We start from the raw sequence: 53,605 nt of genomic DNA on the forward strand, positions 1-53,605 counted from the left end.
CTTAAGTCATGGCGAAACTGAGTTCCATCAACAAGAACGAGCGTCGCAAGAAGCTGGTGAAGAAATATGCCGGCCAATATGCGAAGCTGAAGGCGATCGCGGACGACGAGAGCCGCGATGAGACCGAGCGTCTGATCGCCCGGCTCAAGCTGGCCGAGATCCCGCGCAACGCGAACCCCACCCGGGTCCGCAACCGCTGCGAGGTCACCGGGCGCCCGCGCGCTTATTATCGCAAATTCCGACTGTCGCGCGTGATGCTGCGGGAACTGGGCAACAAGGGCCTGATCCCCGGTCTCACGAAGTCGAGCTGGTAAGGATATAGACCATGCCGATGACCGATCCTTTGGGTGATATGCTCACCCGCATCCGCAACGGCCAGCAGGCCCGCAAGGACAGCGTTGTGACGCCGGCCTCGAAGCTGCGCGTCCGCGTCCTCGATGTTCTGCAGCGCGAAGGCTATATTCGCGGCTACAGCGAGGAAGCGCTGGGCGCGCACCCGGGCCTGCGGATCGAGCTGAAATATTTCGAGGGCCAGCCCGCGATCCAGCATCTGTCCCGCGTGTCCAAGCCCGGCCGCCGGGTCTATTCAGGCGCGCAGGACCTGCCGCGGGTCCGCAACGGCCTTGGCATCACCATCGTCTCGACGCCGAAGGGCGTTCTGTCCGACGCGGAAGCGCGCGACCAGAATGTCGGCGGCGAGGTGCTGGCGGAGGTATTCTAATGTCACGCATCGGGAAAAGGCCGGTCGCGCTGCCGTCCGGCGTCACCGCGACCACTGAAGGCCAGACGCTGTCGGTGAAGGGGCCCAAGGGCACCCTCAGCCTCAACATGGTCGACGACATCAGCTACGAGATCGGCGACGGCGGCATTTCGGTGCAGCCGGCGAACGACACCAAGCGCGCCCGTTCCTTCTGGGGCATGCAGCGCACGCTGGTGCAGAATCTCGTGACCGGCGTCACCGAAGGCTTCACCAAGACGCTGGAGATCACCGGCGTCGGCTACCGCGCCGCGGTCCAGGGCAAGAACCTGCGCCTGCAGCTCGGCTTCAGCCACGACGTCAACATCGAGGTGCCGGAAGGCATCGAGATCAAGACGCCGGACCAGACCACGGTGGAGATTTCGGGCATCGACCGGCAGAAGGTCGGCCAGGTGGCCGCCGAGATTCGCCGGTGGCGCAAGCCGGAGCCCTATAAGGGCAAGGGCATCAAGTATCGCGGCGAGTATATCTTCCGCAAAGAAGGCAAGAAGAAGTAAGCCATGGCGAAACTCTCTCTCTTCGACCGGCGCCGCCAGCGCGTCCGGACCTCGCTCCGCAAGCGCGCGGGCGGTCGTCCGCGCCTGTCCGTGCACCGTTCCGGCCGGCACATCTACGCCCAGGTCATCGACGATGCCGAAGGCCGCACCGTGGCCTCCGCCTCGACGCTGGAGAAGGACGTGCGCGACCAGACCGGCGCGACCGTCGCCTCCGCGCAGGACGTGGGCCGGCGGATCGCCGAGCGCGCCAAGGCCGCGGGTGTCACCACCGTCGTGTTCGATCGCGGCGGCTTCCTGTTCCACGGCCGCGTGAAGGCCCTCGCCGATGCCGCCCGCGAGGGCGGACTGGAGTTCTAAGAATGGCTGACGAAAACAACCAGGGCGCCGCCGTCCAGGACGGTCCCGTCCAGGAGACGCAGGTCCAGGACGCCGCGCCGGAAGGCCGGCGCGAGCGCGGTCCCCGCGGCGGACGCGGCGGCGGGCGCGACGGCGGCCGCGGCCGTGACGGGCGCGGACGCCGCGACGATCGTCGCGGACGCGAGGAAGAGGGCGAGGAGCTGATCGAGAAGCTCGTCCACATCAACCGCGTCTCGAAGACGGTGAAGGGCGGCAAGCGCTTCGGCTTCGCGGCTCTGGTCGTGGTCGGCGACGGCAAGGGCCGCGTGGGCTTCGGCCACGGCAAGGCCCGCGAAGTGCCGGAGGCGATCTCCAAGGCGACCGCGGCGGCCAAGAAGGCGATGGTCCGCGTGCCGCTGCGCGAAGGCCGCACGCTGCACCATGACGGCATGGGCCATTTCGGCGCCGGCCGCGTCTATGTCCGCTCGGCCCCGCAGGGCACCGGCATCATCGCCGGCGGTCCGATGCGCGCGGTGTTCGAAAGCCTGGGTGTTGCCGACGTGGTGACCAAGTCGGTCGGCACGTCCAACCCCTACAACATGATCCGGGCGACCTTCGAGGCGCTCGGCGAACAGACCAGCCCCAAGTCGGTGGCGCAGCGCCGCGGCAGGAAGATTGCCGACCTGATGGCGCGTCGCGCCGGCCTGTCGGGCGCCGAAGCTTCGGCCGAGGCCGAGGCGGTGACGGAGTAAGCTTTGATGGCCAAGATCAGGATCACGCAGGTCGGCTCGCCGATCCGCCGCCAGCCCGACCAGCGCAAGACGCTGATCGGTCTCGGCCTCAACAAGATGCACAAGACGGTCGAGCTGGAGGACACCCCCGAGGTCCGCGGCATGATCCGCCGGGTGCAGCATATGGTGACGGTGGCCGAATAACGTCGTCCCGGCGAAGGTCGGGACCTCGCTGCCTTTCCGGGCAATGGGGTTTGGAAACGAGATCCCGGCCTTCGCCGGGATGACGCCGGGCTCTCCCGGCGCAGCGCGAACATAGCGAAAGCGAGTGCAAGACATGAAACTGAACGATCTCCGCGACAATCCCGGTGCCCGCAAGAGCCGCGTCCGCGTCGGCCGCGGCATCGGCTCCGGCGTCGGCAAGACCGCGGGCCGCGGCCAGAAGGGCCAGACCAGCCGCTCCGGCGTCTCGATCTACGGCTTCGAAGGCGGCCAGATGCCGCTCCACATGCGGCTGCCGAAGCGCGGCTTCAACAATCCGTTCGGCAAGGACTTCGCCGAGGTCAATCTGGGCGCCGTCCAGAAGGCGCTCGACGCCGGCAAGCTGTCGGCCGACGGCACGATCGATCATGACGCGCTGAAGGCCGCCGGCCTCGCCCGCGGCGGCAAGGACGGCGTGCGCCTGCTCGGCAAGGGCAGCCTCACCGCGAAGCTGGCGTTCCGCGTCGCCGGCGCGTCGGCGGGCGCCCGTCAGGCGGTGGAAGCCGCCGGCGGCTCGGTCGAGCTGATCGAGGTGGTTCCGGCCGCCGAAAAGGCCGCGGCCAAGAAGGGCAAGACCCGCCAGGCCCGCCTGGACAAGGCGAAAGCCTGATCCCGCTTTTTCGGACGGCAGGCTGACAAGCCTGCACCGATCATTATATGGGGCGGCGGGGGGCACTTTCTGTCCACCCGCCGCCTTCTCATTTCAGGGTCACCAACCACCATGGCATCCTCCGCCGAACAACTGGCCGCCAATCTGAGCCTGGCCAATTTCGCCAAGGCCACCGATCTCAAGAAGCGGCTGTGGTTCACGCTCGGTGCGCTGATCATCTTCCGGCTGCTGTCCTTCGTGCCGCTGCCCGGCATCGACCCGACCGCGCTCGCGAACCTGTTCCAGCAGACCCAGGGCGGCGTGCTCGATTTCTTCAACATGTTCTCGGGCGGCAGCCTGGAGCGGATGAGCCTCATCGCGCTCGGCGTCATGCCCTACATCACCGCGTCGATCGTGATGCAGCTCGCGACCTCGATGTCGCCGACGCTCGGCCAGCTCAAGAAAGAGGGCGAGAGCGGGCGCAAGAAGATCAACCAATATACCCGCTACGGCACGGTGTTCCTGTGCGCGATCCAGGGCTGGTTCATGGCGGTGGGCCTCGAAAGCTGGGGCGCGGGCCAGGGCCAGTCGGCGGTGATCGATCCGGGCTACATGTTCCGCATCACGGTGGTGATCAGCCTCGTCGGCGGCACCATGTTCCTGATGTGGCTGGGCGAACAGATCACCAGCCGCGGCATCGGCAACGGCATCTCGCTGATCATCATGGCCGGCATCGTCGCCCAGCTGCCCACCTCGCTGGCGCAGCTGTTCGAAGGCGGCCGCACCGGCACCATGTCCGGCTTCACCATCATGATGATCATCGTGCTGGTGGCCGCGCTCATCCTGTTCATCTGCTTCATGGAGCGGGCGCAGCGCCGGGTGCTGATCCAATATCCCAAGCGCCAGACGGCGCGTGGCCAGATGCAGCAGGAACGTTCCCACCTTCCGCTGAAGGTGAACACGGCCGGCGTGATCCCGCCGATCTTCGCCTCCTCGCTGCTGCTGATGCCGCTCACCATCGCCCAGTTCGCCGGGCAGCAGGAGACGGCCGACACCTTCTGGGGCGACGTCGTCATCCGGGTGACGCAGGCGCTGCAGCACGGCGCGCCGCTCTATATGCTGCTCTACGGCCTCGGCATCGCCTTCTTCTGCTTCTTCTACACCTCGGTCGTGTTCAATCCCGAGGAGACGGCGGAGAATCTGAAGAAATATGGCGGCTTCATCCCCGGCATCCGGCCCGGCAAGCGCACGGAGGAATATCTCGGTTACGTGCTGAACCGGATCACGGTGACGGGTGCCGCCTATCTGGTGCTGATCTGCCTCATCCCCGAATTCGTGGTCGCGCAGGCCGGCATCCCCTTCTATCTCGGCGGCACCTCGCTGCTCATCGTCGTCAACGTGACGATGGACACGGTGACGCAGATCCAGAGCCACCTCATCGCGCACCAATATGGCGACCTCATCAAGAAGGCGAAGCTGAAGGGAGGCCGCGGCCGGTGAACATCATCCTGCTGGGGCCCCCGGGGGCGGGCAAGGGAACCCAGGCCGCGCGCCTCGAGCAGGGGCGGGGGATGGTGCAGCTTTCGACCGGCGACATGCTGCGCGCCGCGGTCGCCGCCGGCACCGAGATCGGCCTCAAGGCCAAGGCGGTGATGGACGCGGGCGAGCTGGTGTCGGACGACATCGTCACCGGCATCCTGTCCCACCGGCTCGACCAGGACGATGTGGAGCGGGGCTTCATCCTCGACGGCTATCCGCGCACCGACGCGCAGGCGCGCTCGCTCGACCGGCTGCTCGGGCAGAAGGGGATGAAGCTCAACCATGTGATCGAGCTCCGGGTGGACGAGGACGCCTTGGTCGACCGCATCACCGGCCGCTTTTCCTGCGCCAAATGCGGCGAGGGCTATCACGAACGCTACAAGCAGCCGATGATACCGACGCTGTGCGACGTCTGCGGGTCCGAGCAGTTCCGGCGCCGGCCCGACGACAATGAGGAAACGGTGCGCAACCGCATGGCCGAATATCGCGCCAAGACGCAGCCCATCCTCCCTTATTACGAAAGCCGCGATCTCATCCGCCGCGTCGACGGCATGGCCCCGATCGACGACGTCACCCACCAGATCGCCGCCATCCTCGACGCCCGCTGAGGGGCGCGCGAACCGCCCACCCCTCGTCATCCCGACGAACCACCGTCATCCCGGCGAAAGCCGGGATCTCATTTCTTCCGCCCCGCCCCAGGAAGAGAGATCCCGGCTTTCGCCGGGATGACGGTTGCGATCGAGACGTGGCCCGCCATGTTCACCGCCGCCCGGATCGGCTACTCTCCTCCTGTTCCAGGAGGCGCCCATGAAGGTCTCGTTGTCGATCCTGTTCGCCGCGGCACTCGCCGCTCCCGCCGGCGCCGAAGTCGTCTCTGCCGGTCCGCCGGGCTTCGTGTCCGAAAACCGGGTCACCGTCGCAGCGGCGCCCGCCGCGGCTTATGCGGCGCTGACGCGGATCGGGAGCTGGTGGGACCCGGCGCACACTTATTCGGGAGATGCCGCCAATCTGAGCCTCGACGCGCGCGCCGGCGGCTGCTTCTGCGAGGCGACGCCCGCGGACGGCGGCGGCGTGGCGCATATGCGCGTGGTGCAGGCACGGCCCGGCGCCCTGCTCCGGATGGAAGGCGGGCTCGGGCCGCTGCAGGGCGAGGCGGTCTCCGGCATCCTCAGCTGGACCCTGCGCGCGGCCCCGGGCGGCGGCACCGAGATCGTCCAGACCTACAAGGTGAGCGGCGCCGAAAGCTGGGCGGCCCCGGTCGACGCCGTTCTCAACCAGCAACTTACCCGCCTGGCGGCGCTGCTGGCGCAGTGAGGCCCTCGTCATCCCGGCGAAGGCCGGGATCTCACTTTCTTGGTTAGGGCGGTGGAAACGAGATCCCGGCCTTCGCCGGAATGACGCCGCGTGGGGAGCCGCTTGACCCGTCTCCCCTCAGCACTCCCGCACTTCGCGATATTCGCCGTCGGCGCTCATCGTCTTGATGACGGTGCAGTCGCCCTGGCGGATTTCCTCGCGCCAGCTGCCGTCGGGATTGGTGACGCGATTGCCGCGCGGAACGCGGCGGCCGTCGCGCACCTCGTAGGACCAATTGTCCGGCGTCTTGGCTTTGCCGCCCTTCGACTGCGCCGATGCGGGCGCGAGGCCGCCGATCGCGAGCGCGACCGCGGCGACGGTAAGGCCGGCGGCAAGCGTCAGATAGATCGGTTTCATCGTCCACACTCCAGGATCGTCGTCTCCAATATAGCAAACGCGCGAGACGGCGATAAGTGCGGGACATTACGGAGAGCCGCTGCGACGGCGACCCTCACTCAACCCCCTCCCATGGGGAGAGGGCTTTCCACGCGTTCCGCCCTCGAGCCCCCTCTCCCCCGGGAGAGGGTTGGGGTGAGGGCGACACGGCCTATGAGAAGAGGCGCCGACCAAGTCGCCTGCGCAGGCCTCCTCATTCCGCCTTGGGCGGCGTCTCCTCTTCCGGCGCGGAAAGGACGGTGAGGGCCGGCTCCTCGGCCGGCTTCTGCGTCGCGCCGGCCACCAGATTCTCCAGCGTCGAGCCGTCGAAGCCCAGCTCCTTCATCAGTCCGTCGACGATCGGCGCCTGGGCGCGGTAGCGAAGCGCCGCGGCGACCGCGCTCGACGCCAGATTGCCGCCCGCCGCCGCCTCGCCATCGGCCGCGACCGCTCCCGCCGAGCCGGCGCCGGTCAGCCCGTCCACCTGGACGATCTTGATCGAGTCGATCGCCTCCATCGGCTTGGCCGCCTCGCGCACCACTTCCGGCAGCACCTTGAGGAGCGCGAGCTTGGTCTGGAGCGAGATCTGGTCGGAAGAGAGGATGTTGGCCGCCTCGTTGACGGCGCGCTGGCCCGCCGCCTCCACTTCGAAGCGGACGCGGGCGGCCTCGGCGCGGAGCTTCTCGGCCTCCGCCTCGCCCTGGGCGGCGAGCTTCACCGCCGAGGCGCGGTTCGCGGCCGCTTCCTTCTCGGCCTCCGCCGCGACCTTGATCGCGATCGCCTCGCGCTCGGCCCGCTGCGACGCCTCGATCAGCTCGATCCTTTTGTGGCGCTCGGCGACTTCGGTATCGCGGGCGGTGGCGACCCGTTCCTCGGCGGCGACCGCCTCGGCGCGCGCCTTGTCGGCGACCGCCTTGGCCTGGCTTTCCTCGCGGCTCTTGTTCTGGACGGCAATCTGCTGCTCCTGCCGCGCGATCTCGACCGCCTGGGCCTGGGCGATCTTCGCCTGCTCGACGACCCGGCTCGCCTCGATCTGGGCGCTGTCGACCTCGCGCTTCGCGGCGATGCGCGCCTGTTCGGCCTCACGCTGGCGGACCGCCTGCTCCTGCGCCACTTCGGCGACCTGCGCGGCGCGGCGCACCTCGACCTCGCGCTCCTGCTCCAGCCGCGCGAACTCGGTCTCGCGCGCGATCTCCAGGCTGCGGCGCTCGGCCTCCAGATTCTTCGCCTCGATTTGGACGCGGGTCTCCTGCTCGATGTCGTTGCGGGTCTTGCGGCGAAGCTCGATCTGCTCGGTGAGCTTGGTGAGGCCCTCGGCGTCGAAGGCGTTGTTGGCGTTGAAATGGTCGATCGAGGTCTGGTCGAGGCCGGTCAGCGACACGCTCTCCAGCTCCAGGCCGTTCATCGCCAGATCGGCGCTCGACACCTGCTGCACCTTCTGGACGAAGTCGGCGCGCTGTTCGTGCAGCTGGTTCATCGTCATGCCGGCCGCGACCGAGCGGAGCGCGTCGACGAACTTGCCTTCGATCAGCTCCTTCAGATGCTCCGGCTGCATGGTGCGCAGGCCCAGCGTCTGGGCGGCGGTGGCGATCGAATCGCGGTCGGGCCGCACGCGGACGTAGAATTCGGCCTTCACGTCGATGCGCATGCGGTCCGAGGTGATCAGCGCGTCGCTGTTCTTGCGCTCGACGGCGAGGCGGACGGTGTTGAGATTGACCGGCATCGTCTCGTGCAGCACCGGAAGCACCATCGCGCCGCCGTTGATCACCACCTTCTCGCCGCCGAAGCCGGTGCGGACGAAGCCGATCTCCTTCGTCGCGCGGCGGTAGAGCCGGGTGACGATGAAGCCGATGGTCAAGAGGGCCGCGAGGACGCTGCCCCCATAGATGGCCAGTTCGATCATGTCATTCTCCCTTGGGCTCAACCGGTGATCGCCGGGCGGTCGTCGAGGCGCGGGATCAGCGCGTCGCCTTCGGCCAGGCCGATGAAGATGCCGCCTTCGCGGCGGACGAGGAGGACGGTCTCGCCGGCCTGAACACGGCCGAGATCGTCATTTGGCTCCACCATCACATGATGGATTTGGCCGTGGCTGTCGCGGACGCTGGCGCGGGCCGGATGGCCGCGCGCGGCGGTGCCGATGGTGACGGTCGCGCGCTTGCCGACCAGGCTTTCCAGCCCGACGGCGGTGGTCTCGTCGCGCGGCAGGATCCGCTCCAGCCCGCGCGCGCACATGCCGAGCAGCGGCAGCGAGGCGAGGAAGGCGACGGGCGCCGCCAGCCAGGGGGAGAGCGGCGCGCCGAGCAGCGCCTCCGCCAGCTGCTGCAGGCCGAGGCCGAGCAGGCCGAACAGCGCCAGCAGGACGACGATCAGCATCAGCAGCGGCACCCGCCCGACACCCAGCCAGCCGAGCAGGTCCGGCATCTCGGCGTCGATGTCCGCCGCTCCGCCCGCGCCGAGGCCGACCGCCTCGACGAGGCCGATCAGCAGCATCAGCACGAGCGCCGCCGCGAACGGCAGGTTCTCAGGCGCCAGCAGAAAATCCAACATGCCCCCTCCCTCGAGTCGGAAGGCTAACCGCGCACCCCGACTTTATCCAGCGGAAACCGCAGGTTGCGCTCTGCTCCAGGCGCTTTTCCGAAGCCCTTGCCGGAGGCGTCCGCGCCCGCCATGCTGCGCCTGCCGAAGGAGATCGTCATGCGCCTCATCGTCCCGTTCGCCGCCCTCGCGCTTGCCGGCTGTGCCGCCGCCGCCGCCGATCCGCCCGCAAGTGCCGCCGCCGAACCGCGCGGCCAGGCGGCCTGGGGCACGTTCGGGGTCGATTTCGCCGGCATGGACCGCTCCGTCCATCCCGGCGACGATTTCTGGCAGTTCGTGAACGGCGGCTGGGAACGAAACATCGTCATCCCGCCCGACCGCGGCTCGGAAGGGCAGGTGACGCGGCTGAACGACCTCGCCGCCTCGCAGGTCCGCGTCATCCTCGACGAAATGGCCGGACGGCGCACGGCTCTGGCGGGGGACGAGGCGCGGGTCGCCGATTATTGGACCAGCCTGATGGACCAGGCGGCGATCGACGCGAAGGGCAACGCGCCGCTCCGCGCCGAACTCGCGCCTGTCCTCGCCGCCGCCGACCGCGCGGCGCTCGCCCGCGAGATGGGGCGGCTGACCCGCGCCTGGACCGGTACGCCGCCGGTCGGACGCATGCCGCGCTACTTCCCGTCGCCGGTGGCGCTCGGCGTCGCCCAGGACGCGCGCCAGCCCGACCGCTACATTCCGGTGCTGCGCCAGAGCGGCCTCGGCATGCCCAACCGCGATTATTATCTGAAGGACGACGCCGCCTCGACCCGCAACCGCGACGCCTATCGCGCCCATATCGCGACGATGCTGCGCCTGTCGGGCGTGCCGGAGGCCGAAGCGGGCGCGCGGGCCGAGGCGGTCTATCGCTTCGAACGCGGCATCGCCGAGGCGCATTGGCCGCTCGCCGACGCCCGCGACGCGGAGAAGACCTACAATCCGCGCAGCCTCGCCCAGCTTCAGGCCGAGGCGCCGGGGCTCGACTGGCGCGCGTTCCTGTACGGGGCGGGCCTCGCCGCCCGCCCGAGCCTGATCGTCGGCGAGACCGGCGCCATCGCCGGCATCGCCCGGCTGTGGGGCGAAACGCCGCTGCCGGTGCTCAAGGACTGGCTGACGCTGCGCCTCGCCAAGGACCGGGCGATGGTGCTGCCCCGCGCCTTCACGGAGGCGGAATTCGCCTTCTCGGGCGGGGTGCTCGGCGGCGCGAGCGAGGCGCCGGCGCGCTGGATGCAGGCGGTGGAGCTCACCGCCGTCGCGCTGACCGACGCCGTCTCCAAACCCTACATAGACCGCCACTTCCCGCCCGCCACCAAGGCGGCGATGGACGAGCTGGTCGCGAACGTGATCGCCGCGATGGACCGGCGGCTCGCCAATCTCGACTGGATGCAGCCCGAGACCCGGGCCAAGGCGCGCGCCAAGCTCGCCGCCTTCACCCCGATGATCGGCTATCCCGACACGTGGCGCAGCTATGACGGGCTCGATGTCCGCGCCGGCGACGCCTACGGCAATTTCCACCGCGCCTCCGAATGGGACTTCGCCCGCCGCCTGTCGCGCATCGATCAGCCGGTCGACCGCAGCGAATGGTGGATGATGCCGATCACCGCCAATGCCTATGCGAGCTTCGCCAACAACCAGATCGTCTTCCCGGCCGCCTATCTCCAGCCGCCGCACTTCGATCCCAACGCCGACCCGGCCGTCAATTACGGCGCGATCGGCTATGTGATCGGGCACGAGATCAGCCACCATTTCGACGATCAGGGCAGCCGCTTTGATCCCGAAGGCCGGCTCGTCCAATGGTGGACCGACGCCGATGTCGCCGCCTTCCGCGCCCGCACCCAGCGTCTGGTCGCGCAATATGACGGCTATGAGGCGCTGCCCGGCCTCAACATCCGCGGCGCGCAGACGCTGGGCGAGAATATCGCGGACAATGCCGGCCTCGCCGTCGCCTATGACGCCTACCGCCTGTCGCTCCGCGGCCGACCGGCGCCGGTGCTGGACGGCTTCACCGGGGACCAGCGCTTCTTCATGGGCCGCGCGCAGGTCAACCGCGTCGCCTTCCGCGAGGAGGAGCTGCGCCGGGCGGTGATCAGCGGCGTCCATTCGCCCAGCCGGTGGCGGACCTGGTCAGTGCGCAACCACGACGCCTGGTACGATGCCTTCGGCGTGCGGCCGGGACACCGTCTCTATCTGCCGCCGGAGGAGCGGATCCGGATCTGGTGAGGGTCCGCCGCCCGCCGTGCGGGCGGCGGCGCCTTACGCCTCGATCGGCGTGGACTGGAGCTGGATGTAGTTCTGAAGGCCCATGCGCTCGATCATCTCGAACTGCTGTTCGATCGTGTCGATATGGCCTTCCTCGCTCTCGAGGATCTCGACGAACAGCTCGCGGCTCACATAGTCGCGCACGGTCTCGCAATAAGCGATGGCTTCCTTCAGCTGCGCGACCGCCTCGCGCTCCAGCTCCAGGTCGGCGCGGAGGATTTCCTCCACCGTCTCGCCGATGCGCAGCCGGCCGAGCATCTGGAAATTGGGAAGGCCTTCGAGCAACAGGATCCGCTCCGACAATTTGTCGGCATGCTTCATCTCGTCGATCGATTCCTCGCGCTCATATTGGGCGAGCCGCTTCACGCCCCAATTGTCGAGCATGCGGTAGTGCAGCCAATATTGGTTGACCGCGGTGAGCTCGTTCTTGAGCGTGTCGTTAAGGTGGCGGATGACCTGTTCGTCGCCCTTCATATTGACCTCCATCTTCTGGCGGTCAGATAGCCGAAGGCGGCGGCGAAATACAGTCAGAAATGGCGGAAATCCGCCAAAAATTCGCTGCTCTTGCTAGGCAGTCGCACGTTCCTGGGCGATGATCTGACGTGCGAATGAGAAGCATTGCCCGCAACGCGGCTTCGTGCCGCAGGCGCGATAGGCGCTGGTGGGACACGCAGCCCCCCCGCGCGCGGCCGCCCGCACGTCGCTTTCCCTCAGGGCATTGCAGATACAAACGACCATTCCGAACTCCGTGATCGGCTGCTTCAATAACGCTAATGAGAAACGTTCGCAATAGCGATTGTGCTGATTCGGCAGCTCGGCTCGTCGCGCCGCGGGACCGGGCGAGCGGCCCGACCGATTCGCGGCCTCCCGGGCAGCGCGCGGCGATTGACTTGCGCCATGGGCTGCGTCATGGCCGAGGGGTCTTCAGGACGCGCGGGAGAGAGCGGGTCGGCGCGAGCCGGGCCGCCGCCGAAGGAGCAACCGCCCCGGAATCTCTCAGGCAGAAGGACCGCGCGGAACAGGACACTCTGGAAAGCGGACGGCGCGTGCCTCGGGCGCGTCTCGTCCCACCGAAGGGGTAATTCCGGCTGCGGCCGGAGGAAAGCTCTCAGGTCCCGTGACAGAGGGGGTGTGGATGCTGCCGCGGCAACGCGGGAGCGCGCCCCGGCGATGCGGAGTGACCCTGATGAGCGACCTGAGCCTCCCTCTCGATTCCTGGCACCGCCGGCGCGGCGCGCGCATGGTGCCGTTCGCCGGCTACCAGATGCCGATACAATATGAAGGCATCATCGCCGAGCATCGCTGGACGCGGGAAAGCGCCGGCCTGTTCGACGTGTCGCACATGGGCCAGCTGATCGTCGCCGGCGCGGGCGCCGAGGCGGCGCTCGAAAGCCTGCTCCCCGCCGACCTGTCGATCCTGAAGGAAGGGCGGCTGCGCTATTCGCTGCTGCTGACCGAGGAGGGCGGGATCATCGACGATCTGATGGTCACCCGCCGCGGCGACCATTTCTACCTGGTGGTGAACGGCGCCACCAAGCATGGCGACATCGCGCATATCGAAGCCAAATTGCCGGCCGGCGTGGTGCTCGACCATATGAAGGAGCAGGCGCTGCTCGCCCTGCAGGGGCCAAAGGCGGTGGACGCGCTGGCGCGGCTCGCGCCGGGAGTGGAGGCGCTGACCTTCATGACCGGCGGCAGCTTCGATCTCGGCGGTGCCACCTGCTGGATCAGCCGCTCGGGCTATACCGGCGAGGACGGCTTCGAAATCTCGCTCCCGGCCGCGCGGGCCGAGGAGATCGCCGAACTGATCGCCGGCCAGCCGGAAGTGAAGCCGATCGGCCTCGGCGCGCGCGATTCGCTGCGGCTCGAGGCAGGGCTTCCGCTCTACGGTCACGATCTCGACACCGACACGACTCCGGTCGAGGCCGATCTCGGCTTCGCCATCTCCAAGCGGCGGCGCGAGCAGGGCGGCTTTCCGGGCTGGCACCGCATCGCGAAGGAACTGGCCGACGGTCCGATCCGCAAGCGCGTCGGCCTCGCCGTCGAGGGCCGCCAGCCGGTGCGCGAGGGCGCGATGGTGGTGGACGGCGACGGCGACGAGGTCGACAAGGTGACGAGCGGCGGCTTCTCGCCCAGCCTGGAGACGCCGATCGCCATGGCCTATGTGCCCGCCGCCATGGCCGTGGAGGGCGGCGCCGTCCGCCTCGCGTCGCGCGGCAAGATTTTCGAGGCGCGGGTCGTTCCCACGCCTTTCGTCCCGCATCGCTATCACCGCAAGGGAGCCGGCAAATGACCGTCTATTACACCAAGGAGCATGAGTGGATCCGCGTCGAGGGCGACAGCGCCACCGTCGGCATCACCGATCATGCGCAGGGCCAGTTGGGCGACGTCGTGTTCGTCGAGGTGCCCGAGGCCGGCCGCCAGGTGAGCAAGGGCGGCGAGGCGGCGGTGGTCGAATCGGTCAAGGCCGCGTCCGATGTCTACGCGCCCGTCTCGGGCGAGGTGACCGAAGGCAACCAGGCGCTGGTCGACGATCCTTCGCTGGTCAATTCGGACGCGGAAGGGGAGGGGTGGTTCTTCAAGCTGCGCCTGTCCGACTCGTCCGAGCTCCAGGGCCTGATGGGCGCGGACGACTACAAGGCCTATCTCGACACGCTGTAACCGCTTCCCTCCCACGTTCGGGAGGGGGAAGTCAGGATTTGAATCGATGCGCTACCTACCCCTCTCCGCCCGCGATCGGGCGGACATGCTGCACACGATCGGCGCCGCCTCGATCGACGACCTGTTCGTCGACGTGCCCGAGGCGGCGCGGCTTGCCGGCAAGATCGAAGGCCTGCCCGACCATGCCTCGGAGCTGTCGGTCGAGCGCCAGCTGGGCGCGATGGCGCGGCAGAACGTCGTCGCCGGGGAAGTGCCTTTCTTCCTCGGCTGCGGCGCCTATCGCCATCACATCCCGGCGAGCGTCGACCATCTCATCCAGCGCGGCGAATTCCTGACCAGCTACACGCCCTACCAGCCGGAGATTGCGCAAGGTACGCTCCAGGCGCTGTTCGAATTCCAGACCCAGGTCGCCCGGCTCTACGGCTGCGACGTCGCCAACGCCTCCATGTATGACGGCTCGACCGCCTGCTGGGAGGCGATCGTGATGGCGCGGCGGATCACCCGGCGCGGCAAGGCGATCCTGTCGGCCGGGCTCCACCCGCATTACGTGTCGGTCGCCCGGACGATGGCGAAGTTCACCGGGGACGTGCTGGAGACGGCGCTCCCCGAGCTGTCGCCCGACACAGACGTCGAGCGGCTGATCGAGGCGATCGACGGCGATACGAGCTGCGTCGTCGTGCAATATCCCGACATTTTGGGCCGGATCGGCGACCTATCCGAGCTGGCTGAACGGGCACATGCCAAGGGCGCTTTGCTGGTCGCGGTGGTGACCGAGCCGGTGGCGCTCGGCCTCATCAAATCGCCCGGCGAAATGGGCGCCGACATCGTGGTCGGCGAGGGCCAGTCGATCGGCGTCGGCCTCAACTTCGGCGGGCCTTATGTGGGCCTGTTCGCGACCCGCGACAAATATGTGCGGCAGATGCCCGGCCGCCTCGCCGGCGAGACGGTGGACGCGGACGGCAAGCGCGGCTTCGTGCTGACCCTGTCGACCCGCGAGCAGCATATCCGCCGCGAGAAGGCGACGTCGAACATCTGCACCAACAGCGGCCTGTGCGCGCTCGCTTTCTCGATCCACATGACCCTGCTCGGCGAGACCGGCCTCAGGCAATTGGCCGAGCTCAACCACGCGAAGGCGGTCGCCGCGGCCGAGCGGCTGGGGCAGGTGCCGGGCGTGGAGCTGGTCAATGACGGCTTCTTCAACGAATTCACCCTGCGCCTGTCGAAGGAAGCGCGGCCGGTGGTGCGGGCGATGGCCGAGAAGTTCGTGCTCGGCGGCGTGTCGCTCGGCCGGCTCTATCCGGGCGCGGCGGCGCTCGCGAACGGGCTGGTGGTGGCGGTCACCGAAACTGTGACGGACGAGGATGTGGAGGCGCTCGCGGGCGCGCTCCGGGAGGAACTGGCGTGAGCATCAATCGCAGCGGATGGAAGCCCGAAATGGGGCCGGGCGGCGGCGCCGCCGGCGAAGCGGAGACCTTCACCGGCAACCGCGCGCTGATGCTCGAAGAGCCGCTCATCTTCGAGATGGGCGAGGAAGCGGGGACGGGCGTCGATTTCGACATCCCCTCGCCCCCTTCAGGGGGAGAGGGACAGCCGGCGCGAAGCGGCGGCAGGGAGAGGGGGGAGTCCGGTTCGGACTTGCCCGACTCCTCCCTCTCCCCGGGGCGCCTCGCAGGCCTCCTCCGCACCGCGCCGATCGGTCTTCCCGGCCTGTCGGAGCCGCAGGCGGTGCGGCATTATACCCGGCTTTCCCGCCAGAATTACGCGATCGACCTCGGCCTCTTCCCGCTCGGCTCGTGCACGATGAAGCACAATCCGCGCCTCAACGAGAAGATGGCGCGGCTTCCCGGCTTCGCCGACATCCACCCGCTGCAGCCGACCGACACGGTGCAGGGCGCGCTGAAGCTGATCAATGTGCTCGGCGAATGGCTGATCCGCCTCACCGGCATGCACAGCGTCGCGATGAGCCCCAAGGCCGGCGCGCATGGCGAATTGTGCGGCCTGCTCGCCATCCGCTCCGCGCTCGAAGCGCGGGGCGATGCGCGCGAGGTGATCCTCGTGCCCGAAAGCGCGCACGGCACCAACCCCGCCACCGCCGCCTTCGCCGGCTATCGCGTCGAGGACATTCCGGCGACGCCCGAAGGGCGGGTCCACCTCGCGGCGCTGACGGCGCGGCTCGGGCCCGACGTCGCCGGCGTGATGATCACCAATCCCAACACCTGCGGCCTGTTCGAGCCCGACATGAAGGCGATCTCCGACGCGGTGCACGAGGCGGGCGGGCTCGTTTATTGCGACGGCGCCAATTTCAACGCCATCGTCGGCCGCGTCCGACCGGGCGACCTCGGCATCGACGCGATGCACATCAATCTCCACAAGACCTTCTCCACCCCGCATGGCGGCGGCGGGCCGGGCTCGGGCCCGGTGGTCTTCTCGGAGGCATTGACGCCGTTCGCGCCTCTGCCCTTCGTCGAGAAGCAGGGCGACCATTACGCCTTGATCGAGGAGGAGACGGCCGGCGAGCATCACGGATCGACCTTCGGCCGAATGACCGCCTTCCACGGCCAGATGGGCATGTTCACCCGCGCCTTGAGCTATATCCTGAGCCACGGCGCCGACGGCCTGAGGCAGGTCGCCGAGGATGCGGTGCTGAACGCCAATTACGTGCTTCGCAGCCTCGAGGACGTGCTCGACGCGCCCTTCGCGGCCAGCGGGCCGTGCATGCACGAGGCCCTGTTTTCCGACAAAGGCTTCGGCGGCGGCCTCACCACGCTCGATCTCGCCAAGGCGCTGATCGACGAGGGCTACCATCCGATGACCATGTACTTCCCGCTGGTCGTCCACGGCGCGATGCTGGTCGAACCGACCGAGACGGAGTCGAAGGCGGCTCTCGACCAGTTCATCGGCGCGCTGCGCAGCGTGGCGGAGCGCGCCAAGGCCGGCGACCAGAGCCTGAAACAGGCCCCGCTCCACGCGCCGCGCCGCCGCCTCGACGAGACACAGGCGGCCAGGAAGCCGGTCCTGGTGTGGAAACCCTCGGTGCAGAGCGAAGCGGCGGAGTAGCTTTTCCTCCCCGGGACGGGGAGGAGTAGGGCGCCTTGCCACCCCTCTGTGCCTCAACTACCCTCCTCCCCATGGCGGGCGTGACGGACAGGCTGGACGGGTTCACCGACGCGGCGTTCGCTTTCGCGCTCACATTGCTGGTGATCGGGCGGGGCGGGGTGCCGGAGAATCTGGACGGGCTCGCGGCCGCCATGGCGGAGCTGCCGGCCTTCGCGATCGGCTTTGCGATCATCGGCATGTTCTGGTTCACCCATGTGCGCTGGCGCCGCTACCGGGGCGAGGGCGACTGGGTGTCGGTGCTCTTGACCTTCATCCTCATCTTCCTCGTCCTCGTTTACGTTCGGCCGCTTCAGGCGATGGCGCTGTCGCTGAGCGCCGTGCTCGGCGCGCCGGGGCTCCGCTTCCATGGCGACGTCGGCAGCCTGTTCACCATCTACGGCGCGGGCTTCGCGGCGATGGCGGCGGTCGTGACCGGCCTGTTCGCCGAGGCGCGGCGCAATCCGGCGCTCGGCCCCGACGGGCGGCGGCAGCTCCGCGGCGAGATCGTCATCTGGTCGATCCTGACCGCGACCGGCCTGCTGTCGATGCTGCTGTCCCTTTTCGACGCCACCGAGCGGGCGGCGCCCTGGCCCTACGCCACGTTGCCGATCACCATCGGCCTGTTCGCCGCTCTCTACGACTGGGACGGGAAAAAGACGCGGGCGGCCGATCCGGCGCCGGAGCTGGCCGGAGCCGCCGAATGACCGGAGGCAGCGATGCCCGCCGCAGCGCGCCGCATGTGGCGCGCAACACCGGTCCGATCATCGACGTGCTTCGCGGCATCCTGCCCGACGAGGGCCTGGTGCTGGAGATTGCCAGCGGCAGCGGCGAACATGCGCTCGCCTTTGCACGCGCCTTTCCCCACTTGCTCTGGCAGCCGAGCGACGCCGATCCCGTGGCGCTTCGGTCGATCGACGCCTGGCGCGGGGCGGAGGACCTGCCGAACCTGCTGGCACCGGTGCCGCTCGACGCGGTCGCGGAGGGCTGGCTGGTGGAGCGCGCCGACGCGATCCTGTGCATCAACATGATCCACATCAGCCCCTGGGCGGCCACCGTCGGGCTGATGCGCGGCGCCGGCCGGCTGCTCGGCCGCGGCTGCCCGCTCTATCTCTACGGCGCCTATCGCCGCGACGGGGTAGAGACCGCGCCGTCCAACGAGGCGTTCGACGCCTCGCTGCGAGCGCGCAACCCCGAATGGGGCGTGCGCCGGCTCGAGGAGGTGGTCGCCGAAGCCGAACGCCACGGCCTTCGCCTGGACGCGGTGCTGGAGATGCCGGCCAACAACCTGTCGGTGGTGCTGCGGCGGGACTGACTGCTGACGCGGCGGGGGCCGGAAAAGCGCTTCCGGAGCGGGTGCAAACCGGCTAGGCACCGGCGGGTGACCGACAGCGCCGCTTTCCCCCTTTCCCGCTCCCTGTTCGCCTTCGCCATCTTCTATGGCGGGATGGTCTGCATCGCGGGAGTCCTTGGCAACAAGCAGGTGGCGCTCGGGCCGCTGGCGGTGGAGGCCGGGATCTTCGCCTTCCTGATGCTGGTCGTCACGTCGAGCGCGACGGCGGAGCTGCACGGCCGGTCGGTCGCCAACAAGCTGGTGATCGTCGGCTTCGTGCCGCTGCTCGTGTCGCTGGCGCTGACCCTGCTCGTCCTCGGCCTGCCCGCGTCGGGCAAGATGGAGGCGGAGCGGCTGGAGGCGTTCAACCTGATGATGGCGGCGACGCCGCGCATCTGGCTGGGCGGCATCCTCGCCTACGGCATCTCCCAGATCCTGAACGTCACCATCTTCACCCGGCTCAAAAGCGGGACCGGGCGGATGCTGTGGCTGCGCGCCGGCGTCGCCAGCGTGCTGTCGCAGGTGGTCGACACGCTGATCTTCATCACCGTCGCCTTTTACGGCGTGTTCCCGATCGGCGGCCTGCTGGCCGGGCAGCTGATCGCCAAGGTGGTGCTGTCGCTGGTGATGGTGCCGCCGCTCATCTACCTGTTCGTCGCGCTCGGCCGCCGGCTGGACCGCGCCGCCTGAGTGCCGGAAAAGGTGTGGCATTTTTGCCGCGCCGCGCAAGCTTTCGACGAGCCGCAGTAGCTGTCACGATCCGGTCACACTAAGGGGGCACCGCGCGATTGCCTTACACAAAGAGCCGAATCGCGGAGATTCGGGGTTGGGGAACCATATCATGAATAAGACTGCCTTGTTGTGCGCCACGACGGCGCTCGTCCTTCCTGCATCCGCCTTTGCCCAGTCGACCGGTACGCTGGAAATCGAAGATGCCATCGTCGTCACCGGCGCCCGCACCACGCAGGGCGTCGAAGGGATCGTGGTCCCCGACACGGGCAAGGCCCAGCAGGTCATCACCGAGCAGCTGATCGAGCGTCAGGCGCCGGGCCAGACCATCCTCAACGTCATCAACCTCGTTCCGGGCGTGAACTTCACACAGAACGACGCCTTCGGCTCGTCCGGTGGCAACATCCGCATCCGCGGCTTCGACGGCAACCGCATCTCGCTGACCTTCGACGGCCTGCCGCTCAACGACACCGGCAACTACGCCATCTATTCGAACCAGCAGCTCGATCCGGAACTGATCGAGCAGGTCAACGTCAACATGGGCCAGACCGACGTCGACAGCCCGACCGCTTCGGCCGCCGGCGGCACCGTCAACTACCGCACCCGCCTGCCTTCGCGTGAGATGGGCGCCCGCCTCGCTCTGTCGGGCGGCAGCTTCAACTTCGCCCGCGGCTTCGCGATGTTCGACACCGGCGAGATCGGCCCCTGGGGCACTCGCGCCTTCGTGGCGGGCAGCATCGCGCAGAACGACAAGTTCCGCGGCCCCGGCGAAATCGACAAGCGCCAGTTCAACGCCCGCATTTACCAGCCGCTGGGCGGCAACGACTTCATTTCGGTGTCGGCGCACTACAACCGCAACCGCAACAATTTCTACCGCAACCCGGGTATCGGCGATCTGCGCACGCTCGGCGCCGGCGCGGGCTTCACCGTTCCGGCCAACCCGGCGATCACGCCGGCCAACCCGCTGGTCCTCGGCGACTTCACCGATCCGCAGTGGCGCGCCATCTACGACTTCGAGAACGACCGCTTCTGCCAGCGGCCGGCCCTTCCCGGCGGCCCGGGCGCCCAGCGCGAAACCACCACGCCGACCGGCACCACGCCGATCTGCACCAGCTTCTTCGGCGTCCGCATCAACCCGTCCGACACCGGCAACATCCGCGCCCAGTCGCGCTTCACGCTGGCGGACGGCCTGATCCTGACGATCGATCCGAGCTTCCAGTACACGCTGGCCAACGGCGGCGGCATCTCGACCCTGGCCGAGAACAGCGCGATCGCCCGCGGCGCGTCGAACGCGCCGGGCGTCGATTTCAACGGCGACGGCGACTTCCTGGACACGATCCAGTTCTACACGCCGAACAACACCAACACCCGCCGCTGGGGCCTCACCAGCTCGCTGATCTGGAACTTCGCGCCGCAGCACCGCGTCCGTATCGCCTACACCTTCGACCGCGGCCGTCACCGGCAGACCGGCGAGTGGGGCTATATGGGCCCGGGCGGCTTCCCGGAAAATCCGTTCGGCGGCCGCAACGGCCGGCCGGTGCTCGCCGCCGACGGCTTCCAGCTGCAGCAGCGCGACCGCCTGTCGATCGCGCTCCTGAACCAGATTTCGGGTCAGTATATCGGCCGCTTCTTCGAAGACCGCCTGCGCGTCGAAGCCGGCGTGCGCGCGCCCTTCTTCAAGCGCGAACTCAACAATTTCTGCTTCACCCAGACCGGCGGCAGCGGCTTTGCCACCTGCACCAGCCAGCCGGGCGGTCCGGGGCAGATCGTGGCGCCGAACGCGCCGGGTCCGATCCCGAGCGGCCGGTTCTTCGCGCCGTTCGAGGCGGAATATGAGTTCAACGCGGTGCTGCCGAACCTCGGCCTGACCTATTACCTCACCGAGAACATCAACATGTTCGCGAGCTATGCCCGCGGCTTCTCGGCGCCGCGCACGGACAATCTGTACCGCGCGCCCCGCGTCAACATCGAGCCGGAGACCACCGACGCGTTCGATGCCGGCGTGCGCTACAACAGCCGCTGGGTGCAGGCGCAGGCGGTGGGCTGGTATATCGGCTACCGTAACCGCATCATCACCTCGTTCGACCAGGAGCTCGGCATCTCGGTCGACCGTAACGTCGGCAAGGTGAAGAGCTACGGCTTCGACGGATCGATCGCGGTGCAGCCGACCCGCGCCGTCACCCTCTACGCGCTCGCTTCCTACATCAGCGCGCGCTTCCAGGAGGACGTGGTCGTCGGCGCCATCGCCGGTGTCCCGACCACTTCGCCGACCCGCGGCAAGTTCGTCCCCGAAACGCCGGAATGGCAGTTCGGCGGCCGGGCGCAGGTCGAGCTCGGACCGGTCGAGCTGGGGCTCCAGGGCAAGTGGGTGGACGATCGCTTCGCGACCGACCTCAACGACGTGGTGGTGAAGAGCTACGCGCTGTTCGACCTCGACGCGCGGGTCGGTCTGGCGGGCCTCGGGCTGGACCGGAGCTACTTCCAGTTCAACGTCCACAACCTGTTCGACAAGAAGTATTTCGGGAACATCAGCACCCGCATCGACGTGGGCGGCAACCCGAACTTCACGCCGGGCGCGCCCCGCACCTTCATCGGCACCTTCAACCTCGCTTTCTAAGCGGGGGGGCCGATCGCCAACAAAGAAGGGCCGCGGCTTCCGCCGCGGCCCTTTCTTTTTGCGTTCCGGCCGGGGCCGGCCTGGGTCAGCGGCGCTTCGGCGGGGCTTCGGCGCGGACCAGGCTTTCGAGTTGGCAGCGCCAGCCTTCGGCATGGATGGCGCCGTTGCGGTCGAGCGAATCGCCGCCGCGCGTCTCGATGCCGATCGAGACGGCGGTGCGCAGCCGGCCGCAGGGGCCGAGCGTGCGGGCATAATACCAGTCGCCGTCGAGGCTGCGGATGTAGAGGCCGCGATTGCCGTCGGCCTGCCATTCGTGGATGCCGTCGCTGCGGGCGTTGGGGATCGAGGTCTCCGCCGCCGCGGCGGCCGGCGCGGCGGGGGCGAGGAGGGCGAGGGCGGCAAGGGCGCCGATCATGAGGGGGCTCCTTTCGGATGACGGGGCCAGGATGGTGACCCGATTGGCTTTTTCGAGCTTAACCCCGGCTTTACCCTCTTTTCCCGCAACCGCCGAGGCTCGCCGATGGTTCTTGCCGCATGCCCCGCTTCTACTTCCATCTGCAACATGAGCAGCAGGGTTGCCGGACCGACGAGGAAGGATCGGACCTCCCGGACGAGGAGGCCGCCTGGTACCACGCCTTCCGCAGCGCCCGCGACCTGATCGTCGCCCGGATCGACGAGGCCTTCGAGGCGGCCGACCACTCGATCCAGGTGGAGGACGAGGTCGGCCGCGAGGTGCTGTCGCTGCCGCTGATCGAGGTGGTCGAACTGACGCGGTGAGCTTTCGCCGAACTCCTCTCCCGGCAGGCTTTCGAACCCGCGCCGAGCTCCGGCGCAACGCCTCACCATCCTCCCTGTGGAGCGAAGCTCCATGGGGAGGGGGACCACCCGCAGTGGTAGTGGAGGGGCATTCGGCGGGAGGACGAGGGACGGTCGCGCAAGCACGCACCTCAAAAATCACTTTCCTACAGGTGAACCTTTGTGGTTCAAAGCGCCATGTCCTACGAACCTGATCGCGCTTCACTCATCGCCCCGGTCGATCAAAGGAGCGCGACTGATCGACGGAATTTTTCCCGCACGCCGAACCTTCCTGAACTTAGCCGTTGCCGACCGAGTCGGCGTTGCCCTGCGCGTTCGTCCCACTCACGCCGCTTCCATCAGCCGCCCCGCCTGGGCGCGCGCCTCGTCGGTGATCTCGGCGCCCGACAGCATGCGGGCGATCTCCTCGCGGCGGCGGGCGGCGTCGAGGGCCGTCACGCTGGTCCGGCTGACCAGCCCGTCATGGCTCTTTTCGATGAGGAGGTGGCGGGCGCCGCGCGCGGCGACCTGCGGGCTGTGGGTGACGACCAGCACCTGGCCGTTGCCGGCCAGGCGGTGGAGCCGCTCGCCGATCGCGCTCGCCACCGCGCCGCCGACGCCGCGGTCGATCTCGTCGAAGATCATCGTGCCGGCGCCGCCTTCCTCGGCCAGCGCGACCTTCAGCGCCAGGATGAAGCGCGACAATTCGCCGCCCGATGCGATCTTCGACAAGGCGCCGAACGGGGCGCCGGGATTGGTCGAGATTTCGAACTCCACCCGGTCGCGGCCGGCGGCGGACGGCTCGGCCGGCGAAAAGGCGGTGCGGAAGCGGGCGGCGTCGAGCTTCAGCGGCGCCAGCTCCCCCGCCACCGCCGCGTCGAGCCGCGCCGCCGCCGCGCGCCGGGCGGCGGCGAGGGCGTCGGCATGGCGGTCGTAATCGGCGCGCGCGGCGGCGATCTCGCGTTCCAGCGCGGCGATCCGGTCTCCGCCGGCGTCGATCGCGTCGAGCCGGGCGGCCAGCTCCGCCGCCAGAGCGGGGAGGGCGTCCGCCTCCACCCGGTGCTTGCGCGCGACGCCGCGCAGCTCGAACAGCCGCGCCTCCGCCTCCTCCAGCCGCTGCGGGTCGAAGGACAGCGCCTCGCGCGCCCGCTCCAGCCGGTCCTCGGCTTCCGCGCCTTCGATCACCGCCCGGTCGAGCGCCGACAGCGCCTCGCCCAGCAGCGGATGTTCGGCGGCGATCCGGTCCAGCCGCCGCGCCGCCTGGCGCAGCTGCGACAATCCGCCGTCGGAGCCCTGCAGCAGCGCGTCGATGGCGGCGAGATCCTCGCCCAGCCGCGCGCCCGCCTGGATCGACGCGCGCAGGCTCGCCAGCGATTCCTCCTCGCCCGGCTCCGGCGCCAGTCGCTTCAGCTCGGCGACGGCATGTTCCAGCCATTCCCGGTCGCGCTCGGCGGCGTCGAAATCGGCCCGCAGCGCCGCCAGCCTCTCCTCGAGCGCGCTCAGCGTCCGCCAGGCCGCCGCCGCGGGCGCCGTGTCGATCCGCCCGAACGCGTCGAGCAGCGCGCGGTGGCCGCGCGGATTGAGGAGGCCGCGATCGTCATGCTGGCCGTGGATTTCCACCAGCAGCGCGCCGAGCTCGCGCAGCAGCCCCGCCGACGCGGCCTGGTCGTTGACCGAGGCGCGGCTGCCGCCGTCCGCCTTGACGATGCGCCGCACCAGCAGCGGCTCGCCCGGCTCCCCCTCCAGCCCGTTCTCGGCGACCAGGCGATGGGCGGGATGATCGGGCGGGAGATCGAAGCTGACCGACACCACCGCCTGCGCCTGGCCGGCGCGCACCAGCCCCGAATCGGCGCGGGCGCCGAGCGCCAGGCCGAGCGCGTCGAGCAGGATCGATTTGCCCGCCCCGGTCTCGCCGGTGAGGACGCCCAGGCCCGGCCCGAATTCGAGATCGAGCGTCTCGATCAGCACCACGTCGCGGATGGAGAGGCGGGTCAGCATGGCCCGTTCTTAGGCGATCCGCCGCCCGCCGGAAATGCCCCGGATGCGCCCGCGGCCCGGGTCTTTCGCCCGCCGTCAGCCGGCCGAGGCGTGGCGCTGCACCAGCGCCTGGGCGCGGCGGTTCCACTGGCTGTCGGGCGCCCGCTGCGCCAGCGCGGCGGCCGAACGGCGCGCCTCGTCCGGGATGCCGAGCGCCAGATAGGATTCGGTGAGCCGCATCAGCGCCTCGGGCGCATGGGTCGATTCCGCATATTGGTCGAGCACGGTGCGGAAGCGCACCACCGAGGCGAGCCACTGGTTGCGGCGCTGGTAGAAGCGGCCGACCTCCATCTCCTTGCCGGCGAGATGGTCGCGGACCAGCGCCAGCTTCTCGCGCGCGTCGGCGGCGTAGCGGGTGTCGGGATAGCGGCGGACGAGCTCGCCCAGCGATTCCTCCGCCTGGCGCGTCACCGCCTGGTCGCGGCGAACGTCGCTGATCTGCTCGTAATAATTGAGCGCCACCAGATAGAGAGCGTAAGGCGCGTCGCGGTTGCCGGGATGGATGGCGAGGAAGCGCCGCGCCGATTCGATCGACTTGGTATGCTCGCGCGCCGCATAATAGGAAAAGGCGCTCATCAGCTGCGCCCGGCGGGCCCACACCGAATAGGGATGCTGGCGTTCGACCTCGTCGAAGATCGCCGCCGCTTCGGCATAGCGCCGCTGCTCCAGCCGCTGGCGCGCGGCGTTGTAGAGCGTGTTGACGTCGAGCGCGACGTAGCGCGTGTCGGCGCGGCTGCGGTTCTGATTGCCGGCGCAGGCGGCGAGCGGCATCAGGGCGGCGACAAGCGCGATGGCGGCGATCGGACGGGGAAATCTGTGCATGGGAGGGCTTCTTAGCTGAGGCATTGGCACAGGCCAAGCGGACAGATGGAGATAAGGGGGAGGGGGCTGAACGACACTTTAACGCTCTTGAAAAGCGCGTGGGTTTAGAAGGCGCTCGATGCTGCGCGTTCTCACCCTCGCCACCTTGTTCCCGAACGGGGCCGAGCCGAATCTGGGTCTGTTCGTCGAGCGGCAGACCCGGGCTCTCGCCGCGCGCCCGGGCGTGGAGGTGGCGGTGGTGGCGCCGGTCGGCCTGCCCGTCTGGCCGCTGGTGCGCCATCCGCATTATGCCCGCCGCGCCGCGCTCCCGCTCGTCGAGGATTGGAACGGCCTTCGCGTCCACCGCCCGCGCTACCGGGTCTGGCCGAAGGCGCCGCAGGCGCGCACCGCCGCCGCCATGGCCGCCGCCTTGCTCCCGGTCCTGCGCGACCTGCGCGATCGCTTCCGGTTCGACGTGATCGACGCCGAGTTCTTCTGGCCGGACGGCCCGGCGGCGATGCGTCTCTCCCGCGCGCTCGGCGTGCCCTTCACCGTGAAGGCGCGCGGCAGCGACATCCATTACTGGTGCCGGCAGTCCGCCGTCCGCGCCGAGATCGAGGACGCCGGCCGGGCCGCCTCGGCCCTGTTCGCGGTCAGCGCGGCGATGGCGGCGGACCTGGCGGCGCTCGGCCTGCCGCGCGACCGGCTGTTCGTCCATCATACCGGCGTCGATCTCGACCGCTTCCGCCCCGGGGACCGGGCGGCCGCCAAGGCCGCGTTCGGCATATCGGGGCCGCTCATCGTCACCGCCGGCGCGCTCATCCCGCTCAAGGGGCAGGATCTCGCCATCGCCGCCCTGGCGCATCTGCCGGAGGACGCGCATCTCATCCTCGTCGGCGGAGGACCGGAGCGGGAGCGGCTCGAGGCGCTGGCCCGGCCCTTTGGGTCTCGCGTCCGCATCCTCGGCCCGCGACCGCAGGACGACGTCGCCCGCCTGCTCGCCGCCGCCGACGTGATGCTGCACCCCAGCCGCTCCGAAGGGCTCGCCAACGTCTGGGTGGAATCGCTCGCCAGCGGTACCCCGGTGGTGGCGCCCGACGTCGGCGGCGCCCGCGAGGTGATCGACCGCCCCGCCGCCGGCCGCCTCGCCGACCGCACCCCCGAAGCGCTCGCCGCCGCCGTCCGCGACCTCCTCGCCGCCCCGCCGCCGCAGCAGGACGTCCGCGCCGCCGCCACCCGCTTCAGCTGGGGCCGCAACGCGCAGGAACTGGAAACCCACCTCCGCCGCTGCGTCGAGGACAACCCCCTCTCCCCCCGGGAGAGGGCCGGGGCGAGGGCGACCGGAGCTGTCGGAAACGCCGCGACCTTCTCGCTGCCGCCAGGACCCTCACCCAACCCTCTCCCGGGGGGAGAGGGCTAAGGGCCGCGCGCCGCAAAAAGCCCCTCTCCTGGGGAGGGGGCTAGAGCGGCAGCAGGGCGGCGACGATGCGGCGGTCTTCGGCGCGGAGCATGCCCCAGGCGCGGGCGGCGGCGCGGCTGTCCATCGCTTCGATGCCGATGCCGCGCGCCTCGAGGTCGCGGACCAGGCGGCGGGGCGGGAAGGCCATCTTCGCGCCGGTGCCGAGCAGCAGGAATTCCGGCCCGCCGCCGAGCAGCGCCTCCAGATGGCCGATCTCGAGCTCGGCGAGCGCCGGCGGCTCCCAGCCATGGGCGCTGTCCGGCGTCAGCAGCAGCGCCCGGTAGACGCCGCCGTCGACGGTGAAGCCGCCCGCGGCGAAGCCCTGGACGACCGGGCCGCTCGCCTGCGGGTCGCGCTCAAACCTGGGCGCCATCATAGCCTTCGTTGCGCCCGGCCGGCATCCGCTCGGCGGGGCCGGCGTCCTTGGGCAGGAAGCTGTGCGGACCGACCTTCAGCCAGATGAGGATCGGCGCCGCCATATAGACCGACGAATAGGTGCCGATGATGATGCCGAGCAGGATCGCCGCGACGAAGCCGAAGATCACGTCCGGGCCCATCATCAACAGCACGAACAGGGCGATCAGCATCGACAGGCTGGTCATGATGGTGCGCGCCAGCGTCTCGTTGATCGACAGGTCGAGCAGCGGCTCGATCGCCATCTTGCGATACTTGCGCAGATTCTCGCGAATGCGGTCGTAGACGACGATCGTGTCGTTCAGCGAATAGCCGATGATCGTGAGCAAGGCCGCGACGATGTTGAGGTTGAACTCGAGCTGAGTGAGCGCGAAGAACCCGAACGTCAGCGCCACGTCGTGGAACAGAGCGAACAGCGCGCCGACGCCGAATTGCCATTCGAACCGCACCCAGATGTAGATCGAGATGGCGATCATCGCGAACAGCAGCGAGAGGCCGCCGGCGCGGAACAGCTCGTTCGACACCTTGCCCGACACGGTCTCGACCGATTCGATGCGGGCGCCCGGATAGCCTTGCTCCACCAGCTGGCGCAGCTGCTGCGCCGCCACGTTGGCCGCCTCCTCGCCGCCGGTCTGGGGCAGCGGCATGCGGATGGTGACGGTATGGCCCTCGGTCTGCGCGCCCGGCGTCCCGAACTCCTCCTGGATGACGCCTTCGCCATAGCCTAGGCCCGACACCTGGCTGCGCAGCTGGTCGAGGGGCGGGGATTCCTGGAAGGTCACCCGCATCGATTGGCCGCCGACGAAGTCGATGCCGAGGTTGAGGCCGCGGGTCGCGACCAGCGCGACCGAGCCGATGATCATCAGCAGCGAGATGAGCATCGCCACGTTCCGCCAGCGGACGAAGCCGATATTGGTGGTCTCGGGAACGAGTTTCAGAAGGCGCATGGTCAATCTCTTCCCGTCGCTCCGGCCGCGGCCGGAGTGGACATGAGGGCGGTGGCGAAGCGGCGCGTCATATCACCAGCTCCTTCGGCCGCGCGCGGCGCAGCCACAAGGCGGCGAACATCCGCGTCACGGTGACGGCGGTGAACACGGAGGTGATGATGCCGATCACCAGCACCACCGCGAAGCCGCGCACCGGGCCCGAACCGAAATAGAAGAGCAGCGATCCCGCGATCACGTTGGTGATGTTCGCGTCGAAGATGGCGCGCTGCGCTTCGCGGTAGCCGGTCGCCACCGCGTCCACCACCTTGCGGCCCCTTCGCTGCTCCTCGCGTATGCGTTCGTTGATCAGCACGTTGGCGTCGACCGCCGCGCCGATCGTCAGCACGAAGCCGGCGATACCGGGCAAGGTGAGCGTCGCGTTGAGCGCCGCCATGATGCCCAGGATCAGGAAGACGTTCAGGATCAGCGCGATGTTCGCATAGACGCCGAAGCGGCCGTAGACCGCGATCATGAACACCAGCACCGCGACCGTGCCGATGATGCCGGCGAGCGTGCCCGAACGGATCGAATCGGCGCCGAGGTCCGGCCCGACGGTCCGCTCCTCCACCACCGTCAGCTCGACGGGCAGCTTGCCCGACCGCAGCGAGATGGCGAGCTCGTTCGCGCTCTCGACGGTGAAGCCGCCCGAAATCTGCGCCGATCCGCCCAGGATCGGCTCGTTGATGTTGGGCGCGGAAATGACGACGTCGTCGAGGATGATCGCGAACGGCCGGCCGACATTCTCCTGCGTCACGCGGGCGAAGCGGCGGCCGCCTTCGCCGTCGAAGCGGATGTTGACGACAGGCTCGTTGGTCTGCGGGCTGAAGCCCTGGATCGCCTCGTTGATCTGGTCGCCGGTCACCATCGCCCGCCGCTGGACCGCGATCACGCCGGCCGGCGAGGTGGGGTAGGGGAGGATCTGGCTGCCCACCGGCGCGCGGCCCTGCGCCAGCTGCTCCGGCGTGGCGGTGAGATCGACCAGCTTGAATTCGAGCCGCGCGGTCCGGCCGAGCAGCGCCTTCAGCGCTTCGGGGTCCTGAAGGCCCGGCACCTGCACGACGATGCGGTTCGATCCCTGGCGGATGATGGTGGGCTCGCGCGTGCCGAGTTCGTCGATGCGGCGGCGGACCACTTCGGTCGCCGTCTCCATCGCCCGCTCGATCGCGTCGTTGATGCCCGCCTCGGTCGGCCGCATCACCACGCGGGTGGTGTCGACGACGTTGACGTTCCAGTCGCGCTGGCCGGTGAGGCCGACCGGCTGGGTCTGGCCGCGCGCCAGTTCCGCGGCGGCGTCGACCTGCGCCGGGTTGCGCACCAGGAAGCTCAGCTGGCCGCCCGCCGTCGACACTTCGCCGATCTCGATGCGCGGCCGCTGCCGGCGCATTTCGAGGCGGATCGCCTCTTCCATCTGCTCCAGCCGCTGGCGCGCGACGTCCTCGGTCTGCGCCTCGAGCAGCAGGTGGCTGCCGCCGGCGAGATCGAGGCCGAGATTGATGCGCGCCGTCATCCAGTTGGGCAGGCCCTGGAGGTGCCGCTCGGGGACGAAGCTCGGGACCGACAGCAGCACGCCGACGATCAGGATGATCGAGATGCCCCAGATCTTCCAGCGGGGGAAATCGAGCATGGCTCAGTCGTTCGCCGGCTTGGCGCCGTGGGGGCGGACGTCGCTCAGCATGCCCTTGATCACCCTGATCCGCACGCCCTGGGCGATTTCCAGCTCGACCTCATTGTCCTCGACCTTGGTGACCTTGCCGACCACGCCGCCGCCGGTGACCGCGGTGTCGCGCGGCTTCACCGCCGCGATCATCTCGCGGTGCTGCTTCATGCGCCGCGCCTGCGGACGGATCAGCAGGAAGTAGAAGATGACGAAGATGAGGAGCAGCGGAAAGATGCCCGCGAAGAAGCCGCCGGCTCCTCCGGCTGCGGCGCCGCCCGCTGCGGCATAGGCTGGGGTTTCGAACATTCACGTCTACCTGGATGAGAGGTGGGCGCCCCGGGGCGCCTTTCGGCAAGGCCGCGCGACTATCATGGGAAGCGCCGCCTGCGCAAGCAAGGGCTGGGGGAGGCGCGGGGCCGCTTGCCTTCCCTCTTTCACCGGCCTACATGGCCCCCGCGGTCGGAGCGTAGCGCAGCCTGGTAGCGCATCACACTGGGGGTGTGGGGGTCGCTGGTTCGAATCCAGTCGCTCCGACCATCGCATTCAGCCGGCCGTCCTCTCGGGGGACGGCCGCCTTGCGCCTCACCGCTCCCGCCCGCGCTCCGCCTTCAGCACGGTGCCGTAGAGCTTTCCAATCCCGATCAAGGCGATGCCGAGGCCGAGGAAGGAGAGGATCCGGAGCACGCCTTCCAGCTCCGACGCGTCGACCAGGAACACCTTGAGGATGGTGAGCGTGAGCGCGGCGAGGCCCGCCACCCGCAGCCCCTTGTCCGGCAGCCGGACGCCCGCGCCCATCAGCAGCATCGACACCAGCAGCCCGGCCAGCGAATAGAGATAGAATTCGGCGAGCGGCATTCCGGGCCCGGTCAGGATCGGCCCCTGGAAGCTCTGCCGCACCATCAGCAGCGCGCCGAGGCCCAGGCTCGCCAGCGACAGGATCAGCCACAGCCCCGCCGCGCCCGGCCGGGTCGCGCGCCGCCGCGCCGCGTAGAGCCAGAAGGCGCCGAGCAGATAAGCGGGCAGGAGCAGGTTCAGCACCGGCAGCGCGCCGACATGCTGCGCCGCGACCCAGGGATTGAGCACCAGCATGTCGAACCAGACGAGCCGCACCGCCGCGAAGGCGGTCAGCGCCGTTCCCGCCACCGCGAGCTGGTCCGCTCCCAGCCAGCGCCGCCCGACGCCGAGCCCGGCCAGCAGCCAGCCGGCGAGGAACAGCGCCTGCGTGATCGCCGTCCGCTCGGCGAAGCCGCGCGCCACGAAATCGTCGCGGTCGGCCAGGCCGAACATCTGCTTGAACAGGATATAGGCGCCCAGCGTCGCGAAGGCGCCGCCCAGGATCGCCGCCGACCGCCGCAGCCCCGCCGGCTCCGCCGGCAGCGCCGCCCACAACAGGGCGAGCAGTGCGGCCGGAAGCAGCAGCGCCCAGCCCGCCGCGGCGGGCGGGGGCAGTACCTCGGTCAGCACCGGCATCCCGAGCAAGGCCGTCGCCAGCGCCTCGCCCAGTTCCGGCACCATCGCCAGCGCGCGCAGCCCCGCCGCCACCAGCAGCACCGCCGGGATCATCGCCAGCGCCCCGTCGCGCAGCCGCCGCGCCGCCAGCGCCGCCGCGACCGCGACGATCAGCCAGGCGGCGACGAGCAGCTGTCCGGGCAGCAGGTCGTAGGCCGCCGCCGCCGCCAGCGCCGCCGCCGCGCCGGCCGCGGCGAGCAGGCCGAGATCGCCCGGCGCCTCGCTCGCGTGGCGGCGCTGGCTCCAGCCGATCGCCGCCGCGGCCGCCGCCAGCGCGAGGAACAGCGCGCCCCAGGCCGGCCGCGCCAGCAGCGCGGGCGTCGCGAGGCGCAGCAGGAGCGCCGGTCCCGCGATCCCGGCGGCCGCGACCCCGGTCCAGACAAGCCGGTCGCCCCGCCGGGCGAGCGCCGCGCCCGCGCCGCCGAACAGCAGGGTTCCCGCCGCCGCGGCCAGGGCCGGCTCGGCTCCCGCCCCCGCGTCGGCGAGCAGCACCAGCAGCAGCGCGAGCGCCAGCGGCGCGGCATAAAGCTGTTCCCGCCGCAGCGCCGCCAGCGCCATCGCCGCGCCGGCGAGCAGCAGATAGAGCAGCCAGCCGAGCGGCTCCGGCGCCGCCGCGGTGACGATGGCGACCTGGACGAGGCCCAGCCCGGTCGCCGGCGCCAGCGCCAGCCGGTGCGTGCCCGGCGGCCGGGCCAACGCCGCCGCGAGGCACAAGGCGATCACGAACAGGCCGATCGCCACCGGCTCGATCGCCGGCGCCAGCGACAGCGCGCCGGTCCACAGGAAGCTTCCCGCCACCGCCGCCGCGGCTAGGCACGGCCAGCCGCGCGACCAGGCGAGCGCGAAGATGGCGGCGTTGAGGAAGCCCAGATAAACGAGCAGGGGCACCGCGCCCGCATCGGCGTTGCCGATCAGCAGCGGCGACAGGAAGCCGCCGATCAGGCCCATCGCCGCGGTCGGGGCGCCGTGCCTCAGCGACAGGCCGAGCGCCGCCAGCGTGATCGCCAGCATCAGCGCCGACGCGAGCCCCGCGCCGATCAGGCCGTAGAGGATGTGGCTGCCATAAGCCGCCGCGTAGAGGACGGCGAGCCCGGCGCCGACCAGCGCCTGCGCCACCCGCGGATCCTCGGCGAGGAAGCGGCCGCGCCGCGCATATTCGCCGGCGCCGAGCAGGACGAGCCCGAACAAAGCCGCGCCGATCATGCGCAGCTCCGGCGTCACCAGCCCGATCTCGATCGAATGGCGGATGAGGAAGACCGCCGCCAGCACCAGGGCCGCGCCGCCGACCCAGATCAGCAGCCGCCCGCCCACCATCTGCTCGAACCAGCCGGACAGCGACTGCGACGGCGCCTCGTCGGCTTCGTCCGCCCCGTCCGCCTCGTCCCTGAAGCTGTCGTCTTCGGCCCAGGTCCGCGCCGGGATCGGGTCGGCCGCCCGTTCGACGAACAGCGGCGCCCGCCGCTCCGGTATCGCCTCGGGGGCGGGCTCGACCTCGCGCATGTCCGCTTCGGGCGCGGCCCGCCGCGCCTCGGCCAGCGCGCGGACGATCCCGATCTCCGCCTCCAGCCGCTCCACCCTTCGGGCGAGCCTGCGCTGCTCGAGCATGGCGAACAGGAACGCGCCCACCAAAACGATGAGGATCAGCCACATAGGCTCGGAGGCTAGCCGCGCCCCTCGCCGCTGTCGCGGGAAATCTGCGCCGTCAGATGCGGTGCAGCGGGACTTCGGCCAGCTCCCCCGCCCAGCCCGCGCGCGCCTGGCGCAGCAGCCGCTCGGCCGCCGCGGCATTGCCGAGCTGGGTCTCCGCCTCGGCCAGCGCGTAGAGAGCGAGCGGGTCGTTCGGCCAGCGGCGCAGCGAGGCGCGCAGCTGGTCGCGGGCCTCGCGCGCTTCCCCGCCGGCCAGCAAGGCGGCGCCGAGGCTGCGGCGGATCGAATACCAGAAGAGCGGCGGATCGGATGAGAAATTGGCGGTGAGCTGCCGCTCCATCGCCGCGCGATAGGCGCTCGCGGCGGCGCGGTGGTCGCCGGCCAGCATCGCGCCCCGGCCTTCCAGCACCAGCTGCACGATCTCGACGAGCCGGCCGGCCGTCGGGCTGCCGAGCTGCGGCGCTTCCGCTCCGCCCCGGATCGCGGCGATGGCCGCCGCTTCGGCGCGGACCCCTTCGGCGTCGCCGCGCCGCGCCAGCGCCTCGCCGCGGGCATAATGGCGCATCGCCCGTCCGAACACCGTGTCTTCCGCCGCGTCGGCCAGTACCGCCCCCGGATCGCCGTGGAGGCCGCGCGCGTAATAGGTCGCCGATCCGACGATCCGTGCCCGCGCCGGCACGTTCGCGCCGGCGAGATAGGCCGCGCGGAACTGGTCGGACACGGCCAGCGCGGTGGCGCCGTCGCCGCGGGCGAGCGCGCTGATGATCGCGAAGTGCATGTTGTGCCCGAGAAGGCCGGTGCGATAGTCGGACGGCACCGCCCGCGCCCGCTCCACGAAGGCGCGGTCGGCCGCGATCGCCGCCACGTTCACCGCCGCCGCGTCGGCATAGCGGCCGACTCCGTAGAAGCTGTGCGAGGGCATGTGGATCAGGTGGCTGGCCGCCGGCGCGATCCGGCCCAGCCGCTCGGCATAAGGCACGGCGAGCTGCTGCCGGTCGATCCAGTCGGTGAGGTGGATGTAGTAATGGATGGCGCCGCCATGATCCGGATTGCGCCGCAGCACCCGCTCGAGCAGCGTCTGGGCGACGCTGCCCGGCCGCAGGTTGCCGCGCGTCACCACCATCCGCGCGTCGGCGGCGATCACCGCCATCAGGTCGTCGCGGGGGAAGCGCCGCGCCGCCGCCTCCATCGCCGCGGCATAGGCGTCGCCCGCGAAGGCGTCCCCGCCGCCGGTTCGGACCAGCATCGCCTCGACCAGCGCCCGGTCGCGCGGCGACAGGCCCGCGCCCAGCGCCGCGGCCTTCTGCGCCGCCGCCCGCGCGGCGGGAAGCTCCTCGCTGCGCGGTTGCAGGTTGATGGTCGGGCCGCGCGCCCAGGCTTCGCCCCAGTAACACATCGCACAGGCGGGATCGGCCCGCTGCGCCATCCGGAAGGCGCGGATCGCCTCCACCTCGTCGAACGCCCAGACCAGCCGCGCCCCCTGCGCGAACCAGGCGCGCGCCTCGGCATTCGCGCTGTCGGGCTCCACGCCGGCATGGCCGAGGCCGTCGACCAGCACCGGTTCGGGCAGTTCCGCCTGCGCCGAAGCCGCGGCGGCCGCGTCGGGCGCGCACATCGCCTCGGACGACCGCGGTTCCGCCCGCACCGCATCCGCTCCCGCCTCCGCGGCCAGCAGCCCCGCCCCCAACGCCGCGACGATCGGCAGCACCCGCATCGACCCCTCTCCTCTTTTCCCGAAAGCCTAGTCCCGTTCCGCCCCGCGGGAAAGCGCCTCCTCACGGCGTGACAGCCCCGTCATCGCCAGGAGCGAAGCGACGCGGCGATCCATGGACGCCGGCGCGCCTCGAAAACATGGATTGCCGCGCCCCCTTCGGGGGCTCGCAATGACGGGAGATGTTTTTCCGTTTTCCTACACGTAACCAATCAGGTTATTTCCTTGCCGTTCATGAACCGAGGAGTCACGCAGATGGTAGATGAACTGATCGACGAAGTGATCGCGCGGGAAGGGGGCTTTTCGGACCATCCGGCGGACAGAGGCGGCCCCACCCGCTGGGGCATCACGGAGAAAGTGGCGCGGGCGCATGGCTATCGCGGCGACATGCGCCACTATCCGCGCGACGAGGCGGCGGCGGTCTATCGCCGCATCTACTGGTCGCGGCCGGGGCTGGACCGGGTCGCCGCGCTGTCGACCCGCATCGCCGGCGAATTGTTCGACACCGGCGTCAACATGGGTCCCGAGGTCGCGATCGGTTTCCTGCAGCGCGCGCTCAACGCGCTGAACCGGAACGAGAAGGACTATGCCGACCTCGCCGTCGACCGGCGGATCGGCCCGCGCACCGAAGCGGCGCTCGCCGCCTATCTCAAGGTCCGCGGCCGGTCCGGAGAGGCGGTGCTGCTGAAGGCGCTGAACGCGCTCCAGGGCGAGCGCTATATGCGCCTCGCCGAACAGCGCCCGGCCAACGAGGCTTTCCTCTACGGCTGGCTGGCGGGGCGGGTCGGATGAGCCTTGTCCGGCACGACCCGAACGAGCCGCCCCGCGCCCGCGCGTCATACGTCACTGCGAACATTCGGAACATTCGGGGTTGGCGATGAGCGCGGATCCGGGCGCGCCGCCGCCGCATCGCGGCTCCTTCTATCGCGCGACGCTCGGTCTGGTCGCGCTGGCCGGGGGTCTGCTCGGCCTCGCCGGCCTGTTCTTCGTGCCGGTTCCGGAAGGCAATCGCGAGCCGCTTTTGCTCGCGCTCGGCCTGGTGCTCGGCTGGGGCTCGACGGTGATCGGCTACGAATTCGGGTCCTCCCCGGCGGGGCGGAAGGCGGCGGACGCGGGATTGCGCCCGCGGCCGCGGCCACCCAAATAGCCGCCAAACCCGAGCGGGAGCATGACATGGAAAGCTGGCACGGCACGACGATCCTCGGCGTGCGCAAGAACGGCAGGGCGGTGATCGCGGGCGACGGGCAGGTCTCGCTGCAGTCGACGGTGATCAAGCCCAACGCGCGCAAGGTGAGGCGGATCGGCGACGCGTCGGTGGTGGCGGGCTTCGCCGGCGCCACGGCCGACGCCTTCACCCTGTTCGAGCGGCTGGAGCGCAAGCTCGAACAGCATCACGGCCAGCTGCTGCGCGCCGCGGTGGAGCTCGCCAAGGACTGGCGGACCGACAAATATCTGCGCAATCTCGAAGCGATGATGATCGTCGCCGACAAGGACGTCACCCTCATCCTCACCGGCAATGGCGACGTGCTGGAGCCGGCGAACGGCGTCGCCGCGATCGGCTCCGGCGGCAATTTCGCGCTCGCCGCCGCCACCGCCCTCTACGATTATGAAGAGGATGCCGAGACGATCGCCCGCAAAGCCATGGCGATCGCCGCCGACATCTGCGTCTACACCAACGGCAACCTGACGGTGGAAGTGATCGAAGGCGCGGCCGGCTAGGACGGCCACCGCCTCACTCCCCCCAAAAAAAACCGTTCGGCCTGAGCTTGTCGAAGGCCGCCCCTTCTTTTCCTCCTCCCACCCCGTCAGAAAGGGGTGGGCTTCGACAAGCCCGGCCCGAACGGTTTTGGGGAAACCCCGAGCGATGATGACGATCGAGCGCCGCCGCTTCCTCCGCTCCGCCGGTCTCGCGTCCGGCGCCTTGCTGCTGCCGGGCTGCGCCGCCACCGTCGTTCGCACCGCCGCCGCGGCCGCGCCGCCCTGTCTCGCGCCGGTCAGGGTCGACGAAAGCCGGGTGATCCGCACCGTCGCGGGCCTCCGGCCCTACCGCGCCTCGGGCTTCGTGGTGCGGGAGGAGCGGGTGGGGGACGCCCGCATCGTCCACAATTACGGTCATGGCGGCGCCGGCATCACCTTGAGCTGGGGCACGTCCCGGCTGGCGGCCGGTCTCGGCCTGCCCGGCCATTCCGGCCCGGTGGCGGTGATCGGCGCCGGCGTGATGGGCCTCACCACCGCCCGGCTGGTGCAGGAAGCGGGCTTCCCGGTCACGATCTACGCCGCGGCCCTGCCGCCGGACACGACCTCCGACGTCGCCGGCGGCCAGTGGAGCCCGTTCGGCCATTACCGTCAGGCGGCGGTGACTCCGGAATGGCGCGCGCAGTTCCACGCCGCGCTCGATTACAGCTGGCGCCGCTTCCAGATTCTTGTGGGCGAGGAATATGGTGTGCGCTGGCTCCCGACCTATGCCCAGGGCGGCGTCGCGCAGGGCGACGATTCGCTCGCCGTCTATCATCCCGGCGGCCGCGACCTCGCCGCGCACGAACATCCGTTTCCGGTGGACACGCTCGCCCGCTTCGACACCATGTATGTCGAAACCGGCCGCTTCCTGCGCCGGCTGCTGGCCGACATCCAGGGCGCCGGCGGACGGATCGAGGTCCGCCGCTTCGACAGTCCCGCCGCCATCGCCGCCTTGCCGGAGCGGCTGGCCTTCAACTGCACCGGCCTCGGCGCCCGCGCCTTGTTCGGCGACGAGGAGCTGGTGCCGGTGCGCGGCCAGCTCGCCATCCTGCTTCCGCAGCCCGAGGTCCAATATGCCTTCACCGGATCGGCCGGCTACATGTTCCCGCGGCCGGACGGGATCATCCTTGGCGGCACGTTCGAACGCGGCGAATGGGAAGCCGTGCCGCGGCCCGAAGCCATCGCCCGCATCCTCGCCTCGCACCGCCGCCTGTTCGCCGGCTGGCGCTGCCCCGGCTTGACGGCGGCGGGGGAGGGGCCATCTAGGCCGTGACAGCCGAACCTATCCGACGGACCCATCCCGAATGAACGACAAGCTTACCCCCAAGGCGGTGGTCGCCGCCCTCGACGCGCATATCGTGGGCCAGAACGAGGCGAAGCGCGCGGTCGCCGTCGCGTTGCGCAACCGCTGGCGCCGCCAGCGTCTGCCCGACGCGCTGCGGGACGAAGTGACGCCCAAGAACATCCTGATGATCGGCCCGACCGGCTGCGGCAAGACCGAGATCTCCCGCCGCCTCGCGCGGCTCGCCGACGCGCCGTTCGTCAAGGTCGAAGCCACCAAGTTCACCGAGGTCGGCTATGTCGGCCGCGACGTGGAGCAGATCGCCCGCGACCTCGTCGAGGAGGCGGTCCGGCTGGAGAAGGAGCGCCGGCGCGAGGCGGTGCGCGAGGCCGCGTCCGCGGCGGCGATGGAGCGGCTGCTCGACGCGCTCACCGGCAAGGACGCGAGCGCCGCCACCCGCGAGGCCTTCCGCCAGCGCCTGACCGACAATCACCTCAACGACAATGAGGTGGAGATCGAAGTGGTGGAGCAGCCCTCGACTCCGTTCGAAATCCCCGGCCTCGGCGGTCAGGTCGGCATGATCAACCTCAGCGACATGATGGGCAAGGCGTTCGGCCAGGCGCCGAAGAAGCGCCGCCGGATGCGCGTCGCCGACGCCTGGGACAAATTGGTCGAGGAGGAATCGGACAAGCGGCTCGACCAGGACGACGTCGCCCGCACCGCGCTGAAGGACGCGGAGGCCAACGGCATCGTCTTCCTGGACGAAATCGACAAGATCGCCGTGTCCGACGTGCGCGGCGGCTCGGTGAGCCGCGAGGGCGTGCAGCGCGATCTGCTGCCGCTCATCGAAGGCACCACCGTCTCCACCAAATACGGGCCGATGAAGACGGACCATATCCTCTTCATCGCCTCCGGCGCCTTCCATGTCGCCAAGCCGTCGGATCTGCTGCCCGAGCTTCAGGGGCGGCTGCCGATCCGGGTCGAGCTGAAGGCGCTGAGCGAGGAGGATTTCGTGCGCATCCTCGCCGCGACCGAGGCGAGCCTCACCGAGCAGTACAGCGCCCTCATCAACACCGAGGGCGTGGAGGTCGCCTTCACCGACGACGGCATCCGCGCCATCGCCCGCATCGCCGCGGAGGTGAACGCGCAGGTGGAGAATATCGGCGCCCGCCGGCTCCAGACGGTGATGGAGAAGCTGCTGGAGGATGTGAGCTTCGAGGCGGAGGAACGGGTCGGTGAGACGGTCACCGTCGACGCCGCTTATGTCGAACGCCAGCTCGCCGACATCGCCCGCGATACCGATCTCAGCAAATATGTGCTCTAGGCGGCGTCCGGCGCGGCGCCGGCGGCGGGCGGGGGGCGGTTGAGGCCGAGACGGCGGGCGGCCCAGCCTAGGGTCGGGCCCTGGACGAGGCTCGACACCAGCACGACGAAGAAGACGATGTTGAAGATGGTGAAGGCGCCCGGCACGGCCGCGACGATCGGGAAGGTCGCCAGCACGATCGGCACCGCGCCGCGCAGGCCCACCCAGGACACGAGCAGCTTCGCCCGCCAGTCGAACCGGAAGGGCGCGAGGCAGATGAAGACGCTGAGCGGCCGGGCGACGAACATCAGCACCGCCGTAATGGCGAGGCCCGGCAGCACGATGTCGAGCAGCCGCGACGGCGTGGCGAGCAGGCCGAGCGTCAGGAACATCGCCACCTGCGCGAGCCAGGCCATGCCGTCCTGGAAGGTGGACACGGCCCGCTTGGCGGCGAAGCTGCGGTTGCCCGCCATCAGGCCCGCGACATAGGCCGAGAGGAAGCCGTTGCCGCCCAGCACCTCCGCCAGGCCATAGGCCATCAGCGCGGCGGCGATCGATACGACGAAGCCCAGTCCGCCATAGCGGAAGTGCGCCCGGTTCAGCGTCTCCGGAAGCAGATAGCCGACGAGCAGGCCGACCAGCGCTCCCATCCCCATCTGCACGACGAAGCTGGACGCGAGCCCGACGACGGGCGCGGCGGGGGACGCGATGAACAGCAAGGCCGCGCCCACCAGGAAGATGGCGGTGGGATCGTTCGATCCGGATTCGAATTCGATCAGCGCCTGGACGTCGGGCCGCAGATCGATCCCGCGCGAGCGCAGCACGGCGAACACCGCCGCCGCGTCGGTGGAGGCGACGACGGCGCCGAGCAGGAAGCCCTGGATCGGGGTGAAGTCGAGCAGCCAGGTCGCCGCGGCGCCGACGGTCGCGGCGCTGAGGGCGACGCCGAGCGTCGCCAGCACCAGCGCGGGCGCCGCCACCTTGCGGACATTCTGCCACGCCGTGTCGAGCCCGCCCGAAAAGAGGATGAAGACCAGGCAGACGATGCCGACGAACTGGGTGAACAGATAGTCGTTGAACATCAGCCCGCCCGGACCGTCCTCGCCCGCGAGCATGCCGAGGCCGAGAAAGCCGATCAGCGCGGGCAGCCCGAAGCGGCTCGACAGGGTGCCGGCCAGAACGGTCAGCAGCAGCAGCAGGCCCACGCCGAGCAGCGTGACTTCGGGAGCGGCGAGAGGCATGGCCCTAAAGAGCGGGTCGGCAGGCCCGGTTCAAGGCCTATCGCAGGGAAGCCTTATTTGTTGGTGCGGCCGAGATCGTTCGGATCGGCGCCGCCGCCCAATGCGGCGTCGTTGCCGCGATCGCCTTCGATCGTGTTGTCGCCGCGCAGCAGCTCCGGATCCTCGGTCTCGCGCGCGAAGATGCCCTTCGACTGGCCGATGCCGGGATTGTCTTCCAGATCGTCCGGCAGCTTGACGGATTGGTCCTGCGGGGAGGGGTGCTTGTTGCTCATGGATTGAACTCCTTTCCCGCCATCAACGCGCGCCGAGCCGATCCCGTTCGTCCGCTTCGTCCCGGAAACGCCACATGATCCCCTGCTCGAAGGGGGTCCAGACGCCGATCCGCACGCCGGCATGGCCCAGAATGTCGCCGGTCCACTGATTGGAGGTGCGGAAGGCATGATAGGTGCCGTGCGCTTCGTAGAAGGTGTCGTTGTCGCGATAGCCTTCGCCGGTGAGCGGGATGGCGGCGCCGTCCGCATCGCGCTCGAAGCTGGCGGCGATCGCCTCGGCCATCCGGCGATAGGCGTCGGGCGGCAGGCGCAGCGGCCGGTGCGCGGCGGACGGGCGCGGCGTGCCCATATGGGCGACATGCATCAGCGGGTCGCCGCCGGTCAGCGCCCGCACCGCGGTGCGCAGCGTGAGATCGGCCCAGCGCTCCGTCTCCAGATAGAATTCGCGCTGGCCCCAGCCGATGCCGACCCAGCCGTCCGCCGCGCCCGGATCGCGGACATGGTCGGGCGGAAGCAGGGCGTACCAGTCCACTCCCTCTGCATCGGCGGGCAGCACGAGATCGGCATGGACGCCGTTGGTCCGCACGAAGATCTGGACGCCGGCATCGGGCTCCTGCCAGCCCGGGTTGCGCGGGACGAGCGCGCCCGCGAGCGCGGCGAGCAGGTAGAGGAGCGGCACCGCCAGCAGCGCCACCAACGTCCACTTCAGCCAGCTTTTCCTTCGGGTCTTCGTCACGGCGGTCTCCTTGCCCCCACCAACGGATCGGGGGGCGAGGAAGTTCTGGGGCTTGGCTTGTGGCGTCCCCACCGCCTAGACGAGTGGCTCAGCCGCAGCCGGAGGCCCCATGAAATTCCTCGTCGTCCTCGCCTTGTTGTTCGCCGCCGCCACGTCCGCCGAGGCGCGGCTCAGCCCTCAGGAGCGCCGCATGGTGGAGACGGTGGAGCGGGAGCGGGGCCGGACCGTCGAGCTGCTGGAGCGGCTGGTCAATCAGAACAGCGGCACCCTCAACCTCGCCGGGGTCGAGGCGGTCGGGCGGATGATGCGCGCCGAGCTCGAGCCGCTGGGCTTCGCCGTGCAATGGGTCGACATGCGCGAGACCGGCCGCGCCGGCCACATCGTCGCGACGCATCGCGGCAACGGCCGCGGCAAGAGGATGCTGCTGATCGGCCATCTCGACACGGTGTTCGAGCCCGACAGCCCGTTCCAGACCTTCCGCATCGAGGGCGACCGGGCGATCGGCCCCGGCGTCGGCGACGACAAGGGCGGGATGGTCGTGATCGTCGCCGCACTGCGGGCGATGCACGTCGCCGGGACGCTCGGCGGCGCGGACATCATGGTCGTGCTGACCGGCGACGAGGAACGGCCGGGATCGCCGATCGAGGTCGCCCGCCGCGACCTGATCGAGGCGGGGCGCTGGGCCGACGTGGCGCTCGACTTCGAGAATCTCAGCATCGAGAACGGCGTCGACATGGGCGTGGTCGCCCGCCGCAGCTCGACCAGCTGGACGCTGCGCACCACCGGCCGCACCGGCCATTCCAGCGCCGTCTTCTCCGAAGAGATGGGCCATGGCGCGATCTACGAGATGGCGCGCATCCTCGACGCCTTCCGGCGCGAGCTTCCGGAGACGAACCTAACCTTCAACGTCGGCGTGATCGGCGGCGGCACGCCGGTCGAAATGGACGCGGAAGGGCTGCGCGTCACGGCCGAGGGGAAGACCAACATCGTCCCCGAAGCGGCGATCGCCCGCGGCGACATCCGCACCCTCACGCCCGAGCAGGACGCGCGGGTGCGCGCCGCCATGCAGGCGATCGTCGCGCGGCATCTGCCGCACACCACCGCCGAACTGGAATTCGCCGCCGACGGCTATCCGCCGATGGCGCCGACCGAGGGCAATCGCGCGCTGCTGGCACGGCTGAACGAGGTCAACCGCGCCCTCGGCCTTGCCGAAATGCCGGAATTCGATCCCGCCCGCCGCGGCGCCGCCGACATCAGCTTCGTCGCGGGCGATACCGACGGGCTGGCGGGACTGGGCGCGGGCGGGGGCCTCGCCCACGCGCCCGGCGAATATATCCTGCTCGACAGCCTCGACCGGCAGGCCAAGCGCGCCGCCATCCTGATGAGCCGCCTCGCCCGCGAGCGGCGCTGACGCCGTCACACCGTATTCGCCGCAGCCCCTGTTCCAACCGCTCGTAAATGGCGGCGAGACTAAGGTGCAGACGGTCTCCGGACAGCGGCCGGGGCGGCGGCGGGCCGGGTCTTTTTCCGGTCCTATCGGCCCGCCGCCCGTCCCGGCCGTTCGCCGGGGAGCAGCAGATGCTTCTGGATCTTGCCGGCCGAGGTGCGCGGGAATTCGCGCACATATTCGAAGCTTAGCGGCACCTTGTAAGGCGCCAGCCGGCTCCGGCAGAAGGATCGCAGCTCGTCCGCCGCGGGCGGGAGCGTCCCGCTGGCGAGCTGGATGAAGGCGCGGCCGGCCTCGCCCCAGGTCGGGTGCGGCGCGCCGACGACCGCGACGTCCGCCACGGCGGGATGGGCGCAGAGCACGTTCTCCACCTCGGCCGGATAGACGTTCTCGCCGCCCGAAATGAACATGTCCTTCCGCCGACCCGCGATATAGTAGAAGCCGTCCGGATCGCGCCGCGCGAGGTCGCCCGAGCGCAGCCAGCCGTCCTCGGTAAAGGCGGCGCGGGTCGCGTCCTCGTTGCGCCAATAGCCCGGCGTCACCGCCGGACCTCCGAACAGCAGGTCGCCGACCTCTCCCGGCGCGACGTCGCGGCCGTCGAACCCGACGATGCGGACGCTGCACAGCAATTGCGGCTTGCCGACTGAGCCGACCCGCTCCCAGGCGTCGTCCCGGTCCATCAGGAAGGCGGTGGGCCCGGTTTCGGTCATGCCCATGCCGTTGCACACGCGCACGCCGAGATGGCGGTAGCGTTCCACCAGCACGTCGGGCAGCGGCGCCCCGCCGCAGCCCCAATGGCGGACATGGCCGAGCGGCGCGGCCGCGAAGCGGGGATGGTCGAGCAGCGTCTGGTAGACGGTCGGCACCGCGAAGAAGGTGTCGATCCGCCGCCCCTCGAACAGGCGCACCAGCGCCTCGGCATCGACGCCGGGCAGGACCAGCACCCGCCCGCCGGCGATCAATGTCGGCAGGCTGTGGAGGTTGATCCCCGCGGTATGGAACAGCGGCAGGAAATTGGCCGTCGCATCGGCCGCCGTGATGCCGATCGCCGTCCCGATATTGACGAAGTTCGAAAGGGCCATGCGGTAGGTGTAGATCACCCCCTTCGGCCGCCCGGTCGTGCCGGACGTGTAGAGCAGATACCAGATCGACGCGGCGGGCCAATGATCGCGGGACGGCGCCGGCACGGCCGCGTCGCGGAGCGCCGGATAGTCGCCGTCGAGCGCGATCAGGGGCGGCGGCGCCGACAGAGCGCGCACCGCATCCGCGTCTTCGGCGCCGTGGAACAGCAGCGCCGGCGCGCAATCGGCGATCAGGCCGTCCAGTTCGGCCGGCGGCATGCGCCAGTTGAGCGGCACCAGGATCGCGCCGAGCTTCGCGCAGGCGAACAGCAGCTCGAAGAATTCGATCCGGTTGCGGCAGAGGAGCGCGATGCGATCGCCCTCGGCCACGCCGCGCGCCGCGATCAAGGCCGCCGACCGAGACGCGCGCTCGTTCAGTTCCCCATAGCCGATCAGGCGGCCGGCGCGCACATCCTCCAGCGCCACCGCATGGGGCGTCAGCAGGGCGCGCTTGGCGATCAGGTCGGGGACGTCGCCGATCATGGCGCGCGCGGCCTCAATCCCTCGGCGACCAGGTCGATCGCATGGTTCGCGACATCCTCGGGGCTCAGGTCCTGGTTCCAGATGCCGTAGCGCATGCCCAGGAACACACTCATGCCGATCAGCGTCCAGCCGCGCAGCTCGTCCGGCCCCTCGCTGATCTCCCCCCGCGCCGCGGCGGCGGAAAGGTTGCGGCGATAGCCTTCGACGAAGCTCAGATAATGTTCGCGGTAGACGTCGTGGGCGACGAACTGCGCTTCCTCGATGATCCGGTAGAGCTCGGGATGCTGGCGGACGAAGGCGATGAAGGCGGCAAGGCCGATCCGTTCGGCGGCGATCCGGTCCGGCGCGCCGCGCACCGCTTCGGCGACATGGGCGCGCGTGGCGCGGCTCATGTCGCGGACCAGCGCCCGGAACACCTCCTCCTTGGATTCGAAATAGGTGTAGAAGGTGCCGAGCGCGACGCCCGCGCGCTGGGTGATGCCGGTGATCGCCGCCTCGTGATAGCCGCGCGTCCCGAATTCCTGGGCGGCCGCCTCCAGCACGCGCCGCAGCGTCTTGCGCCCGCGCTCGGTCCGCGGGACCTTGTCTCCAGCGCCCGACCTTTCGCCGATCTGCTCCATGGCCTCTCCCCTGGCGCGAACTTGAACCGACTCTCAACTAAGTGCAAGCGGCGCCCGCGCGGCGGCGGCCTTCAGAAGGGCGGCGGCGACCCGCTGAACGCCGGCACGGCCGCCCGGCACCGCCTTTTGGCGTTATTCCCCTCGACCCGATCGCCTGTATTGAGGTTCTCTCCAATGCTTGGAGGGCGGGGATTTGGACGGTTATGTCGATCTGGAGCGCCGGTCCGGGCGGCGTCGGGCCGTCGAACTCGACGCCGGCGTGCGGCGGCTGGGCGCGGGCGGGCGACCGGTGAAGATTTTCGATCTGTCCGAAAGCGGCTGCGCCTTCGAGCCCGCCGGCTTCCTGAATGTCGGCCAGACGGTGTTCGTGCGTCTCCCCGGCGTGGAAAGCTGGCCGGCCGTCATCGCCTGGGTGCGCGACGGGCGGGCCGGCTGCCGCTTCGAGCGGCCGTTCCATCCCGGCGTCGTCGCGCGCCTGCTGCCCGGCCGCTGACCCGGCTCAGCAGGGCACCATCTTCGCGAGCGCGCTTGCGGCCGCGTCCAGCAGCGCCCGGGTGACCCTGGCCCTGAACAATGCGAGGTCGCACAGCAAAGCGAAGACGACCAGCAGCCAGAGCCCGTAGGCGAGTCCCACATAATCCGCGTAGAGCAGGGTGAAGAACCAGTTCTGCCCGAACAGGTAGAAGGCGCTCGCGACGATCGCGGCGAGGCCGAGCAGCACGCCCGGCACCAACAAGGCGCGCGTCCGGTCCGGCCTCAGCACGGACAGGCCGGTCAGCGACAGGAAGGCCAAGAGGTTGGCGCCCGCGAAGATACGAAGATCCCGCAGCAGTGCGACGGCGATCTCGGCATAGTTGCCTTCGATGAGGTCGCGTATCTGCGGCGCGGCGCGCTCCAGCATCGACAGGCGCCGGGTCGCTTCGGAGTCCAGCCGCTGGAGCAGCCGGCCGCGGCATTCGCATTCGCGGTCCTGCATGCGCGCAATCCCCGCCGCGATTTCTGCATGGACGCCGCTCGCCAGCCGAGCGCGTATGTCCGCGGCTTCGGTCTCGTGGCGCCGCGCCAGTTCCGCGGACCATCCTCGGACCCGCGCGTCGCCCGCCACGGCGCCCAACGCCGGAAGCCGCCGCGCAACCCGGTTTTCGATCTCGCTCTGAATGAAGCCCCGCGCCGCGCGCTCCACATGGATCGGCGCCGCGAAGGTGAGCGCGAGCAGCAGCGCGAACGGCAGCGCGCCGGCGACGCCGATCAGGCGAAGTATCCACCCCTCTGAGCCCCCCGAGACCATGTTCTTCAGCTAGCCCACGCTACCCCGAGTGTCACGTTCTCCACAAACTTGAACATTGACTCAACTTTCATTTTGAGCAATAGGTCCGCGCTGCCGAAGCCTCGAGAAGGGCGCGGCGCCGGGAGGGGTAGTTGAACTTTTTCACCGCCAGCGACGGGGCGCGGATTGCCTATCGGGACGAAGGAGCGGGCACGCCCATCGTGCTGCTTCACGGCCTGATGGCGCATGGCGGCTTCTTCAGGGAGCAGCGCGGCCTCACCGGCCGGTTCCGCGTGATCAGCGTCGACCTGCGCGGCCATGGCGCCTCCCGCGGGGACGGTCAACGGCCGACGGTGGGGCAGCTCGCCGACGATGTGGCGGGCCTCGCCGCCGCGCTCGGCCTCGAAGGCGCGGTCGGCGTCGGCTGGTCGCTCGGCGCAACGATTCTCTGGCACGTGCTCGCGGGGCCCGCAGGCGGACGCTTCGCGGGCGCGGTGGTGGTCGACATGACCGCCCGGGTCTGCAACGGCGCCGATTGGGACCTCGGCCTGTCGCCGGAAGCGTGCCAGGCGCGCACCGACGCCATCCGCGACGATTTCGAGACCTTCGCCGTCAATGCCGGACAGGCGATCTTCGCCCAGCCGATCGACGGACCCCGCCGCACCCTCGCCGACTGGGCGAGCTTCGAATTCGCCCGCAACGATTCCGAAGCGATCGGCGCGGTCTGGGCCTCGCTGATGGAGGAGGATGCGCGCCGCCTGCTCGGCCGGATCGCGCATCCGACGCTGATCGTGCGCGGCGCCCACAGCCAGCTCTACGGCCCAGGCACGGCCGACCATCTCGCCGCCGCCTTGCCGCACGCGCGCATCGTCGCCTTCGATGCGTCGGGCCACGCCCCGCATCTCGAACAGCCCGATTTGTTCAACCAGGTCATCCGGGACTTTGCGGATCAACTCGCCCCCGCCCCCGGCGCACAGAGAATGGAAATATGAGGAGGAACGCCATGAACACAGCCTTCGCCGCCAGCCTTCGGCTCGGCACCGCCACCCTTGCCCTCGCGATCGCCTCGCCGGCGCTCGCCCAGGCCCCCGAACGCGACGAGCGCGCCGCGGCCGCCTCGACCCCGGACGTCGCCCAGACCGCCGATCCGACCGCGCCCGCCGGCGAGATCGTCGTCACTGCCCGCCGGCGCGCGGAAAGCCTGCAGGACGTGCCGATCTCGGTCACCGCGCTCGACGGCGCGGCGCTCGAAAGCCGCGGCGCGGTGGATCTCACCGCGGTGATGCAGCAGACGCCGAACACCACCCTGCAGATCGCCCGCGGCTCCAACTCGACCCTCATCGCCTTCATCCGCGGCGTCGGCCAGCAGGACCCGCTCTGGGGCTTCGAACCCGGCGTCGGCCTCTATGTTGACGACGTCTACGTCGCCCGTCCGCAAGGCGCGGTGCTCGACATCTTCGACATCGAACGGGTCGAAATCCTGCGCGGTCCGCAGGGCACGCTCTACGGCCGCAACACGATCGGCGGCGCGGTGAAATATGTCACCCGCCGGCTCGGCCGCGATTTCGAAGGCCGGGTGCGCGCCTCCTACGGCAGCTTCAACCAGGTCGATCTGGTCGGCTCCGTCTCGGCGCCGCTCGGCGGCGGGCTCAGCGCCGGCGCGGCTGTCGCCTGGTACCAGCGCGACGGCTATGGCGACAATCTCAACACCGGCAACGAACATTACAACAAGGACGTGCTCGCCGGCCGCGTGAGCCTGGAATATGCGCCCAACGACACCCTGTTCTTCCGCCTGGCGGGCGACTGGACGCGCGACGATTCCAACGCGCGCCACGGCTATCGCCTGACCGGCAATGCGGGCCAGCCGGCCTTCGCGCCGCCCGCCAGCGTCTACGACACCCGCGCCGGGGCCGGCGACGCCAACCGGGTCGACACGCGCGGCCTGTCCTTCACGGCCGAGTTCCGCGCCACGCCGGAGATCACGCTCAAATCGATCACCGCCTATCGCGACGGCGAGACCAACGGCAATATCGACTTCGACGGAACGCCCGGGCCGGTGCTCGACATCCCGGCCTTCTACGAGGACGACCAGATCAGCCAGGAAGTGCAGCTTCTCTACGAGGGCGACCGCATCCAGGGCGTGGCCGGCGTCTATTATCTCGACGGCAACGCCGCGGGCGCGTTCGACACCGTGCTCGGCCTCGCCAATCTCACCATCTTCACCACCGGCAGCGTGGAGACGCGCAGCATCGCCGCCTTCACCGACATCAACTTCAACATCTCCGATTATCTGCGCCTGTCGGTCGGCGGCCGCTACACCCGCGACAAGCGAACCGGCACCGTCTACCGGCAGAATTTCACCGGCATCCGCAGCCCGTTCTTCGGCAATGCGGCGGCCGTGCCGGGCCTGGTGCGCACCAATTACACGAACACCCGCACCGACGACGAGTTCACGCCGCGCGTCAGCCTGTCGTGGCTGCCGAACCCGGACACGACGCTCTACGCCTCTTATTCGAAGGGCTATAAATCGGGCGGCTTCGACATGCGCGGCGACGCCTTCCTGACGCCGCAGACCGTGAACGGCTACGATCCGGAGACGGTCGACGCCTATGAAGTGGGCCTCAAGACCTACGGCTTCGGCCGCTCGCTCTACCTCAGCCTCGCCGCTTTCTATTCCGATTACCGGAACCAGCAGGTGACGACGCAGGTGGTGGCGCCCGGCCCGAGCGTCGCGAGCTTCGTCGACAATGCCGGCGACAGCCGCGTCTACGGCCTCGAAGCCGAATGGCGCGCCCTCATCTCCGACAATTTCTCGGTGAGCGGCATGTTCGGCTACACAAACGCGAAGTTCCGGCGGTTCACCACCTTCGATCTCGCCACCAACCGCTTCATCGACGTGGCCGATCAGCGGGTGTTCCAGAACACGCCGAAATTCACCTTCGCCGTGTCGCCGACGGTGAGCGCCAACCTGGCGGGGGGCACGATCGCCTTCACCCCGTCCATGTCGTTCCGCTCGGAATATTCGCAGTTCGAAATCCCGAACCCGCTGCTCGACGAGGACGGCTATGTGCTGGTCGATGCCAGCATCGTGTGGACCTCGCCCGATCAGCGGCTGCAGATTTCGGCCCATGGCCGCAACCTGCTCGACGAACGCTACAAGATCGGCGGCTACAACTTCCCGGGCGCCCTGTTCGGCAACTCGATCATCGGCTTCTACGGGCCGCCGCGCACCTTCACGCTGACCGGCCAGGTGCGCTTCTAAATGGTCGAGGCGAGGAGCAGGGGCGGCGCCACGCCCACGTCGAGGGTGCTGTGGATCCTGCTCCTCGCCTATATCTTCAACTTCGTGGACCGGCAGATCATCGGCATCCTGGCGGTCCCGATAAAGGCTGATCTGGCGCTCAGCGACACCCAGCTCGGCCTGATGGGCGGGCTTGCCTTCGCGCTCTTCTACACCGGGCTCGGCATTCCGATCGCCTGGGTCGCGGACCGCTGGAGCCGGGTCAACATCATCGCCGCCGCGGTGGCGGTGTGGAGCGGCTTCACCGCTCTGTGCGGCTTCGCGCAGAATTTCTGGCACCTGTTCCTCGCCCGGATGGGCGTCGGGGTGGGGGAAGCGGGCGGCGTCGCGCCGTCTTACTCGCTGATCGCGGACTATTTCCCGCCCACCCGCCGCGCCCGCGCGCTGGCGATCTTCTCCTTCGGCATTCCGATCGGGTCGGCGCTCGGCATCTTCTTCGGCGGATGGATCGCGACCCATGTCGACTGGCGCACCGCCTTCATCGTGGTCGGCCTGCTCGGCCTGCCGGTCGCGCTGCTGGTGAAGCTCGGCATCAAGGAGCCGGTGCGCGGCGGCTACGACCGGGCGGAAGGCACCGAGCCCGAACCCGCGCCGCCCTTCAGCCTCGTCGCGGCGACGCTGGCGAAGAAGCCGAGCTTCTGGCTGCTGTCCTTCGGCGCCGCGTCGGGCTCGATCCTGGGCTACGGCCTCATCTTCTGGCTGCCGAGCTTCTTCCGCCGCAGCTTCGATCTGGAACTCGCCCAGGTCGGCTGGTTCTACGGCTCGATCGTGCTGATCGGCGGCGTGATCGGCACCTGGCTCGGCGGTTGGCTCGGCGACCGGATCGGCGCGCGCAATCCGGGCGCCTACGCCCTGGTCCCCGCCATCTGCTTCCTGCTCGCCGCCCCGGCTTATGCGCTCGGCCTGTTCGCGCCCAGCCTCGCGCTCGGCTGGCTGCTGTTCGTCATCCCGCAGGCTCTGGGCCTCGCCTGGCTCGGGCCGATCATCGCCGCCGTCCAGCACATCGTGCCGCCGACGATGCGCGCCACCGCCTCGGCGAGCTTCCTGTTCATCAACAACCTGATCGGGATAGGCTTCGGCACCTGGTTCGTCGGCTTCATGTCCGACAGCGTCGCGCCGATCTACGGCGACGACAGCCTGCGCTATTCGATCCTTTACACGCTCGGCTTCTACCTCCTGAGCTCCGCCCTCTATTTCGCCGCCTCTTTCACCCTGAAGAAGGACTGGCACAGCAACGCCCCGGCGGAGGCGAGCCGGGAGGGCGTGGAGGGCGTGGTCTGAGGGATTGCCCCTCCACCGCACTTCGTGCGGTCCCCCTCCCCATCGCCTGCGGCGACAGGGAGGATAAGGAAGCGTGGATTGACACGTCCTCCCTGCGGGCGCAGCCCGTGGGGAGGGGGACCGCCCGCAGGGCGGTGGAGGGGCTATGCGGCAGACGAGCAAGGCCACCGTCGCGAAGGAGAGAACGCTGCGCCGCGATCTCAGCCCACCGGAGGCGCGGCTCTGGCAGTACCTCCGCACCCGGCCCGCAGGCTTCAAGTTCCGGCGGCAGCACCCTGCCGGACCATTCATCCTGGACTTTTACTGCCCGTTGGCGCGGCTCGCGATTGAGATCGACGGCGAGGCCCATGGCATGGGCGGTCGTCCGGATCGCGACTTGAGGCGCGACGCCTGGCTGGAACGCGAGGGCTTCAGCGTCCTGAGAATTCCAGCTGCGGAGGTCAGGGAGAATTTCGAGGGTGCTGTGTTGCTGATCATGGAGCGTTGCGCGGGGCGTGGTTAGCCCCTCCACCATGCTTCGCATGGTCCCCCTCCCCATGGAGCTTTCGCTCCACAGGGAGGATTCTGAGAACCTGTCCTCCCTGTGCGCGAAGCGCATGGGGAGGGGAACCGCCCGCAGGGCGGTGGAGGGGCTAAGGGCGCTCTCGGCAGTGCTCCAGAATGTGCAACACAGCGCCCTCCAAGTTCGTGTGCAGTTCAGCCGCCGGGATGCGCAACACCAGTATGCCATGCTCCGTAAGCCACCGGTCGCGGCGGATGTCGCGAGCGGGGTTGGCACCCATGTCGTGGGCTTCTCCGTCCACCTCGATCGCCAGCCGCGCGGCCGGGCAGTAGAAGTCGAGGATGAACGGTCCGGCCGGATGCTGACGGCGGAACTTGAGACCTTCGGGGCGGGTGCGCAGATATTGCCAGAGCCGGGCTTCGGGCGGGCTGAGCGCGCGCCGGAGGGAGCGGGCTTTGGCGACGGTGGCTTTGCTCGTTTGCCGCATTTGCCCCTCCACCATGCTTCGCATGGTCCCCCTCCCCATGGAGCTTCGCTCCACAGGGAGGATTTGGTCAGGTCGCGAAGCTGGGGTCGAGGCGGTAGGCTTTGCGGAGCAGCGCCGGCCAGGCGAGGGCGCCGGCGGCGAGCTTCAGGCCCATCTTGCCTTGCTGGGCGGTGACTTCGGGAGCGCCCTGGGGCGGGTTGTTGAGGGCGCCGTCGCCGGCCGACAACGCCAGGATCTGCGCCTCGCAGGCGCGTTCCAGGAAATACATCTTGAGGAAGGCCTCGCCGACCGTCTCGCCGACCGTCAGCGTGCCGTGGTTGCGGAGCAGCATCGCGCCCTTGTCGCCCATGTCGGCGATGATCCGCTCGCGCTCGTCGAGGTCGACCGCGACGCCCTCATAATCGTGATAGGCGACGTCCTCGCGCACCAGCATCGCCGTCTGGGTGAGCGGCAGCAGCCCCTCGGCATGGGCGGAGACGGCTTGGCCGTGGGGCGTGTGGAGGTGCATCACCGCATGGGCGTCCTCGCGCGCCATGTGGAGCGCGGAATGGATGGTGAAGCCGGCGGCATTGGTCATGAACGGCGTCTCGCCGACCGGATGGCCGTTCATGTCGACCTTGACCAGGGAGGAGGCGGTCACCTCCTCGAACATCAGCTGATAGGGGTTGAGCAGGAAATGATGCTCGGGCCCCGGAATGCGCGCCGACAGGTGGGTGAAGATGAGATCGTCCCAGCCGTAATGCGCGACCAGCCGGTAGGCGGCGGCGAGATCGACGCGGATCTTCCACTCCTCCGGGCTCACCTTGTCCTGCATCGAGGGGATGTCGACCGAAGCCAGCGGGTGCGCCTCGGCCATGCTGCGCTCGATCGCGTCGATCCGTCCCATCGCGTCTCTCCTCCGGATTTTGGGGGCGACTATAGCGGCGGCGCGATGGGCGACAATCCTTGCCGTGGCGGTCAACCGGCGTCGGGATGGGCGGCGGCGAAGGCGGGGTGGGCGCGGGCGGCCTCGTCCGCGCGCAGCAGGGTCGGAAAGTCGTCGACCGGCACGTCGAAGCGGCGGGCATTGTACATCTGGGGAACCAGGCAGATGTCGGCGAGGCCGGGCGCGTCGCCGAACAGGAAGGCGCCGGCCCGGGGCGCGGCCATCGCCTCCAGCGCGGCGAAGCCCTCGCGGATCCAGCGGGCGATCCATTCCGTCTTGGCCGCATCGTCCTGGCCGAGCGGGCCGACCAGATATTTCAGCACGCGCAGATTGTTGAGCGGGTGGATGTCGCAGGCGATGGTGAGCGCCATCGCCAGCACGTGCGCCCGCTCGCCCGGATCGGCGGGCACCAGCCTCGGCTCCGGATAGCGGGCGTCGAGAAAGTCGATGATCGCGAGGCTCTGGGTCAGGCGCAGCCCCTCCGCTTCCAGCAGCGGCACGAAACCCTGCGGGTTGCGGGCGCGATAGTCGTCGCTCTTCTGCGCGCCGGTGACGAGATCGACCCGCACGCGCTCGAACGCGACGCCCTTCAGGTGAAGGGCGATGCGGACGCGGTAGCTGGCCGAGGAGCGGTAATAGTCGAACAGGACGGGCTTGGTCATGGCGGCAGGATAAAGGCGGCGGCGGGGGAGGGGAAGTCAGCCGCGGCCGCGGCCGCGGCCTCTGCCCTTGCCCTTGCCGCGGGCCTTGCCCCGTTCGGCGCGGGCGGGCGCGCGGCGCGCCTCGCGCGGCGCGGACGCGGAGGCGCGCCGCACGCTTCGCTCGGTGGCGGGGCGGGCCGCGAGCGGCGCGGCGGCGGCGCGTCCGGCCGGGGCGCTGCCGG

General features: G+C 69.7%; 55 protein-coding genes, 1 tRNA gene and 2 riboswitches. Of the genes, 33 read left to right on the forward strand and 23 right to left on the reverse strand.

Annotation, left to right across the window (positions count from 1 at the left end; genetic code table 11):
* The first annotated feature begins 8 nt into the window (after positions 1–8).
* The 10 genes from rpsN to ACK4K7_RS13360 all read left to right on the forward strand — a co-directional run bounded on the left by rpsN (position 9) and on the right by ACK4K7_RS13360 (position 6,024).
* Positions 9–314 (forward strand): 30S ribosomal protein S14, encoded by a 306-nt coding sequence (rpsN, locus tag ACK4K7_RS13315; RefSeq protein ID WP_431866710.1) that lies wholly within the window; start codon positions 9–11, stop codon positions 312–314.
* 11 nt (positions 315–325) lie between these two features.
* Positions 326–721, forward strand: a complete 396-nt coding sequence (rpsH, locus tag ACK4K7_RS13320) for a 30S ribosomal protein S8 (RefSeq protein WP_431866711.1) — start codon at positions 326–328, stop codon at positions 719–721.
* Entirely contained in the window at positions 721–1,254 is a 534-nt protein-coding gene (gene rplF / locus ACK4K7_RS13325) for a 50S ribosomal protein L6 (RefSeq protein ID WP_431866713.1), read from the forward strand. The genes rpsH and rplF overlap by 1 nt, the downstream gene beginning before the upstream one ends.
* A 3-nt stretch (positions 1,255–1,257) precedes the next feature.
* Complete coding sequence (gene rplR, locus ACK4K7_RS13330; protein WP_431866715.1) at positions 1,258–1,611, forward strand: 50S ribosomal protein L18; 354 nt, start codon at positions 1,258–1,260, stop codon at positions 1,609–1,611.
* Between the two features lie 2 nt (positions 1,612–1,613).
* Positions 1,614–2,342: a 30S ribosomal protein S5 gene (gene rpsE / locus ACK4K7_RS13335; RefSeq protein WP_431866717.1), complete on the forward strand. Its 729-nt coding sequence runs from the start codon at positions 1,614–1,616 to the stop codon at positions 2,340–2,342.
* A gap of 6 nt (positions 2,343–2,348) precedes the next feature.
* Complete coding sequence (gene rpmD, locus ACK4K7_RS13340) at positions 2,349–2,525, forward strand: 50S ribosomal protein L30 (RefSeq protein WP_431866718.1); 177 nt, start codon at positions 2,349–2,351, stop codon at positions 2,523–2,525.
* Between the two features lie 133 nt (positions 2,526–2,658).
* Positions 2,659–3,192, forward strand: a complete 534-nt coding sequence (gene rplO, locus ACK4K7_RS13345; protein ID WP_431866720.1) for a 50S ribosomal protein L15 — start codon at positions 2,659–2,661, stop codon at positions 3,190–3,192.
* Positions 3,193–3,303: 111 nt separating this feature from the next.
* A complete protein-coding gene (secY, locus tag ACK4K7_RS13350; RefSeq protein WP_431866722.1) occupies positions 3,304–4,671 on the forward strand; it encodes a preprotein translocase subunit SecY in 1,368 nt (455 codons plus the stop codon).
* Complete coding sequence (locus ACK4K7_RS13355) at positions 4,668–5,318, forward strand: adenylate kinase (protein ID WP_431866724.1); 651 nt, start codon at positions 4,668–4,670, stop codon at positions 5,316–5,318. The genes secY and ACK4K7_RS13355 overlap by 4 nt, the downstream gene beginning before the upstream one ends.
* Before the next feature lie 199 nt (positions 5,319–5,517).
* A complete protein-coding gene (locus ACK4K7_RS13360; protein ID WP_431866725.1) occupies positions 5,518–6,024 on the forward strand; it encodes an ATPase in 507 nt (168 codons plus the stop codon).
* A 117-nt stretch (positions 6,025–6,141) separates the two neighbouring features.
* On the opposite strand, the gene ACK4K7_RS13365 is transcribed toward ACK4K7_RS13360, so the two are convergent.
* From ACK4K7_RS13365 to ACK4K7_RS13375, 3 genes are all read right to left on the reverse strand, one after another.
* Positions 6,142–6,420 carry a hypothetical protein gene (locus tag ACK4K7_RS13365; RefSeq protein ID WP_431866727.1) on the reverse strand — a complete coding sequence of 93 codons (279 nt, stop codon included), beginning with the start codon at positions 6,418–6,420 and terminating at the stop codon, positions 6,142–6,144.
* A 232-nt stretch (positions 6,421–6,652) separates the two neighbouring features.
* Entirely contained in the window at positions 6,653–8,341 is a 1,689-nt protein-coding gene (locus ACK4K7_RS13370; RefSeq protein WP_431866729.1) for a flotillin family protein, read from the reverse strand.
* A 17-nt stretch (positions 8,342–8,358) separates the two neighbouring features.
* Complete coding sequence (locus ACK4K7_RS13375; RefSeq protein ID WP_431866731.1) at positions 8,359–8,985, reverse strand: OB-fold-containig protein; 627 nt, start codon at positions 8,983–8,985, stop codon at positions 8,359–8,361.
* 96 nt (positions 8,986–9,081) lie between these two features.
* On the opposite strand from ACK4K7_RS13375, the gene ACK4K7_RS13380 reads away from it, so the two are divergent.
* Positions 9,082–11,229, forward strand: coding sequence for a M13 family metallopeptidase (locus ACK4K7_RS13380; RefSeq protein ID WP_431866732.1), 2,148 nt, complete (start codon positions 9,082–9,084; stop codon positions 11,227–11,229).
* Positions 11,230–11,262: 33 nt separating this feature from the next.
* On the opposite strand, the gene bfr is transcribed toward ACK4K7_RS13380, so the two are convergent.
* Positions 11,263–11,742: a bacterioferritin gene (gene bfr / locus ACK4K7_RS13385; RefSeq protein WP_431866798.1), complete on the reverse strand. Its 480-nt coding sequence runs from the start codon at positions 11,740–11,742 to the stop codon at positions 11,263–11,265.
* A gap of 450 nt (positions 11,743–12,192) precedes the next feature.
* Positions 12,193–12,290: riboswitch (glycine riboswitch) on the forward strand.
* Positions 12,291–12,402: riboswitch (glycine riboswitch) on the forward strand.
* A gap of 52 nt (positions 12,403–12,454) precedes the next feature.
* On the opposite strand from bfr, the gene gcvT reads away from it, so the two are divergent.
* The 8 genes from gcvT to ACK4K7_RS13425 all read left to right on the forward strand — a co-directional run bounded on the left by gcvT (position 12,455) and on the right by ACK4K7_RS13425 (position 21,701).
* A complete protein-coding gene (gene gcvT, locus ACK4K7_RS13390; RefSeq protein WP_431866734.1) occupies positions 12,455–13,561 on the forward strand; it encodes a glycine cleavage system aminomethyltransferase GcvT in 1,107 nt (368 codons plus the stop codon).
* Positions 13,558–13,929, forward strand: coding sequence for a glycine cleavage system protein GcvH (gene gcvH, locus ACK4K7_RS13395; RefSeq protein ID WP_431866735.1), 372 nt, complete (start codon positions 13,558–13,560; stop codon positions 13,927–13,929). The genes gcvT and gcvH overlap by 4 nt, the downstream gene beginning before the upstream one ends.
* A 46-nt stretch (positions 13,930–13,975) precedes the next feature.
* A complete protein-coding gene (gene gcvPA, locus ACK4K7_RS13400) occupies positions 13,976–15,334 on the forward strand; it encodes an aminomethyl-transferring glycine dehydrogenase subunit GcvPA (RefSeq protein WP_431866736.1) in 1,359 nt (452 codons plus the stop codon).
* A 29-nt stretch (positions 15,335–15,363) separates the two neighbouring features.
* Positions 15,364–16,986, forward strand: a complete 1,623-nt coding sequence (gcvPB, locus tag ACK4K7_RS13405; protein ID WP_431866800.1) for an aminomethyl-transferring glycine dehydrogenase subunit GcvPB — start codon at positions 15,364–15,366, stop codon at positions 16,984–16,986.
* Between the two features lie 71 nt (positions 16,987–17,057).
* Positions 17,058–17,729 (forward strand): TMEM175 family protein, encoded by a 672-nt coding sequence (locus ACK4K7_RS13410; protein WP_431866738.1) that lies wholly within the window; start codon positions 17,058–17,060, stop codon positions 17,727–17,729.
* Positions 17,726–18,337 (forward strand): DUF938 domain-containing protein, encoded by a 612-nt coding sequence (locus ACK4K7_RS13415; protein WP_431866740.1) that lies wholly within the window; start codon positions 17,726–17,728, stop codon positions 18,335–18,337. The genes ACK4K7_RS13410 and ACK4K7_RS13415 overlap by 4 nt, the downstream gene beginning before the upstream one ends.
* 66 nt (positions 18,338–18,403) lie before the next feature.
* Positions 18,404–19,045 carry a queuosine precursor transporter gene (locus tag ACK4K7_RS13420; protein WP_431866742.1) on the forward strand — a complete coding sequence of 214 codons (642 nt, stop codon included), beginning with the start codon at positions 18,404–18,406 and terminating at the stop codon, positions 19,043–19,045.
* Positions 19,046–19,196: 151 nt separating this feature from the next.
* A complete protein-coding gene (locus ACK4K7_RS13425; RefSeq protein ID WP_431866744.1) occupies positions 19,197–21,701 on the forward strand; it encodes a TonB-dependent receptor in 2,505 nt (834 codons plus the stop codon).
* An 85-nt stretch (positions 21,702–21,786) separates the two neighbouring features.
* On the opposite strand, the gene ACK4K7_RS13430 is transcribed toward ACK4K7_RS13425, so the two are convergent.
* On the reverse strand, positions 21,787–22,116 hold the full coding sequence (locus tag ACK4K7_RS13430) for a DUF6491 family protein (RefSeq protein WP_431866745.1): 330 nt from the start codon (positions 22,114–22,116) through the stop codon (positions 21,787–21,789).
* A gap of 119 nt (positions 22,117–22,235) precedes the next feature.
* On the opposite strand from ACK4K7_RS13430, the gene ACK4K7_RS13435 reads away from it, so the two are divergent.
* On the forward strand, positions 22,236–22,478 hold the full coding sequence (locus tag ACK4K7_RS13435; protein WP_431866747.1) for a DUF6894 family protein: 243 nt from the start codon (positions 22,236–22,238) through the stop codon (positions 22,476–22,478).
* Between the two features lie 363 nt (positions 22,479–22,841).
* Here the strand turns inward: ACK4K7_RS13435 and recN are convergent, their stop codons facing one another.
* Positions 22,842–24,494: a DNA repair protein RecN gene (gene recN / locus ACK4K7_RS13440; RefSeq protein ID WP_431866748.1), complete on the reverse strand. Its 1,653-nt coding sequence runs from the start codon at positions 24,492–24,494 to the stop codon at positions 22,842–22,844.
* Between the two features lie 75 nt (positions 24,495–24,569).
* Positions 24,570–25,355 (reverse strand): outer membrane protein assembly factor BamD, encoded by a 786-nt coding sequence (locus ACK4K7_RS13445; RefSeq protein ID WP_431866750.1) that lies wholly within the window; start codon positions 25,353–25,355, stop codon positions 24,570–24,572.
* Positions 25,356–25,473: 118 nt separating this feature from the next.
* Between ACK4K7_RS13445 and ACK4K7_RS13450 the strand changes: the two genes are divergently transcribed.
* The gene (locus tag ACK4K7_RS13450) at positions 25,474–26,754 is read left to right on the forward strand and encodes a glycosyltransferase (protein WP_431866751.1); all 1,281 of its coding nucleotides are present in this window, start codon (positions 25,474–25,476) and stop codon (positions 26,752–26,754) included.
* Between the two features lie 40 nt (positions 26,755–26,794).
* Here the strand turns inward: ACK4K7_RS13450 and ACK4K7_RS13455 are convergent, their stop codons facing one another.
* From ACK4K7_RS13455 to yajC, 4 genes are all read right to left on the reverse strand, one after another.
* A complete protein-coding gene (locus ACK4K7_RS13455) occupies positions 26,795–27,169 on the reverse strand; it encodes an Mth938-like domain-containing protein (RefSeq protein ID WP_431866753.1) in 375 nt (124 codons plus the stop codon).
* Entirely contained in the window at positions 27,150–28,154 is a 1,005-nt protein-coding gene (gene secF / locus ACK4K7_RS13460; RefSeq protein WP_431866754.1) for a protein translocase subunit SecF, read from the reverse strand. Before secF ends, ACK4K7_RS13455 begins: the two co-directional genes overlap by 20 nt.
* 67 nt (positions 28,155–28,221) lie before the next feature.
* The gene (gene secD / locus ACK4K7_RS13465) at positions 28,222–29,817 is read right to left on the reverse strand and encodes a protein translocase subunit SecD (RefSeq protein ID WP_431866756.1); all 1,596 of its coding nucleotides are present in this window, start codon (positions 29,815–29,817) and stop codon (positions 28,222–28,224) included.
* A gap of 3 nt (positions 29,818–29,820) precedes the next feature.
* On the reverse strand, positions 29,821–30,156 hold the full coding sequence (yajC, locus tag ACK4K7_RS13470) for a preprotein translocase subunit YajC (RefSeq protein WP_431866757.1): 336 nt from the start codon (positions 30,154–30,156) through the stop codon (positions 29,821–29,823).
* 154 nt (positions 30,157–30,310) lie between these two features.
* Here yajC and ACK4K7_RS13475 point away from each other — a divergent pair.
* Positions 30,311–30,387 (forward strand) — tRNA-Pro (locus tag ACK4K7_RS13475).
* A gap of 45 nt (positions 30,388–30,432) precedes the next feature.
* On the opposite strand, the gene ACK4K7_RS13480 is transcribed toward ACK4K7_RS13475, so the two are convergent.
* A complete protein-coding gene (locus ACK4K7_RS13480) occupies positions 30,433–33,009 on the reverse strand; it encodes a DUF2339 domain-containing protein (RefSeq protein WP_431866759.1) in 2,577 nt (858 codons plus the stop codon).
* Positions 33,010–33,061: 52 nt separating this feature from the next.
* Entirely contained in the window at positions 33,062–34,720 is a 1,659-nt protein-coding gene (locus tag ACK4K7_RS13485) for a hypothetical protein (RefSeq protein WP_431866761.1), read from the reverse strand.
* 252 nt (positions 34,721–34,972) lie between these two features.
* Between ACK4K7_RS13485 and ACK4K7_RS13490 the strand changes: the two genes are divergently transcribed.
* The 5 genes from ACK4K7_RS13490 to hslU all read left to right on the forward strand — a co-directional run bounded on the left by ACK4K7_RS13490 (position 34,973) and on the right by hslU (position 39,060).
* Positions 34,973–35,509, forward strand: coding sequence for a glycoside hydrolase family 108 protein (locus ACK4K7_RS13490; protein ID WP_431866762.1), 537 nt, complete (start codon positions 34,973–34,975; stop codon positions 35,507–35,509).
* An 85-nt stretch (positions 35,510–35,594) separates the two neighbouring features.
* Positions 35,595–35,864 carry a hypothetical protein gene (locus ACK4K7_RS13495; protein WP_431866763.1) on the forward strand — a complete coding sequence of 90 codons (270 nt, stop codon included), beginning with the start codon at positions 35,595–35,597 and terminating at the stop codon, positions 35,862–35,864.
* Positions 35,865–35,890: 26 nt separating this feature from the next.
* Entirely contained in the window at positions 35,891–36,436 is a 546-nt protein-coding gene (hslV, locus tag ACK4K7_RS13500) for an ATP-dependent protease subunit HslV (protein WP_431866765.1), read from the forward strand.
* A gap of 145 nt (positions 36,437–36,581) precedes the next feature.
* Entirely contained in the window at positions 36,582–37,727 is a 1,146-nt protein-coding gene (locus tag ACK4K7_RS13505) for an FAD-dependent oxidoreductase (protein ID WP_431866767.1), read from the forward strand.
* Between the two features lie 31 nt (positions 37,728–37,758).
* Positions 37,759–39,060, forward strand: coding sequence for an ATP-dependent protease ATPase subunit HslU (hslU, locus tag ACK4K7_RS13510; protein WP_431866768.1), 1,302 nt, complete (start codon positions 37,759–37,761; stop codon positions 39,058–39,060).
* Here the strand turns inward: hslU and ACK4K7_RS13515 are convergent.
* From ACK4K7_RS13515 to ACK4K7_RS13525, 3 genes are read right to left on the reverse strand one after another with little or no spacing between them, the layout of a single operon-like run.
* Positions 39,057–40,280, reverse strand: coding sequence for a potassium/proton antiporter (locus tag ACK4K7_RS13515; protein ID WP_431866770.1), 1,224 nt, complete (start codon positions 40,278–40,280; stop codon positions 39,057–39,059). The genes hslU and ACK4K7_RS13515 overlap by 4 nt on opposite strands.
* 53 nt (positions 40,281–40,333) lie before the next feature.
* Positions 40,334–40,552, reverse strand: coding sequence for a hypothetical protein (locus ACK4K7_RS13520; RefSeq protein WP_431866772.1), 219 nt, complete (start codon positions 40,550–40,552; stop codon positions 40,334–40,336).
* 22 nt (positions 40,553–40,574) lie between these two features.
* Positions 40,575–41,288: a TIGR02117 family protein gene (locus tag ACK4K7_RS13525; RefSeq protein WP_431866773.1), complete on the reverse strand. Its 714-nt coding sequence runs from the start codon at positions 41,286–41,288 to the stop codon at positions 40,575–40,577.
* A 109-nt stretch (positions 41,289–41,397) separates the two neighbouring features.
* On the opposite strand from ACK4K7_RS13525, the gene ACK4K7_RS13530 reads away from it, so the two are divergent.
* Positions 41,398–42,699, forward strand: a complete 1,302-nt coding sequence (locus ACK4K7_RS13530; RefSeq protein ID WP_431866774.1) for a M20/M25/M40 family metallo-hydrolase — start codon at positions 41,398–41,400, stop codon at positions 42,697–42,699.
* A gap of 122 nt (positions 42,700–42,821) precedes the next feature.
* Here the strand turns inward: ACK4K7_RS13530 and ACK4K7_RS13535 are convergent, their stop codons facing one another.
* Both ACK4K7_RS13535 and ACK4K7_RS13540 read right to left on the reverse strand, forming a co-directional pair.
* Entirely contained in the window at positions 42,822–44,339 is a 1,518-nt protein-coding gene (locus tag ACK4K7_RS13535) for a class I adenylate-forming enzyme family protein (protein ID WP_431866776.1), read from the reverse strand.
* Entirely contained in the window at positions 44,336–44,959 is a 624-nt protein-coding gene (locus tag ACK4K7_RS13540) for a TetR/AcrR family transcriptional regulator (protein ID WP_431866777.1), read from the reverse strand. The genes ACK4K7_RS13535 and ACK4K7_RS13540 overlap by 4 nt, the downstream gene beginning before the upstream one ends.
* Positions 44,960–45,152: 193 nt before the next feature.
* Between ACK4K7_RS13540 and ACK4K7_RS13545 the strand changes: the two genes are divergently transcribed.
* Entirely contained in the window at positions 45,153–45,452 is a 300-nt protein-coding gene (locus ACK4K7_RS13545) for a PilZ domain-containing protein (RefSeq protein ID WP_431866779.1), read from the forward strand.
* Between the two features lie 6 nt (positions 45,453–45,458).
* Here ACK4K7_RS13545 and ACK4K7_RS13550 read toward each other — a convergent pair whose 3' ends face one another.
* Positions 45,459–46,247 carry a hypothetical protein gene (locus tag ACK4K7_RS13550; protein ID WP_431866781.1) on the reverse strand — a complete coding sequence of 263 codons (789 nt, stop codon included), beginning with the start codon at positions 46,245–46,247 and terminating at the stop codon, positions 45,459–45,461.
* A 131-nt stretch (positions 46,248–46,378) separates the two neighbouring features.
* Here ACK4K7_RS13550 and ACK4K7_RS13555 point away from each other — a divergent pair, with 131 nt between their 5' ends.
* The 4 genes from ACK4K7_RS13555 (at position 46,379) to ACK4K7_RS13570 (ending at position 51,310) form a co-directional block, all read left to right on the forward strand.
* Entirely contained in the window at positions 46,379–47,218 is an 840-nt protein-coding gene (locus ACK4K7_RS13555) for an alpha/beta fold hydrolase (protein ID WP_431866782.1), read from the forward strand.
* Positions 47,219–47,229: 11 nt separating this feature from the next.
* Positions 47,230–49,488 (forward strand): TonB-dependent receptor, encoded by a 2,259-nt coding sequence (locus ACK4K7_RS13560; RefSeq protein ID WP_431866783.1) that lies wholly within the window; start codon positions 47,230–47,232, stop codon positions 49,486–49,488.
* The gene (locus tag ACK4K7_RS13565; RefSeq protein WP_431866785.1) at positions 49,489–50,808 is read left to right on the forward strand and encodes a spinster family MFS transporter; all 1,320 of its coding nucleotides are present in this window, start codon (positions 49,489–49,491) and stop codon (positions 50,806–50,808) included.
* 145 nt (positions 50,809–50,953) lie between these two features.
* Positions 50,954–51,310, forward strand: a complete 357-nt coding sequence (locus ACK4K7_RS13570; protein WP_431866787.1) for an endonuclease domain-containing protein — start codon at positions 50,954–50,956, stop codon at positions 51,308–51,310.
* A 130-nt stretch (positions 51,311–51,440) separates the two neighbouring features.
* On the opposite strand, the gene ACK4K7_RS13575 is transcribed toward ACK4K7_RS13570, so the two are convergent.
* The 4 genes from ACK4K7_RS13575 to ACK4K7_RS13590 form a co-directional block, all read right to left on the reverse strand.
* A complete protein-coding gene (locus ACK4K7_RS13575) occupies positions 51,441–51,821 on the reverse strand; it encodes an endonuclease domain-containing protein (protein ID WP_431866789.1) in 381 nt (126 codons plus the stop codon).
* Between the two features lie 43 nt (positions 51,822–51,864).
* Positions 51,865–52,653, reverse strand: a complete 789-nt coding sequence (locus ACK4K7_RS13580) for a class II aldolase/adducin family protein (RefSeq protein WP_431866802.1) — start codon at positions 52,651–52,653, stop codon at positions 51,865–51,867.
* Between the two features lie 101 nt (positions 52,654–52,754).
* On the reverse strand, positions 52,755–53,384 hold the full coding sequence (maiA, locus tag ACK4K7_RS13585) for a maleylacetoacetate isomerase (protein ID WP_431866791.1): 630 nt from the start codon (positions 53,382–53,384) through the stop codon (positions 52,755–52,757).
* A gap of 36 nt (positions 53,385–53,420) precedes the next feature.
* A partial coding sequence (locus ACK4K7_RS13590; protein ID WP_431866793.1) for a hypothetical protein occupies positions 53,421–53,605 on the reverse strand: 185 nt, incomplete at its 5' end.

This window comes from Allosphingosinicella sp. (genome assembly GCF_046295735.1).
Lineage (GTDB): Bacteria > Pseudomonadota > Alphaproteobacteria > Sphingomonadales > Sphingomonadaceae > Allosphingosinicella.

Coding starts and splice junctions, on each gene's coding strand:
- ACK4K7_RS13450 (WP_431866751.1), top strand. CDS start 25,474: ATGCTGCGCGTTCTCACCCTCGCCACCTTGTTCCCGAACGGGGCCGAG.
- bfr (WP_431866798.1), bottom strand. CDS start 11,742: ATGAAGGGCGACGAACAGGTCATCCGCCACCTTAACGACACGCTCAAG.
- ACK4K7_RS13570 (WP_431866787.1), top strand. CDS start 50,954: ATGCGGCAGACGAGCAAGGCCACCGTCGCGAAGGAGAGAACGCTGCGC.
- ACK4K7_RS13365 (WP_431866727.1), bottom strand. CDS start 6,420: ATGAAACCGATCTATCTGACGCTTGCCGCCGGCCTTACCGTCGCCGCG.
- ACK4K7_RS13430 (WP_431866745.1), bottom strand. CDS start 22,116: ATGATCGGCGCCCTTGCCGCCCTCGCCCTCCTCGCCCCCGCCGCGCCG.
- ACK4K7_RS13480 (WP_431866759.1), bottom strand. CDS start 33,009: ATGTGGCTGATCCTCATCGTTTTGGTGGGCGCGTTCCTGTTCGCCATG.
- rpmD (WP_431866718.1), top strand. CDS start 2,349: ATGGCCAAGATCAGGATCACGCAGGTCGGCTCGCCGATCCGCCGCCAG.
- gcvPA (WP_431866736.1), top strand. CDS start 13,976: ATGCGCTACCTACCCCTCTCCGCCCGCGATCGGGCGGACATGCTGCAC.
- ACK4K7_RS13425 (WP_431866744.1), top strand. CDS start 19,197: ATGAATAAGACTGCCTTGTTGTGCGCCACGACGGCGCTCGTCCTTCCT.
- ACK4K7_RS13550 (WP_431866781.1), bottom strand. CDS start 46,247: ATGGTCTCGGGGGGCTCAGAGGGGTGGATACTTCGCCTGATCGGCGTC.
- ACK4K7_RS13560 (WP_431866783.1), top strand. CDS start 47,230: ATGAACACAGCCTTCGCCGCCAGCCTTCGGCTCGGCACCGCCACCCTT.
- gcvT (WP_431866734.1), top strand. CDS start 12,455: ATGAGCGACCTGAGCCTCCCTCTCGATTCCTGGCACCGCCGGCGCGGC.
- ACK4K7_RS13370 (WP_431866729.1), bottom strand. CDS start 8,341: ATGATCGAACTGGCCATCTATGGGGGCAGCGTCCTCGCGGCCCTCTTG.
- ACK4K7_RS13415 (WP_431866740.1), top strand. CDS start 17,726: ATGACCGGAGGCAGCGATGCCCGCCGCAGCGCGCCGCATGTGGCGCGC.
- ACK4K7_RS13530 (WP_431866774.1), top strand. CDS start 41,398: ATGAAATTCCTCGTCGTCCTCGCCTTGTTGTTCGCCGCCGCCACGTCC.
- hslV (WP_431866765.1), top strand. CDS start 35,891: ATGGAAAGCTGGCACGGCACGACGATCCTCGGCGTGCGCAAGAACGGC.
- secF (WP_431866754.1), bottom strand. CDS start 28,154: ATGCGCCTTCTGAAACTCGTTCCCGAGACCACCAATATCGGCTTCGTC.
- ACK4K7_RS13455 (WP_431866753.1), bottom strand. CDS start 27,169: ATGATGGCGCCCAGGTTTGAGCGCGACCCGCAGGCGAGCGGCCCGGTC.
- ACK4K7_RS13490 (WP_431866762.1), top strand. CDS start 34,973: ATGGTAGATGAACTGATCGACGAAGTGATCGCGCGGGAAGGGGGCTTT.
- rplR (WP_431866715.1), top strand. CDS start 1,258: ATGGCGAAACTCTCTCTCTTCGACCGGCGCCGCCAGCGCGTCCGGACC.
- gcvPB (WP_431866800.1), top strand. CDS start 15,364: ATGGGGCCGGGCGGCGGCGCCGCCGGCGAAGCGGAGACCTTCACCGGC.
- ACK4K7_RS13540 (WP_431866777.1), bottom strand. CDS start 44,959: ATGGAGCAGATCGGCGAAAGGTCGGGCGCTGGAGACAAGGTCCCGCGG.
- rpsH (WP_431866711.1), top strand. CDS start 326: ATGCCGATGACCGATCCTTTGGGTGATATGCTCACCCGCATCCGCAAC.
- ACK4K7_RS13515 (WP_431866770.1), bottom strand. CDS start 40,280: ATGCCTCTCGCCGCTCCCGAAGTCACGCTGCTCGGCGTGGGCCTGCTG.
- ACK4K7_RS13435 (WP_431866747.1), top strand. CDS start 22,236: ATGCCCCGCTTCTACTTCCATCTGCAACATGAGCAGCAGGGTTGCCGG.
- ACK4K7_RS13520 (WP_431866772.1), bottom strand. CDS start 40,552: ATGAGCAACAAGCACCCCTCCCCGCAGGACCAATCCGTCAAGCTGCCG.
- hslU (WP_431866768.1), top strand. CDS start 37,759: ATGAACGACAAGCTTACCCCCAAGGCGGTGGTCGCCGCCCTCGACGCG.
- ACK4K7_RS13410 (WP_431866738.1), top strand. CDS start 17,058: ATGGCGGGCGTGACGGACAGGCTGGACGGGTTCACCGACGCGGCGTTC.
- recN (WP_431866748.1), bottom strand. CDS start 24,494: ATGCTGACCCGCCTCTCCATCCGCGACGTGGTGCTGATCGAGACGCTC.
- gcvH (WP_431866735.1), top strand. CDS start 13,558: ATGACCGTCTATTACACCAAGGAGCATGAGTGGATCCGCGTCGAGGGC.
- ACK4K7_RS13580 (WP_431866802.1), bottom strand. CDS start 52,653: ATGGCCGAGGCGCACCCGCTGGCTTCGGTCGACATCCCCTCGATGCAG.
- ACK4K7_RS13445 (WP_431866750.1), bottom strand. CDS start 25,355: ATGCACAGATTTCCCCGTCCGATCGCCGCCATCGCGCTTGTCGCCGCC.
- yajC (WP_431866757.1), bottom strand. CDS start 30,156: ATGTTCGAAACCCCAGCCTATGCCGCAGCGGGCGGCGCCGCAGCCGGA.
- ACK4K7_RS13535 (WP_431866776.1), bottom strand. CDS start 44,339: ATGATCGGCGACGTCCCCGACCTGATCGCCAAGCGCGCCCTGCTGACG.
- ACK4K7_RS13495 (WP_431866763.1), top strand. CDS start 35,595: ATGAGCGCGGATCCGGGCGCGCCGCCGCCGCATCGCGGCTCCTTCTAT.
- secY (WP_431866722.1), top strand. CDS start 3,304: ATGGCATCCTCCGCCGAACAACTGGCCGCCAATCTGAGCCTGGCCAAT.
- ACK4K7_RS13575 (WP_431866789.1), bottom strand. CDS start 51,821: ATGCGAAGCATGGTGGAGGGGCAAATGCGGCAAACGAGCAAAGCCACC.
- ACK4K7_RS13375 (WP_431866731.1), bottom strand. CDS start 8,985: ATGTTGGATTTTCTGCTGGCGCCTGAGAACCTGCCGTTCGCGGCGGCG.
- rplF (WP_431866713.1), top strand. CDS start 721: ATGTCACGCATCGGGAAAAGGCCGGTCGCGCTGCCGTCCGGCGTCACC.
- rpsE (WP_431866717.1), top strand. CDS start 1,614: ATGGCTGACGAAAACAACCAGGGCGCCGCCGTCCAGGACGGTCCCGTC.
- rplO (WP_431866720.1), top strand. CDS start 2,659: ATGAAACTGAACGATCTCCGCGACAATCCCGGTGCCCGCAAGAGCCGC.
- ACK4K7_RS13565 (WP_431866785.1), top strand. CDS start 49,489: ATGGTCGAGGCGAGGAGCAGGGGCGGCGCCACGCCCACGTCGAGGGTG.
- secD (WP_431866756.1), bottom strand. CDS start 29,817: ATGCTCGATTTCCCCCGCTGGAAGATCTGGGGCATCTCGATCATCCTG.
- ACK4K7_RS13485 (WP_431866761.1), bottom strand. CDS start 34,720: ATGCGGGTGCTGCCGATCGTCGCGGCGTTGGGGGCGGGGCTGCTGGCC.
- ACK4K7_RS13360 (WP_431866725.1), top strand. CDS start 5,518: ATGAAGGTCTCGTTGTCGATCCTGTTCGCCGCGGCACTCGCCGCTCCC.
- rpsN (WP_431866710.1), top strand. CDS start 9: ATGGCGAAACTGAGTTCCATCAACAAGAACGAGCGTCGCAAGAAGCTG.
- maiA (WP_431866791.1), bottom strand. CDS start 53,384: ATGACCAAGCCCGTCCTGTTCGACTATTACCGCTCCTCGGCCAGCTAC.
- ACK4K7_RS13505 (WP_431866767.1), top strand. CDS start 36,582: ATGATGACGATCGAGCGCCGCCGCTTCCTCCGCTCCGCCGGTCTCGCG.